Raw genomic sequence first — 57,671 nt, forward strand, 5'->3', positions numbered from 1 at the left:
TATGTATAACGGGGATTAAATCATTGTATACTACCAATAAAGTTTTAGAAAAACTAAGTTTAGTTCATTTCTGCACCATTATGAACAATCTTTCATTTTGTTTATCAGATATCAAAATAAAACGATTATCTTTGTTTTCTAATCATTTAAATCTCACGCTTATGCCAGTAAATGAATGGAAGGAACTGTATATTGACCCGAGAACCGATTTCGGATTCAAATATCTTTTCGGAACGCCAATGAACAAAGAACTGCTAATTGGCTTTCTGAATGCGATTTTTCATGGAACACATACCGTCACCGACCTTACTTACCTCAACGGTGAGAAACTGGGCATTCGTAAAGAAGAACGTCGTGCCATCTTTGATGTGTATTGCGAAACGGAAAGCGGCGAAAAATTCATTGTCGAGATGCAGAATGTATTCCAGCAATTCTTCAAAGACCGCAGTGTATATTACTCCACCTTCCCCATCCGCGAACAGGCTAAACGGGGAGATTGGGATTACCGGCTCGAATCGGTCTATACAGTAGGAATACTCAATTTTGTATTCGACGAAGACAAGAACTCAAAAGACTATTTCCACCACGAAGTAAAGTTGATGGACGTAAATACCAAAAAAGTATTCTACGACAAACTTACATTCATTTATCTGGAACTCCCCAAGTTCACCAAGACCGAACATGAACTGGAAACATTATTCGAAAAGTGGGTTTTCGTCCTGAAGAATCTATCACGCCTCCTGGAACGTCCGGCTGCATTGCAGGAACGCGTATTCAACCGTTTGTTTGAAGCTGCTTCAATAGCCCGTTTCACCCCAAAACAGTTGAGAGAATATGAAGATAGTGTAAAAGCGTATCGGGATATAGTGAATGCTGTGAATACGGCACGAAAGGAAGGACATGAAGAAGGATTGGAAAAAGGACATGAAGAAGAGAAAATAGAAATAGCCAGAAAAATGAAATCGGACGGATTGCCTGATGATACCATTTCCAAATACACCGGACTTCCAATTGAGGAAATAGAAAGAATATAAAAGAGAAAATGAATATAAACCAAACCCGTTCAATCTGATTGTAGGTAAGTTATGTGCTACCTACCCTTACGGGTATAACGACTATTCTTTTCCGCACAGATTTTGTTCATTTCTGCACCGTCATAAACCAACTCATACTAAATCTTTTGAAATACGAATTTAACACAGTTGCATTTTCTTCTCCTTTTACTTGAAAATCAACAAATTATTTTTATCTTTGTGAGAAGTGCAAGCCTTTCGTTTCTAATAACTTAAAAAAACGACGAGTATGAAACAGCAGTATCTGTTCGACCGCTTCTCGCAGCAAGCGTTGCAAACCCTGCATCGCTACCGTGCTGTTATGTTCAGCCCCACCTTCCATGATATGTAAATTGCAGTTTGAGATTTTTTTCTTCATTTTCCACAATCTACATAGAACAAATTCTTATGGACAAACAATTTCAACCGACCCTTTCTGAAGTACGGGATTGGGTACTCAAGCTATATCAGACTTGTGAAGATACCATTACCAAAGCCGAACGCCGGGAACAGCATAAATACGCCGTTATGGTACAACGCCCGCAGGACAAGAAGTTCCTGGTCAAGATGCTTGATGAATCATCGCAAATCCGCGACCGGAGAATACTTGCCAAACGTATCAAGACTCTTCTCGACCAATACGGCGTACCCGAATTTCTGAATAAACGGGATGCTTTCTTATTCAAGATGTATCAGGCATTCGGCTATCATTTCGATTTTATCGCTATCCCGATTATCAAAAAGCGCCTGCGTATGGATACCTCGCAAGTCATCATCAACGAGGAACGTCCGCAACTCACAAAGCATCTCGCTACCCGCGCCAAAGAGAGAATCGGACAGAACGTAAATCTGCTGGGTGAAGTAGTGCTTGGTAATGGGGAAGCCGACCATCGTTACCACCATTATTTAGAAGCATTGGAATCACCCGATATCAATTATATCTCTGTGAAAATATCGGGAATATACGCTCAGACGCATGCCCTGAATTATGAGGAAAGTTTTCCCGAACTCGTCTCGCGAATGTCCGCGCTCTATCAGAAGGCTATTGATTTCCCGTATATAGACGAAACCGGTGCAAAACAATCCAAGTTCATCAATCTGGACATGGAAGAATACAAAGACGCGCACTTCACATTGCGTCTTTTCAAGACTGTGCTCAGTCTGCCGCAGTTTAAGAATTACTCTGCGGGAATCGTTGTTCAGGCTTATCTGCCGGATGCGCATGATTTCCAGACGGAATTGTTGGAATTTGCCAAAGCCCGCATAGCGGAAGGCGGTGCTCCTATCAAGATGCGTCTCGTGAAAGGTTGTAACCTGGAGATGGAGACGGTTATTTCTTCCTTGAGAGGTTGGCCGAATCCGATTCTTCCTTCCAAGACGGAAGTGGACGCCAACTATCTGCACCTGTTGGAACGGGCATTGATGCCCGAAAATGCCAGGGCATTGCATCTTGGTGTAGCTTCTCATAATCTATTCTCTATCGCTTACGCTTATTTGCTAGCTCAGAAGTACGGCACAGCCGAATTTATGACCTTCGAAATGCTGGAAGGAATGGCTAATCATCTATGGCGTGCCCAGTCCATGCTCGGCAATCGGGTGATTCTCTATACTCCGGTAGTCAAGAACGAGCATTTCCTGAATGCAGTTTCTTATCTTGTCCGCCGGATGGATGAAAACACGGCACCTGACAACTTCCTGACTCACTCTTTCAATCTAAAACCGGATACGGAAGAATGGGACTTCCTTGCGAAACAGTTTGAAGATGCGTATGCGATGAAAGATAACATTACCCATGTATCGCCGCGTATTCAGAATCGTAATCTTCCCTATACTCCCGTTGCGCCGTCGGATACGATGAAGAATGAGCCGGATACGGATTTCGACTTGCCACAGAATCAGGAATGGGTACGTCGTATCTTCGCCAAATGGAAGAAAAACGGAACGGAAGAGCCGGAAATCATCCCGTTACAGATAGGTGCGGAAACGGTAGTATGCGAAAGCCGTTATAAATACCTCGACCGTTGTCAGAATGATGAAGTCTGTATCTGTGAGATGTCACAAGCGGACAGCGGGCAAGTGGAAAAGATTATCGGGATTGCCGAAGCAGACCCTGCCGGATGGAGAAAGACTACACTGGAAGAACGGCATCGGATTATGTACGAAGCATCCAACCGGTTGGCCGACATGAGGGGCGACCTGATAGGTTGCATGTGTGCCGTGACGGGTAAAACGGTGATTGAGGGTGATGTGGAAGTTTCGGAAGCGGTAGATTATGCCCGTTTCTATACGACGGCGATGAAGAAGTTTGCCGTATTGGATGACATAGAGATGAAGCCGAAGGGAACGATATTGGTTATTTCTCCCTGGAATTTCCCTTGCGCTATCCCTGTAGGTGGTATAGTGGCGGGATTGGCAGGCGGAAACACGGTTATCCTGAAACCTGCTACTGTGGCAGCTCCGGTTGCCTGGATGTTTGCCAAGGCATTTTGGGACGCAGGTGTACCCAAAGAAGCATTACAGGTCATCATTACCAACCGGGAAGCACTGAAAGTACTGACTACCGCTCCCGCCATCAAGCATATTATCCTGACAGGCGGCACGGATACCGCCCAAAATATCGCAAAGACTGCTCCGGCAACTCCACTATCCGCAGAAACCGGTGGCAAAAACGCCATTATCCTCACAGCATCGGGCGACCGCGACCATGCTATCATGAATATCGTCGCTTCCGCCTTCGGCAATGCCGGACAGAAATGTTCCGCCTGCTCACTGTTGTTGGTAGAACGCTCGGTCTACGAGGATGAGAACTTCCAAAGCAAACTGAAAGATGCGGCAACAAGTCTGAAAACAGGCAGTGTCTGGAATGCCGGAAATGTGGTAGGCCCGATGATTACCAACAAGAATGACAAGCTACTGAAAGCCTTCAATCTCAGACCGGGAGAGTCGTGGCTGGTTCCACCGCGCTTTATAGACGAGAAAGAATATATATTGGCCCCCACCGTAAAATGGGGAGTAGAATCGGGGAGCTTCTCTTTCTGCACTGAGTTATTCGGCCCGCTACTAAGTGTCGGCTGCATTGATAGTCTCGAAGAAGGTATTGACTTGGTCAATGACCTGTACTACGGATTAACTTCAGGATTACAGAGCCTCGACGAAGCTGAACAGAAACTGTGGAAGGACACCCTATCGGCAGGAAACCTGTATATCAACCGGGGAATTACGGGAGCAATCGTCAACCGTCAGCCATTCGGCGGAATGAATATGTCCGCTTTTGGTGGCGGCCTCAAAGCGGGCGGCCCCAATTATTGCACTTGCTTTGTAGAAATCACAGACAAGCCGGACAGCAAGACTGATTATAAACAAAGCTATGAGAAAGCCTGGCAGGAAGAATTCTCAAAAGCCAAAGACATCAACAAGCTATACGGGGAACAGAATCTTTTCCGTTATCTGCCTCTGTATGAAATGATTCTGCGTCTATTCCCGGAGGATACGGACGAAGAAGCATTGATGATTGCCTATGCGGCAAAGATCTGCGGAACACCGCTCGCCATCAGCTTCGACCCGACTGACAACCGTAGTGCCGCACTTGCCGGAGCCGGTTGCGAACTAAGGGAAGAGTCAATGGAGAAATTTCTGGAAGTAATGATAGATTATGCAAGAATACGGACTTGTTCGCCCAATATTCCCCAAAAAATGTATGAAGTAGCTGCGGAATATGATATGTACATTGCGACAGCACCGCCCGTCAAGCAAGGACGCATCGAGTTGCTGCACTATATCAAGGAGCAAAGCATCTCTTTCGAGTATCACCGATACGGTAGTATTTCCGAAGTGCCACCTTGCGAGTAATAATGAAATGAATACTTTCTCCCCTTATTCTTCCGGCTTAACTTTCCAATTGGAAGTAGCCGGGAATAAGGGGAGAAGACAGAAAGTGCACCAAGTTTCCTTTATTAGTTCAAAAATGATTATCTTTGCAAACTAAAACGAGCAACTTGGTAACAAAAGTAATAATAGATTAATATGGCATTGCAATGTGGTATCGTAGGACTACCGAACGTGGGTAAGTCAACACTTTTCAACTGTTTGTCGAACGCAAAGGCACAAGCGGCAAACTTCCCTTTCTGTACAATTGAACCGAATGTAGGTGTAATCACCGTTCCCGATGAACGTCTGAATGCACTGGCAGAATTGGTACATCCCCAAAGAATCGTCCCTACAACAGTAGAAATCGTAGATATAGCCGGACTGGTGAAAGGCGCAAGCAAAGGTGAAGGACTGGGAAACAAGTTCCTTGCCAATATCCGTGAGACGGATGCAATTATTCACGTACTCCGTTGCTTCGACGATGAGAACGTGACGCATGTAGACGGAAGTGTAAATCCTGTCCGCGACAAAGAAATCATCGACTACGAACTTCAGTTGAAGGATTTGGAAACTATCGAAAGCCGTATCCAGAAAGTGCAGAAACAGGCGCAGACAGGTGGTGACAAAGCTGCAAAACAGGCTTACGATGTGCTGGTTCAATACAAAGAAGCTTTGGAACAAGGCAAATCGGCACGTACCGTTACTTTTGAAACCAAAGACGAACAAAAGATTGCCCGTGAACTGTTCCTACTGACCAGCAAACCGGTAATGTACGTCTGCAACGTAGACGAAGCAAGCGCGGTAAACGGAAACAAATACGTAGATATGGTACGTGAAGCCGTGAAAGAGGAGAATGCAGAAATCCTCGTTGTCGCAGCCAAGACAGAAGCGGACATCGCCGAACTGGAAACGTACGAAGACCGTCAGATGTTCCTTGCCGAGGTAGGTCTGGAAGAATCGGGCGTGGCGCGTCTTATCAAATCAGCTTATAAATTATTGAATCTTGAAACTTACTTCACAGCCGGCGTACAGGAAGTACGTGCCTGGACGTACGAAAAAGGATGGAAAGCTCCGCAATGCGCAGGTGTTATCCATACCGATTTTGAGAAAGGCTTTATCCGTGCAGAAGTTATCAAATACGAAGATTATATCCAATATGGCTCGGAAGCAGCCGTGAAGGAAGCCGGTAAACTGGGTGTGGAAGGAAAAGAATATGTCGTACAGGATGGCGACATCATGCATTTCCGTTTCAACGTGTGATTATCGACAATCACCGACGACTTATTAATTACTAATTCGCTAACAACATGAAATATCTCATTGCAGGAACGGGAGGTGTAGGCGGCAGTATCGCAGGATTCTTGTCGTTGGCAGGCAAAGATGTAACTTGTATTGCCCGTGGAGCTCATTTACAGTCAATTCAGACAAACGGCCTGAAACTGAAGTCGGATTTAAAGGGCGGACATACGCTCCGAATCCCGGCAACTACGGCTGAAGAATTTAACGGGAAAGCAGATGTGATATTTGTATGCGTGAAAGGTTATTCGGTCGATTCCATCGTAGAACTGATAAAAAGGGCAGCACACAAAGATACGGTTGTCATCCCTATTCTGAATGTATATGGAACAGGGCCGCGCATACAGAAACTTGTTCCGGGAGTCACTGTCCTGGATGGTTGTATCTATATCGTAGGCTTCGTTTCCGGCACTGGAGAAATTACCCAAATGGGCAAGATATTTCGCCTGGTATATGGCGCCCATCACGGCACGGTCGTAAAACCCGGATTACTGGAAGCTATCCGGCAAGACTTGCAGGAAGCAGGCATAAAGGTAGACCTGTCACCGGACATCAACCGGGATACGTTCATCAAATGGTCGTTCATCTCCGCAATGGCGGTAACGGGTGCTTACTACGATGTTCCGATGGGAGAAGTGCAGAAACCGGGAAAGGTACGGGATACATTTATCGGACTTTCTACGGAAAGCGCCGCTCTCGGAAAGAAACTGGGCGTTGAATTCCCGGAAGACCCCGTCAGCTATAATCTGAAAGTGATTGATAAACTCGACCCCGAAAGCACCGCTTCCATGCAGAAAGACCTGGCACGCGGACATGACTCGGAAATCCAGGGTCTGCTCTTCGATATGATTGCGGCAGCCGAAGAACAGGGAATAGATATACCGACCTACCGGATGGTTGCGGAGAAATTCAAAGAATCTAATCATTAACATTAATCCAATATAGAATGAATGCCATGCTATTATCCATCAACTGGAACCCGAACCCCGAACTATTCAACCTGTTCGGCATTTCTATCCGTTACTACGGATTACTGTGGGCAGTAGGAATATTCTTTGCTTATGTTGTTGTTCACTACCAGTACCGGGATAAAAAGATAGAGGAGAAGAAGTTTGACCCGCTTTTCTTTTACTGTTTCTTTGGTATTCTGATTGGTGCCCGCCTGGGACATTGTCTGTTCTATGATCCGGGATATTACCTGTCTCATTTTTGGGAGATGATTCTTCCCATCAAATTCATGCCGGACGGAAACTGGAAATTCACCGGATATGAAGGATTGGCCAGCCACGGCGGTACACTAGGATTGATAGTTGCCCTTTGGCTGTATTGTCGTAAGACGAAACTTCATTATATGGATGTGCTGGATATGATTGCCGTAGCTACGCCAATCACGGCCTGCTTCATTCGTCTTGCCAATCTGATGAACTCCGAGATTATCGGTAAACCGTCTGATGTGCCCTGGGCATTCGTTTTCGAGCGCGTAGATATGTTACCCCGCCATCCGGGACAGCTTTACGAAGCTATCGCCTATCTTATCCTGTTCTTCATCATGATTTACCTGTATAAGAATTACAGTAAGAAACTGCATCGCGGCTTCTTCTTCGGCCTCTGTCTGACATATATCTTCACCTTCCGCTTCTTTATCGAGTTCCTGAAAGAGAATCAAGAAGATTTCGAGAACAGCATGATGTTCAATATGGGACAATGGTTAAGCGTTCCATTCATCATAATAGGTGTCTACTTTATGTTCTTCTATGACAAAAAGAAGAAAGTAGCCTGAAACGGAAAAAGGGATTAGCGATGTTTAAATCACTAATCCCTTTTTTTATCATTTACTCTTTCTTGTTAGGGCAGATACCATTTTCTTATTTCCCCCTGACTATCTTCTTAATATCATTCAGCTTATTCAGCGCTTCAATCGGAGTGAGATTATTCACATCCAAGTTCAATATCTCATCACGAATCTGACAAAGAATCGGGTCATCCAACTGAAAGAAGCTCAACTGCATACCACCACGGTTCTCGCTCACTTCCGCCAATGGCTTGCCTGCTATTCCTTGTTGACGATTATCAGATTCAAGCTGTTTCAATATCTCGTTGGCGCGTTTCACGATGCTTTTCGGCATACCCGCCATCTTTGCCACATGGATACCGAAAGAGTGCTCACTACCGCCACGCTCCAGTTTACGAAGGAAGATTACCTTGTTATCCACTTCTTTCACCGATACATTATAATTCTTGATACGCTTGAAGGATTTCTCCATCTCATTCAATTCATGGTAGTGCGTAGCAAATAAAGTACGTGCTTTTGCCTTCGGATGCTCATGGATATATTCTACAATTGCCCAGGCAATGGAAATACCATCATACGTAGACGTACCACGACCCAGTTCGTCAAATAGTACCAGGCTTCGGGAAGAAACGTTGTTCAGGATATCCGCCGCTTCGTTCATTTCCACCATGAATGTAGATTCACCGACTGATATATTATCACTCGCTCCCACACGGGTGAATATCTTATCCACCAGTCCGATATGTGCACTCTCGGCAGGAACAAACGAGCCGATTTGAGCCAATAGCGTAATCAACGCCGTCTGACGCAAGAGTGCCGACTTACCCGCCATATTGGGGCCGGTTATAATGATAATCTGCTGCGTATTACTATCCAGCATCACATCGTTGGCAATATACTTCTCACCGATAGGAAGCTGCTTCTCAATCACCGGGTGACGCCCCTGACGAATATCCAGTACGTCATTATCCTCAATGACCGGACGGATATAACGATTCTCACGAGCCACATTGGCAAATGACAACAGACAATCCAGCCGGGCAATCTGATTCGCGTTAATCTGTATCTGCGGAATAAACTCCATCAATGCCTGTACCAAATCCGTATATAGTTGCGTTTCCAGCACCAGAATCTTATCTTCCGCCCCTAAAATCTTCTCTTCATACTCTTTCAATTCCTGCGTGATATAACGCTCTGCGTTGACCAACGTCTGTTTGCGAATCCATTCGGGTGGAACCTTATCCTTATGTACATTACGGACTTCAATATAATAACCGAACACATTATTGTAAGCCACTTTCAAGCTCGGAATACCCGTCCGTTCGCTTTCGCGCTGCTGTATCTGAAGCAGATAATCCTTTCCCGAATACGAAATCCGGCGTAGTTCATCCAAATCCGCATTCACCCCGTCTTGAATCACTCCCCCCTTATTAATAGCCAGTGGCGGGTCATTCTTAATCTCTTTGGCAATCCGGTCGCGAATAGTGACACAAAGGCTCAACTGTTCCCCTATCCAGTTCAGACTTGCGTTATCTGCCTGGATACATGCCAACTTTATCGGCTCGATAGCCTGCAAAGCCACCTTCAACTGAACCACTTCACGAGGCGATACGCGCCCTACAGCGACTTTGGAAATGATACGCTCCAAATCACCTATCAGATGCAACTGCTCTTCAATCAATTCCTTAAAGTCCGGTTGGCGGAAAAAATACTCCACGACATTCAACCGTTCGTCAATCGGCTTCTTATCCTTCAAAGGAAAGACCATCCAGCGTTTCAGCAAACGTGCTCCCATCGGGCTGATTGTCCGGTCGATGACATTCAGCAAACTGCTTCCGCCATCATTCATATTGCCAATCAACTCAAGGCTACGCACCGTAAACTTATCCAGACGAACATATTTATCTTCCTCAATACGAGCCAAAGAAGTGATATGTCCAATCTGTGTATGCTGCGTCATCGTAAGGTATTGCAGGATAGCGCCGGAAGCTATGATACCATTCTTCAAGTGTTCCACGCCAAAACCTTTCAGGTTCTTCGTCTCAAAATGCTTCAGCAACTTCTCACGGGCGGTGGTTTCCGTAAATACCCAGTCGTCAAGCTCGAAGGTAAAGAACTTGCTGCCGAAATTCCCCTCAAACATCAGGCGTTTGCCACGCTCGAAAAGAATCTCTTTCGGAGCGAAGTTGTTCAGCAGTTTGTCCACATAGTCAAAAGGGCCTTCCGCAGTAAGGAATTCGCCGGTAGATATATCGAGAAAGGCAACTCCACAGGAAGCCTTTCCGAAATGGACGGCAGCCAGGAAGTTGTTCTCCTTATAGTTCAATACATTATCATTGATGGAAACACCCGGAGTCACCAGTTCGGTAATCCCCCGTTTCACTAACTTCTTGGTCATTTTGGGATCTTCCAACTGGTCGCAGATAGCGACACGCTTTCCGGCACGAACCAGTTTCGGCAGATATGTATCGAGAGCATGGTGGGGGAATCCTGCCATCTCAACAGTTTTTCCTTTTCCGTTAGCGCGTTTTGTCAGTGTGATTCCTAATATCTCGGACGCAACGATAGCATCCGTAGAATATGTTTCATAAAAGTCGCCGCAACGAAACAGCATCACTGCATCAGGATGTTGTGCTTTCAAATCCAGAAACTGTTTCATCATCGGGGTGAGGACGATTTCTTCTTCGTTCACGGTTCTCTCCCTTTCTTTTTTATTTAGAGTAAACAATTACAATATCTTTGCAAAGATAACGGTTTTTCGGCAGAGAATCAACGGTATCCCCTGTTTCAATTTTCAAAATAAGTGTTGCATAGATTTAAAAAGGAACGGCGTTTTTCTTAACAAATAGGGAGATAATATTAAAACGTGTTATAAAACATACTATTTTACTTGGATAATTTGCTAATTTCCCAAGAGTCCGTATCTTTGCAATGTGTTTTTCATAGTATTAGATTTAAGGTTAACAAAGGTTGGAGCAAGGCGTTGCTCCTTTTTTTATGTCCGTACGTCAATTTACTCCTAAATAATCCTGTATTTTCTTTGCAATATAACGCCCCATTAATTGTTGTCCTTCTACATCCGGATGCAACCCGTCTTTCAAATAACGCCCACGTTCTCCCCAAACTTCGTCTTCCGCTTTAATACCACATTCAGAATAACAATCAATCACCGGAACAGAAAAAGCATTGCATATTTCCCGCAAGACTGCTATTTTTTTCAAGTTCAGGTCATTATGAGACGCACTTCCCGACTGAATTGGCGTACAGAGAAATACCCGACACTCCGGGAAACGCTCGATAATTGTCTGAATAGACCAGCGAGCTCCCCCCGCCATAGTGGTAAGATCCACTTTATCCAATATTTTCTCTTTTAAGGCATCAGACGCGCTTCCTATTTTAGTATCATTTGTACCCATAGAAAAAACAAATATATCCGGTACCGGAAAACTACCGTTTTCTACTTCTGATATAAACTTCTGAATATGTACTTTTGCCACATTATTGTGTCTTTTCTGTATTTCCACTTTATCATCTGTAGATTTCCACCCACTGGAAATACCGGCAAAGTCCTTACTGCCATATTCTTGCGTATCAATATAACATGCCCATTTTGCCGATCCTACCGCAACATTATGATGAGTGGTAAAACCAAGTATATCAACAACCGTTTTTGACCACTGATTACCCGCAGTAATGCTATTCCCGTCACAACCGAAATGCATCTTATTGAAATCCACCTTCTCCTGTGTCTGCACTACCGCTTCCTGTGCCTGATGGTCTGCCGAACATCCGGTAAAAAGCAAAACGATTAAAATCCATTTCTTCATCTTAATACTCCTTTCTTTATTATTCACCTAAAACCGCTCCATTATCTCCATACACATTCTCCCATTATGGTAAGGACATTTCCAAAAACCCGCCTTATCTTCTGCACGGCTCACTGTTCCGTCTGCACGTATTCCCCAAAACCATTCTCCATTGTCGTTATCAACCAGATGTCTTTTCACAAATTCCCAACATCGTACTGCCCTCAACAGTGACAAACGGTCATCAAAATGCTGGTAAAGGTTTACATATCCAACAATCGCTTCCGCTTGTACCCACCAATGCCGTTCGGCATCTATAGAACCACAACTCCTATTCATTTCATAAATCATACCCGCACCTGGAAGAAGCCCCTCGGAAGCCGCTTCTGCTATCTCTATCACAAGCGGTTCTATCCGGGTTATCAATCGTTTATCACCGATAAGCAAGGCAGCCTCATGCAGCAGCCATGACGCTTCTACATCATGCCCATACGAAACCATGTCATGTCTACTATTCCAGTCATCATCAAAAAACAACCGTAAATGCCCGGTTTCAATATCCAGTATCCGCTCGGTAAAGAGCTCTATAAGATTACGCAACTGACATTCCAGATACTCATTATTCCAAACACGAAAAAGATTTGTATAAGGCTCCAGGATATGCAAATGCGTATTCATCGTTTTCCGCTCATTTTCATCCTTCTCACTCAAACGCATATCCTCTATTTCATTCCATTCACGGGTCAACGCCTCACAATAACCGTTCTTAATCCGATCAAAGCTATGTTCTTCAATGTCATAAAACAGACGTATAGCATATTCAAGCGCTTCTGCGTCTCCCGTAGCCCGGTGATATTCACTCAATCCATAGATAGCGAAACCCAATGCATAAATTTGTTTTTTAGTATCCAAAGGAGAACCGTCTTCACAAACTGACCAAAATACCCCTCCATATTCGTGATCATAGAAATGAGTTATCAATTCCTGTTTGGCACGGGTTGCCATTTTCAGATATTCATCCTTATGCAACAAACGGTAAGCCGATGAGAAAGTCCACAAAATTCTTGCATTCAGAACAACGCCCTTAGAAGCTCCGGGAACACGTTCTCCTGTGCCGGAAATTCGTCCATAAAAACCGCCATACTCCGAATCTATCATATGATCCATCCAAAACGGAAGAATATTGCCCGTTAGCATACACTGCATTTCTTCCTTTAATTTTCTAACTGTCGTTTCCATATCATCTGCCAATTTATAAACCTAGTTGACGACAAAGCCATTTATTCCACTCATCGGATTGCTCCTGATATAGATAATGTCCCGTCTCTAAATAAGGATGCAACTCCTTTTTAGCTGTAATAATATTATAAGCTGCATACATAGAGGTAGGCGGACATACTTCGTCATTATATCCCCAACTGAACCAACCCGGTGCAGTAATAAGCCGTGCAAAATTTGCCACATCATAATACGCTGCTGTGGTAATCCGCTCTTTTGACGGTTGAGGAAAATAATAAAAGTAATGAGGCCATCCTCCGGCAATCTTCTTTAAATGTGCCTGATGGTCACACATCGCAGGATGGATAGCCGCATAAAAGGTAATCCGTTTGTCCAATGCCGCCGTTACAACAGAAAGTGCTCCTCCCTGACTGGAACCTGTCACTCCCATATTTTTTCCGTCATATTCCGGTAAAGAAGCTATAAAATCGACCGCCCGAAGAGCACCTGCGAAAACACGCTTATAATAACTCTTATTCCGACTATTATCATTTTGATAAGGATACCCGTTAAGCGCTCCTTTCGACAATACGTCATATATCATCTGCGACATCGTCACAGGAATCCCGTGAATGCCTATTTCCAACGTAATCACTCCCTTGGAAGCCATATGGACATCTCCCGAATAAGGACGCACTCCGGCACCGGGCACGCGAAGTAACGCCGGATACTTACCCGGCTTTTTGGGTATACAAAGAATACCGAACGTTCTCGAACCGTTACAAATATTCTGGAAACTGACATGAAAGACATTTACCTTATCCGTACAACGTTCAGGAATAAGTTCCATAGTAGGAAGCAAAGGAATCTGTCGGGCTTCCTTCAAAACAGTATCCCAAAATTGACGGAAATCTGCAGGCAGTGATGTATGTGGCCTCAACTCTTCAGGTGCGTAAGCCACGGTAGCCAATCCTTCATATACATGCCCGTCAACAGATGCACGCACTTTACAGCGCAAAAAACCGGGAACATCCATACACCCCGTTACACTTGTCTTTCCGTCTTTCAATAAAACCCCTTTCTTCTTTTCCACCGGATACCATTCCGGCCCCAACTCATAGTCTATTACCACTCCGGGCAAAAGGTTTTGTGCCTTATATACCTGAATTGTAAACGAACATTCTTCCTTCAACTGATATTTCCAGTCTGTATGGTCGGGAGATACGACTACAGTAATTTCCGTTCCACGGATTTGTGCGGAAAGAAAAGTTACACAACAACAGAATACCAGGCTAATAATCCATCTATGTATTTTCATAATCTTATTATTTTCTTTTATCATTCAATTGGTTAGTGATTTTTCTCATTTCTTTTTCGGAAAGCGGATAAAGGCTGATAAAGATGACACTCAGCACCGTACCCATAGCCGGTAGCCAGCTTAGGAACATCCTTATTCCATGAATAGCTTCCTCGCCCTGCACCGCGTTGGCCTCAAAACCGTAAAAAGCCAGCAACCAGCCCGTAACGGCGCTTCCGATAGCCCAGCCAAATTTCTGACTCATGGAAGAAGAAGAGAAGATAAGTCCCGTAGCACGGTTACCCGTTTTAAGTTCCGAATAGTCAGCACAATCTGCATACATTGACCATAGAAGCGGGAAGATACTACCCGCACAAATACTTATCAACACCTGAAAAATAAACATCAGCATCAGCTGCTCTTTATCAAACCAGTAGAAAATTATTGAAAGTACCGTCGCTATCGACATCGCCCACATATATGTCTTTTTTTTGCCGATACGATTGCTCAATGGAGCTGCCAACACCACTCCGACAATATTGGCGGCTTGCCCGACAGCCAAATAAAGCCCGCTCAATACAAAGGAAATTCCAAATAAAGAAATGGAAGCATATTCTTCTTCTACAACATAATACTTAAAATAATAAACCGTTGCCCCGTCACGAATAGAATTAAAGACCAATGCAGCTACACCGGCTCCCAACAGAATCCACCAGGGACGGTTATGAAGCAAATCCTGCAAGTCACTTTTTAAGGAATTCTGCTGCTTTTTAATAGGTTTTACCCGTTCAGTAGTCCATGCAAAGCAACCATAAAACAGCAACGCACACAACACCGCAATTACAATGACGCTCATCATCCAACCATGCTGCTCGTCGTGTCCCATACTGAACCGATTCACCATCGGCATGAACAAAAGTAATGCTATAAAACTTCCGATGTAAGCGAAAGTCATACGATACGTAGAAAGCATGTTCCGGTCTTTCGGTTCCGGACTCATCACTCCCAACAACGAAGCGTAAGGTACATTGATAGCTGAATACACCATCATCATTAACGAATATGTAAAATACGCATATATTACTTTCCCGCCATCACCGAAATCAGGAGTTGTAAAAGTCAGCACACCGATCACAGCGAACGGAATAGCCAGATACAACAGATAAGGACGAAACTTTCCCCACCGCGATTGCGTCCGGTCGGCAATAATCCCGATTATAGGGTCGAACGCCGAGTCCCAAACACGAGTGATGAGAAACATCGTGCCCACCACTGCTGCAGGCATGCCAAACACATCCGTATAAAATATCATCAAATAGGAGCCAAACAATTTCCAGAACATGGACGAAGCCATATCACCGAAACCATAGCCTATCTTTTCCCTAATCCCTATCATAAAGTATGCATCAGTTTCAGATTCTTATCAATCTGTTTCTTCAGCGTCTCCACTGAGGCAGAAGTAAAAAAACCGTCCGCAGGCGTATTCATACAATAATCGACCAACCGGTCTATTGTAGAAGTCGCCACATGCATACGAGTGTCAGAAGAAGCATAGTAAATAAAAACCGTACCGTCTTCATCAGCTATCCAGCCATTGGTAAACAATACATTAGAGACATCTCCGATACGCTCTTCTCCTTCCGGCGCCATAAAGAAGCCTGCAGGAGAAGCAATCACTTTCGCCGGATCTTCCAAGGAAGTCATATACATATATAACACATAACGTAAACCGGATGCACACCCACGCACACCATGCGCCAAGTGCAACCATCCCTTCGATGTCTTAATAGGATGAGGGCCTTCACCATTTTTCACCTCTTTGATTGTATGGTAATAACGCCGGTCGATTATAGTCTCTTCCTTTACTTCCGCACAAGTTATATCATCTACCAAGGCCCAACCGATACCACCGCCACTTCCGGCATCTATAAAACCGTCCTGCGGACGGGTATACAACGCATACTTTCCATCCACAAATTCAGGATGAAGAACCACATTTCGTTGCTGGCTTCTTGTTTTCAAATCCGACAAACGCTCCCAAGTTTTCAAATCCTTGGTGCGGGCAATAGCTGCCGTAGCGGTAGCCGAGGAAAGATCTCCCGCAGGTGCCGTATCATCATGACGTTCAGCACAGAAAATACCATAAATCCATCCGTCTTCATGAGCCGTCAAGCGCATATCATAAATATTTGTCGCAGGAATAATGTCCTCAGGCATAGTCACGGGATAATCCCAAAAACGGAAATTATCTATGCCGTCAGGACTTTCAGCCACTGCGAAGAAAGATTTACGATCCGCTCCTTCAACACGCACCACCAGCAAATATTTACCATTCCATTTAATAGCTCCCGAATTTAACGTAGCATTCATGCCGATACGTTCCATCAAGAAAGGATTTGTCTTTTCGTCCAAGTCATAGCGCCAAAACACAGGGGTATGGGCAGCAGTCAAAATAGGATATTGATAACGTGTGAAAATTCCATTTCCACCTTCAACAGGCATATTCTTACGAGTTACCAGTTTCTCGTAATCATCAAATAAGTCGCGAATTTTTTCTTTAAATGTTTTCATCTATTTAGTATTTTAATTTCATTTCAAATCAGACACAAAAATGGTTTTAGGATGCTTATAAAACTCCACAAAATCAAGTGCAGATATTTGTCCCGGATACGGGGCATAATAATGCGCTTCCTTTTCGCGGGCATTTCGCCAGACCAATACATAGCTGACAGGATATTTGTCCACTATAGGAAACAAGGTTTCTGTCCACCAGGTAGAATCCGGGATAGCTTCATATCCAGTCTCCGTCACTGCAACCGGTTTATTATGCAACCTTCCGACCTCTGTAAGAACCGTCAATGACTTCTCCATAGTATCCACATATTTTTCACGCTCAAACTGATAAGTGTCAAACCCGAACAAGTCTACCATGCCATCACCCGGATAGCGTTCCAGATATTCATTCACATTATCGGGCTCACTACCCGGAGAATAAGCATATAGCAAATGATTCACTCCCTTTTCCTGTAGATAATCATAAGTCATTTTCCACAACGACTTATATTCTTCGGCAGAACAAAGATTTTGTCCCCACCAAAACCAGCTCCCCGTATGTTCATGCCAGGGACGGAAAATCACCGGTATTTTAACTCCTTCCTTCGTGACAAGCGAATTCATAAAATCTGCTACCCTATCCAGCCATCCAAGAAACTTCCCATGATTCTCTCCTCCGGGAAGGACGGAAGCAACTGCCGTTGAATCACTCACATCCCAAGACGCTTCTCCCGTCACAGGGTTATCCACATGCCAGCTAAGAGAGCAAACACCACCCCTGTTATAGTGTGCTATAATCTCTGCTCGTATCCGTTCGAAAAGAACATCATCCAAGTTCTTCTCTCCTCCCCTTTCAATACGCCCCAGGTCAAAAGCCATCACTGCCGGATAATCGCCACACACACTTTTGACATCACTACGGTTCTCGTCTCCATCCCACCGGATACCATATACCGGATCATCCTGATGACCAAACATGAATCCTTTCTCCGGCAAACGGATTAGTTTGTCCAACAATGCCTCCGTCTCCACAGTCTTCGAAGCAGATTGTTGCTCTCTTGTCACACATCCGCCCATTCCTAAAGCAAGCAGGAAAATGCCTGCCATAACTAGTTTATTTTTCATCTTCAAGCTATTAAGTATTATTTAAAAGAGGGTAATTGATCGCGGGTGATTACATAATCCTGTGACATTGCATCCACCCACCAATCCTTATCTGCATACCTGTGGGATGTCGCAGTAAAAGCTTCCGAATCCAATTCTTTCGTACGGCTGTAATCATACCACGGCATAAAGTATGTCCATTTTGCCCCTGCCTCCCACTGGGCGGATATCCGGGCAAGATGATACACTTTCCCGCTTTGTTCGCCATTTCCACATTCGCTCAATGCCACCAGCTTACCCGGACAAGAAGCAGTTATCGTACCGTACTGCCTGAAACAGTATTCCCCAGTAGTGTACTCATCCTTTGCAGGATACATATCACGCCCCACCATATCGACGTATTCATCCCCCGGATAAAACTCGCTATCCTTAGTTTGTGTAGTCCATACCCAAATCAGATTGTTGATTCCTTCTTTCTTAAAATAATTGAAAATATAAATCCATAGTTTCTTGTACGCTTCCGCCCCGTCATTTCCCCACCAAAACCAGGCTTTTCCATTCTTATAATTATAGATATTACCGGCAGCCTCATGCAAAGGACGCCATATTACAGGAATTCTCTTATCGCGAAGCAACTTCAAATAGCCCGCCAGCTTCTTCAAATCGGCCTTGACGACTTCGTTTTCCCAAGTGCCCTCCTTTGTAGCGTTAGCAGCACTGAAAACAGTCGTCGTCCTTTTTCCCGTACCCGGATCTACAGAACCGTCCCCCGGAGTATAGTGCCGTTCGGCACTTCCTTGGACACATGGCACTCTCCAATGCCAGCCCGCACCCACAAGCCCGTTCTTGTTCCACCAGTCTTCCACTATTTTCGTTTTCGAATAATCAATCCACGAACAAGGGGAATACTCCAAAGAGAGATAGTCAAAAAAAGCAATAGCCGGATACTTGCCTGTATGCTGATATACCCATTCCGCCTCATTGACATTCCAACTCGGGCATGCCATTGTTCCGGACAGTGTTTTCTTATTCCTGTTCTCCCTTAAGAAATCATATACTTTCACCGCTTGCTCCGAAGCACCGGAAGTACAAAGGACAGGTGCAATAACAGGTTCCTCTCCTTTGCCCGAATGCCCGGTAAATTCTTCTCCCGATGAACATGCCATAAGTACGAATGCTACCCCTGTCAGGAGCACCCGGGATTTCGCTATACCAATGGTCGGTCTACTTTTTTTCATTGTAATATTTTTAAGTTTAATGTAGGTAATAAAGAATTATCTTTCCGAAAGCAAAAGTAGAGATGTGCACATGAAATATGGCTCCCAAATGGTTTTCACACTATCCTATTTGTCACATGATACATTTGGAACAGTATTCGGATACATTCGGGGAAAAAAGAATCCCTGACAAAATAAACATTGCCAGGGATTTCGTTAAGCAGTTCCGTTCTAACTAACGGATGCCGTCTTATTTTGAGTTATTTTTCAGGCTCTCCTAATATCCTCTTTACATGCTGCTTCAAGATATAGAATGCCGGATCGCCCATGGGGCCATGACCATGACCACCGATTTCATAAAGATATGTTTCTTTGTGCCCGACCAATTTCATCATCCGCCACATATACGCATTCTCTTCATAACGTCCGAAAAGTTCCAATTCCCGGTCGCCTGTAATGAGCACCAAAGGCGGAGCATCCTTGCGAACATGAAACAAAGGAGCAAATTCATCAACAGTAGGCTGAAGATTATCTATACCATTCATCTTCCGATAAGAAAAATGACTAATCACCTGCCCGCTGAAAGGTATCAATCCGGCAATAGAATCAGCATCTATATCATATTTCTTCAACCATCTTTTATCCAGACCGACCATAGCCGTCAGATAGCCGCCTGCAGAATGGCCGGATATAAATATCTTATTCTTATCACCCCCATATTTTTCCACTTCCCGGAAAACCCACGCAACAGAAGCAGCGGCATCATCCAGACATTCGGAAATAGCCACCTTCGGAAGTAGGCGATAATTTACGGCAATAACCACCATTCCATTTTTCTTCAGCCTGCCCGGTATTGATTTATTGCCTTGGGTAAGCCCCCCACCATGAAACCAAACTACCACAGGACATCCGGTCTTATTTTCCGGATAATAAACATCCAGCTTGCAACGCTCCGTTGCATAAGGGTCTTTTGAAGAACTATATGACAAATCCTTTACAGTACGATACGTAATATCCTGGGCATAAAGGACGCCACACATCAAAAGACTCAATAAAAAACAAATTCTTTTTATCATTCTACTTCTATTTATCAGTTAAGTGCAAACTCACTATCGAATTACTGTCCTATCTTCTTTTCAATACGGATATTGGCAAAACTATGGTCTACATTCCATTCTACATTAGGTTGCATTGCCAAAGTTAAAGCTATTTTTCCGGAAACCAATCCGGCAGTAGCTACATTTTCAAGTTCCAGAGTTACAGTATACCATTCTCCAAATGTATTCATATTCTCATCTAATGAATATTTCCACTGGTAATTACCGCCATTCAGCTTAATCAGATAACCGCCTGTATTCGACGTAATGTCATAGAACGGATAATCCGAAGCCGAATTAACTTCAAATTTGAACAGGTAGTCAGAAGGATTAGCGGCAACTTCCTCATCTAATATAATACTGCCGGAAGGCAATCCTGTATAACTCCAAGCCTTATAAGTGCCTTTTACCCGGAAAAAAGAACCGCCCAAAGCTACAGGATCTCCTGTATTGGAACCATCGGTTATAAAATCCTTACCACCCCAAATACCATAATCCGAAGGATTAGCCAAATCCCAAACAAGATTGTCCGTTTGCCGATAAGGTAATTGATAAGAGCAATGTCCTTCTGTACCATTCCATTCCAGTACAATCATCGAGTTATCCGGAATATCCCCCGGAAGTTTGGCAGTAATCACCTGGTCCGTCACACTCTCTATCTCCAATTCCGTATCGCTAAACTTAACGACAGATGACGAGTTCTTGCCAAATCCATATAATTCAAAATATTTACCTTTTATCCGCAGGAATGTGCCTGGCAACGCAAACTCATTATATAAGCCGTTTACCTCCATTGCAGGGACATCCAGTTTTAATTCACAAGTCGTATTCCCCCGCTCTGTTTCATAATATAATTTGTTCGTGATTTCTTCAGGCATATCCCCCGGTAAAGGGAAACACGCCTTTTTTGATGTCGCATACACTTCCGACAAATCCACTTCCATATTATTGAAAGTAATTTTCGTCACATTGCTGAGGTTCTCCCCGACCAACACAATCATTTCACCAAATCCTCCTTTGGTCAGCGGAACCTGTAAATCCGTATCATCCGGAGAATAGATGCCCTGCACATCGGGTGCTCCAAATGAGTTCATGCCATCATCATAACCATCATTATAAGTTACAACATCCTGACAAGAGAACAGAGTTGCCAACAACACTGTCCCTATCAATATTCTATTCAAAGTCTTCATATTATTCATAAATTATTGGGTTGAACATACGGCTTAGTTCCAGCCCGGATTATTTTTATCAATAGCCATATTGGTAGAAACTTCCAACGATGGCAACGGATACAGCAGGTGACGGAATTCACGACGTTTGTTTATACTTCCCTCGTCATAAGGAGTACGCGTACCATCTTCATTGATTCCACCCAAAGAATTCATTACGTCCAAATATATTCCCCAACGGAGCAAATCCCAACGACGGTCACCTTCATAAGCCAATTCCTTCGCACGTTCTTCAAAAATGACCGAACGTAACTCCACTTTCGTTTCAATAGCACCGTCTCCGGTTACAGAAGCCTCTTTGGCATTCGAACGGATACGAATATCATTCAAAGCATCAATCGCATCCTGTGAAATCCCGTCATTCAATTCGCATTGTGCCTCTGCGTAAATCAATACAATATCAGCATAACGCAAGAATGGCCAATAAGCATCCGTACGGCCAATCGTGGCGTCTGTCACATCGGCATATTTAGTTGTAAAGGCGAGGCAATTAGATGATATGCTGTTCGTATAGGTGAGTCCGTCATTGAATGGCGCTACAGGTTCCTGCACTTTCACGTCGTCCATATTCTTACCGGTAGCCATCAACTTATATTCCGGGGTTCCCGGATAATAATATCCCCTGCCATTCTTCACCTGACTGTCATACTGGAAGCGATGCTTGACTCCTCTCGTTATACGGTAATCTTCGTTATCAAACAAGCAATACCAATGAAAACGATTGCCTACCCAAGGGCCTTTCTGCAATACCCCTCCGGCATCCTGCATGCCGCAGTACCATTGATGTACTCCGTTACCATACTCTTCGTCAGCACTCCTTGTCCGTACGGAAAACATATGTTCACTTTCATCAAAACCGCTTTTCTTCCACAATTCATCAAAAGACAACAGTCTGTAAGTCCCATAACTCACATCAGGATTCCTCCCCATTATAATACCTGCATAATACGCCGCTTTCTCATAACAGTCTTTCCAGTCAAGCGATTCATAACCTGCCACCTGTGTCTTCTCGAATGTATTCGAAACCGGATTAGTCAATATTTTCGTTCCTGCATTATAACTATAGGAAGGACCGGACTTCACAATCATCTTTTCTCCTGCCGGAAGCGCACCCGCCCCCATAGTGGCATACACTTTTGCCAGCAGGCCAATCGCAGTGCCCGCAGCGACATGTCCCTTTTGATATTCGGCATCCGTATTTTTATACATCATACCGGCTGCCTGCTCCAACAAACGTATAATCTCCGCATACACATCAGGAATAGGACGACGAGGCTGGTTATAGCTGGCTCCTTCACTGATAGCAACATCAAACAACGGAATTTCACCATATGCACGGGTCAGCAAGAAATAAGAGAATGCTTTCTGAAAATAAAGTTCTCCCAACGCATTCCGTTTTACTTTCTCATCCGCACCGGTTATTTCATTTACATAATGTATGGCTACGTTTGCCCGATGAATCAAATTATAACAACCCGTCCAAATAGAAGTCGCATACTCGTCCGCCTGAAAGTTTCCCGCTCCCAAATTACTGAAAGCCCAGTCCGGCCCGGTTATATAATCGGAATCAAGTTCCAGGCAACGTGGAAAACTACTATAACGAAACATATTGTTTCCCCATTTACTATATACTCCGGTCAGCCATAAATCTACAGCCGCATTATCATTGCCCAACTGGTCGGGACCGACAAAAGCATAAGGTTCCTCCTTCAAAAAGTCACTGCAAGAAGCCAGTCCCAGACTGCCCGTTGCCCAAAGACTTAAAACAACATACAATTTATATAATTTCATAATTCTATATCTTAATGGTCAGTTTAAAAATCTACTTTCAGTCCTAATGAGAATGTACGGCTACTCGGATAAGAATATATATCCACACCACGCCGGGAAGTATCAGAACCAAAGGCGTTTACTTCCGGGTCAAACCAACTATATCCGGTAATGGTAAACAAGTTGGTAGCATTTCCATAAATATTGATAGAACTGATACCCTTAAACTTAGGTCTCCATGTATAACCGATACTAAGATTCTTCAACTTCAAATAAGAGCCGTCTTCCACGTAGCGATTTGAAATTAACATAGTCCGTTCATAACTATTCACCGCTTTAGGCCATTTGGCAGAAGCCCTGTTTGCTTCTGTCCAACGAGTATTATAGGCATCTACAGGAATATTAGCCGTATTTCCCATCTTTACTTCCATCAGGTTACCATTAAAAATATCATTTCCCTGGCTTCCTTGCAGGAAAAAACTCAAAGTGAAATTCTTCCACCGGAAATTATTGGTTATACCATATACATAGTCAGGGTTCGTATCACCAATCACTACCCTGTCTGCATTCGTTATGGCAGGGTCATCGTCAAAATTCCGGTACTTTATTTCTCCAATCATACTCTTCCCCTTCGCACGGACACTTGGATCCGGGGAAGCCATGACTTCAGCCAGATTATTATAGAAACCATCTTCTACGTACCCGAAAATTGTTCCTATAGGATAGCCGTTACGCTGCAAGAATACATCATCCGCTTTATACCATAGTCTTGCGGAAAACTGGTCGGAATCAAGTCCGCCAACTTTATTTTTATTGAAAGATATATTGGCGTCGATGTCCCACTTCAAAGGAGTATTCCGCAATACATAGAATTTTCCGGAAATCTCCAGTCCTTCATTCGTCACATATCCCCTGTTCACCATCATACTTGAGAAACCGGTACTGGAAGGTATTTTCACCTCCTGCAGCAAGTCGCGCGTTTTCTTATAATAATAATCCACAGTCAGGTTGACGCGATTATTAAAGAAGCCTATATCCAATCCGGCATTATACTGGGCAGTTGTCTCCCAATGCAAATCTTCCGCTACGGGACCACGCCATTCCACTTCTGCGAAACCGCTGCTGATAGCACCACCACTAAAAGGATAATTAGCAGGATTCAACATGGGCAAAGTCCGGTAACTTCCAATCCCCTGATTACCCGTCTCACCATAGCTGAGACGCAACTTCAAATTACTGAAAATATTCAGATTCTTAATAAATTTTTCTTCCGACAAACGCCATGCTACAGCTCCCGAAAGGAAGTTTGCCCATTTATTGTTTTCCGTGAATTTGCTGGAACCGTCAACACGATAAGATGCCGTAAAGATGTATTTATCCATCAACGTATAATTGATACGCCCCAAAAATGAAGCCAATGACGAATCCGTACGGTCGCTCTTCAATTTGCCGGGAAGTGTACCCAAGCTCATATCATATTCCTGAGTCAAATCACTGGGGAATCCCGTAGCCGACATCGATTTACTTCCATAATCCCTTTTCTCGACAGTAAAACCGCCTACGGCATTAACGGAGTGGATTTTCTTGAATGTCTTATCGAAAGTAAACAAGGACTCGGCAGTAATTCCCATACTCCAGTTGGTAGACTGTCCTGCCTTACCGTTTATATTATTAGCTTCGGAACCTTCTGATGTCCTGCGGCCATAATACGTGCCGCGTTCCCTATTTGTATAGTTAATACCCAAGTTCTGACGGAATTTCAAAAACGGGAACAGCTTTATTTCCAAATAAGAAGAAGTAAATACATTATTGGACTTCAGGTTATCCTTTGCCGAGTTAATATAAGCATAAGGGTTGGATGCCAGCCAGCTCAATTCGTCCGAATTCAGTGTCTCGTCGTCACTCGGGTCATAAGTAGTCGGAAACACGAGCGCGGAACGGATAACTCCATAATCATTAGAGTTCGTCCGGGAAAAGTCGGTGTCCGTATGAGAAAAGCTGATATTCACTCCCATATCAAGCCAACTCTTAATCTTGCGCCCCATATTGGCACGAATCGAATAACGTGTAAAACCAGATTCCTTGATAATACCCTGTTGTTTCAGATAGTTGCCCGAGAACGAGTGCCAGCTACCGTTTCTGGAGCCACCGGACACACTGATATTATATTCTTGCGAGAAACCGTCCTGATAAATCAAATCCTGCCAATCGGCCACACCGACTTTCGTTGCATTGCCGTACTCATCCGTGTAAATGCCCGGATTCAGAAAATCTTCCGGTGCAGGATTGTACTTACCTTGAGACTTGTCGGAATTGCTATACGACCACTTTCCCGGATAAGGCAAAGAAGTGTATGCTTTTCCATGATACTTATAACTATTCTCTACTTGCTCATTCCTGTATAGCGCATATTGATAAGCATCCAATACATCTACGCGGTTAGCAATCCGGGAAAAAGAGAAATTAGCAGTAAACCTCACCTTATCCGCCCCCGGTTCTCCACGCCTGGTCGTAATCAATACAACACCGTTCGCACCACGTGAACCATAGATAGCCGTAGCCGACGCATCCTTCAAGACTTCAATTGACTGTATATCATGCGGATTGATAAATGCCAGAGGATTGGACTCATTATTTCCGGAATTGGCATCGCTGCTTGGTGTCCCCCCCGCGTCATAAGGTACGCCATCTACAATATACAAAGGCTGTGAATCCGTAGAAAAAGAGTTCGTACCACGAATCTGTATACTGATACCACCACCGGGAGCACCGTCACTTTGATTCACTACCACACCAGCTATTTTTCCCGCAAGTCCCTGGCTCAAATCCGCCGGATTTCCCCTCATCAAGTCATCCCCTTTGATTTGTGACACAGCGCCGGATAAGTCCCTCTTTTTCATCGTACCATAACCCACTACCACGACCTCATCCAATAATTCCGCGTCATCCGACAGCTCCACCTTTATTTGGGACTGCCCACTTTTCAAAGTTATTTCTTTCGATTTATAGCCGACAAAAGTAACGGACAATACAGCCTTTTCCGGCACACCGTTCAACGTAAACCGACCGTCTACATCGGTTATCGTACCTTTGGACGTACCTTTCACCACTACATTGGCGCCAATGACCGCCTCACCATTCTTATCGACAACCGTACCCGTAATTGTCCTACTCTGCTGTACAGCTTCATACTCCTCCGGTGCGATAGCCCGTACGTTCACTATTCCTCCGAATAACAACGCCAGACAAGCCCCTGTTATCAACATATTCTTATGAAAATTCTTTTTCATATATATCAAATTAAATGTTAACCTTTAAAATTTGCCATTTCTTTTCACGCCGCAACTATTTTTTCTCCTTGAGATTCAAGGATTTCAGTTTGACTACTCCCGCTTTTGTTGCACTGATACCCAAACCGTCAACAGAATTCTTATATGCCGGTTCCAGTTCAAGAACAGCTTTCTTTTTTCCTGCAGGAACCTTAACTTTGGATTTAATTTTCTGTTCTTTATCATCTTTAGCGGAATAAGTTGCCATAAACATGACATCCATAGGCAAAGCCTCCTCAAACTCAATCACGACACAATCATATGCCGAGCAATCCAGGCGGGACAGCCACCATCCGCCTCCCTGCCAATTTTTAGTAAAAGTAATGGTTGCTGTTTCCGCATCAAACTGTGCTTCCCCCCAAGATTTAAACTTTTTGGTTTCCACATTGTAATCTTTCGCCCACACTGATGATACAGTTAAAAGCAAAAGTACGGCAATTAATAAATTTTTCTTCATAATACATCGTTTTATTAAGATTAATAAAAAAGTTATCGTTTCATTTCTTCCAAAACCAGAGATTTCACACAAACCGTACCCGGTTTCGAACCACTGATACCCAGACCGTCTATGGATTGCTTATAAGTAATATCCAACATAATCGCCGCCTCTTTTTTTCCAGCAGGAATTGTAACCTTAGATTTGAGTTTCTCATTTCTTTCATCCTTCGCCGAATAGATGACTATGAACACGACATCCATGGGCAAAACCTCCCAAAACTCAATCCGTGCGGATTCATATTCCGAACAATCCTGCGCCAACCACCAGCCACCACCCTGCCACTTCTGTGTCCATGTTATTTTCATGCCTTCCATGTCAAATTGTGTATTTCCCCAGGGCTGAAAGTCTTTTGTCAATACATTAAAGTCCTTTCCGCATACGGAAGATGCTATCATAAAAGAAATTGCAGCTATTAATAGTTTTCGTTTCATATCCTGTTATTTAATTCCGGTTTCCTATTTTGATACCTGTATCTATAGTTTATTTCGATAGCAAATATAGAGAGAGGATAACCCTCCCTCTTTCTCCAAATGAGTTTCAGGCTGTCCTTTTTGTATCTTGATACATTTGCGCTACTATCCTGATACATTTCGGAATATCAGAAGCGACCGGAAAGGGATTTCCGATTCTTAATTTTCATATCTTTGCAAAAAACGAATCAATCCATATGAAAAAACACCTCTTATCTGCATTGTTTTGTCTATTTGTCCTGACGTTGCAAGCCAGCGAAAGACTTAATTTCCGTACCTTTGATGTAAAATCCGGTATAGCTGACAACTATGTGCAATCTATCCTGTGCGACAGATACGGTTTTATGTGGTTCTCCACTCTCAACGGATTAAGCAGATATGACGGCTATCAATTCAAAACATACACCACTACACAATTGGGAGCCTACAACAACGACATTGAATTTACAGCGGAAGATGCTTCGGGCACAATCTGGATAAAAACTCCCAAATCTTATTATTTCTATAATCGCGAAAAGGATGAAATTGATGACCACATAACTCCTATACTGGAACAATCCGGAATATATGGAACTCCGGACAACTTATATATAGATAAAGACCTGAATTTATGGTGTACAGTCAATTCTACCCTCTATTATTATGTATTTAGGCAAAAAGAACTTTATACTTTATCTCTTCCTCAAAATTGCCAGGTGCTGCAAATCGACTGTTACCAGTCAAACGCTTATGTACTATTGTCAGACAGCTATATTTATCACGTCGACTGGAGAGCGCAAAACCTTTGCAAGGAAGTACAGATTGTCCTGCCTCTCGGATGGAAACAACGAATGTACATAGACACCTTTTCCAGGCTTTGGCTTTATGTCCCCCATACCAAAGGAGTATGTTGTTATGACCCTAATGCCAAAGAATGGTTTTCCTTTCCCGGAGAAAAAGAGATAACCAATGAACTTATCACGGCCGTTATAGACGACGGAAAAGGGAATATATGGATTGGTACGGACAACAAGGGCATTTACATAAGTTATCATCAGGACGGAAAAGGATATGAGAGACTTAGCAAGGAAGTGGACAATCCATTTTCATTGCCCAACAATCATATCTGTTGTTTTTATAAAGACCATTCGGACATAATGTGGGTAGGTACAAGCAAATTGGGAGCTACCTTCACAAGTCTGCACAACGTCACATTTGAAACCTGCCGGTTGCCCCAGCAAGAAGATGTAAGTTGCCTTGTGGAAGACAAAGACGGAAATCTATGGCTGGGATTTGACGGGGAAGGACTGGCTTACTATGACAAGAAAAACAACAACTATACTTTCATATCGAAAAAACAGGATGCTATCCCTTCCGATATAATTGTATGTTCATATAAAGATTCAAAAGGACGGCTTTGGTTCGGCAGCTACGGCAACGGAGCGTTCTATGAGCAAAATGGAAAATTCAGCAAAGTGGCAACTACATACGAACAAAAATATTCTATCGATTATGTCCGATGCATCACAGAAGACAAATATGGGAACATTTGGTTGGGAACCATCATGAACGGGATCTACTGTCTGGATAATGCCGGAAATATAACACCTTATACTATGGAAAAAACCGGAATGCTCACCAACAGTATCACCACATTCTCGTGTGCGGACGGAATCAATCTCTATATAGGAACCAGTAGCGGACTGTATTGCATGAACACTGAAACCAAAGAAATATCACTTCTGGAAAACAACAATTCAGCTTCAAATTTATTTGAAGAAGTACACATCAACTGTATTTATCAGGATACAAGGGGGCTTTTATGGATTGGCACCCGGAAAGGTATGGATGTATATAACAAAAATACAAAAGAACGAATTCATTTGTCTACCAAAAACGGATTGTCTCATGATTATATACGGGCAATCACTGAAGATAAAGAAAAAAACATATGGGTGACTACCGACCACGGCGTGACAAACATCATAGCGACCAACTCACCGGAACCTTCGTCCAAATTTCTCTGTTATCCTTATTTTGAGGAAGACGGAATAGGGAATATGGCTTTTAACAATCATTCCATTACCTGTACTCAACAAGGTGAAATCCTGATGGGGGGCTCTGGGGGCTATCTGCGTATCAATCCACGTTTCATAAACTATCGCCATGAAAGCCATCCGGTTATATATACCAGTCTTTACCTTGCCAACCAGCGCATGGAAGTAGGCAGTAAAAACAGTAATGGACGTATATTACTCCACAAAAATATCCAATTGCTGAATGAAATAACCATGGACTATTCCGACAGTAACTTTGCATTAGAGGTTTCTTCCATGGACTACAACTCCTTGCATAAATTACAATATGCTTATCGTTTGAACAAAGACGAAGAGTGGGTTAAACTAGAAGGAAACCGGATTTACTTTAATAAGCTTTCTCCCGGAACCTATCAATTGGAAGTAAAAGTATACGAGAATAATAACAGTTATAAGAACAGTAAAGCCAGTTGCCTTACGATACATGTCTTACCTCCTTTTTGGTTGTCCATTCCAGCATATATAGGCTATACCCTACTTCTAGCAGGTGTTATCATTTTCTTCTTCCTGAAAATGAAACGTAAGCACATCCGCAACCTTAGCCAGCAAAAGCGTGAAATGGAGATAATCCAGCAACATGAGATGGATGAAGCCAAAATGCGCTTTTTCACGAATGTCAGTCATGATTTACGCACTCCTTTATCGTTGATAATCATCCCTCTAGAAAAATTACTATCTTCTAATCTGGAGAAAGGAGTAAAAGAAGAGCTGGAACTGATACACCGAAATTCGGAAACTCTTTTAAATGAAGTAAACCAATTGCTCGATTTCCGGAAATTGGACCAACAGAAAACGCAGTTAATGCTTTCCCACGGTAATCTTTCGGACTTCGTAAAAGAAGTATGCGGTTCCTTTATCCCACAAGCCGTCAAAAAAGGTATAAACATCCGTCTACACATAAACGAAACGAAAATGGATATGGATTTTGACCGTAACAAGATACAACGTATCCTGCTTAACCTTTTATCCAATGCTGTAAAATACAATTACGAGAATGGAGAAGTCACCGTTACGTTGGCCAAGATAACAGCCAACGGAACAGAGAACGCACAAATACAGGTTGCCGATACCGGTATCGGCATTAAAGATGAAAATAAAGATAAAATATTCGACCGTTTCTTTCAAGAACAACATTCTACCACTACCTATATAGGGAACGGTATCGGTCTGCATATTGTGAAAGAGTATGTCACTATGCATCACGGGACAATCACGGTGGAAAACCATATTCCTCAAGGGACGATATTTACCATCACTCTTCCTGTTACCCACAATTATGCAGTCAATGATGAAAAACAAGACGAGGCTGAAATCCGGGAAAAAGTGGTTGATGAGGTGTCCGACACAACAGATACTCATAAAACTTCCCTATTAATAGTTGAAGACAATGACGATTTCCGTAACTTTCTTATCAACTGCCTTAAAGACACTTATCAAGTATTTGACGCACCCAATGGAAAAGAGGCATTGGAAATACTTGTCCATCAATCCATACAGATTGTCATCAGCGATGTTATGATGCCCGAAATGGACGGAATGGAACTATGCCGTAAAATAAAGACAGATATCCGTTATTCTCATATCCCTGTAATTCTACTAACAGCACGCACAGCCGACGAACATGAATTAAGCGGATTAAAAGAAGGAGCAGACGATTACATTACCAAGCCATTCAATCTGGAAATACTTCTTTTACGTATTCAGAAGATATTAAAATGGACGAAGAACAACCACGAGAAGTTCAAAACCATTGACATATCTCCGAGTGAAATAACCGTAAGTTCTCTAGACGAACAACTCATAGAAAAAGCTATCCGTGCAGTTGAAGAAAATATGGATAATTCCGAATTTTCTGTTGAAGAACTAAGTTCTTATGTAGGAATGAGCCGCGGACATCTTTATAAGAAACTAATAATGATTACCGGCAAATCTCCTCTCGAGTTTATACGGGTACTACGTGTTAAACGCGGAAAACAATTACTGGAACAAAGTCAACTGAATATTTCTCAAATAGCTTATCAGATAGGACTTTCTCCAAAACAGTTTGCCAAATATTTCAAGGATGAGTTCGGATATGTGCCTTCTGAATATATGAAGAATAAAGATATGGGACAAACTCTCTAAATGAAGTGTTTTTTGCAAATCATTGATATTAAAAACATGCCGGATTTTTACCATCCGGCATGCTCTTTCTTATTTTCGCGTGCATCCGCATCACGTTTCTTCTCACTTTGATATTCCCATTCGATTTCGTCAACATATTCTTTTCCATTATATGTCACAATGGCTTTGATTTCGTTTTTTCCTTTCTCAAGTGTCACTTGGTCAAAGATATAATGCACATCCGTATACCCCTTACGGATACCTGCCAATTCCCTGCCATTCAGGTAGACTTTGGGAGTTCCGATATTCGAATAGACAGTAACGGAAGTCTGCTGACGTTCACGGTCAGTATTGCGGCGCTGCGTCAGATAAAGTACGGGAGATTTGCTCCAGTTCGCTTTATACCAGTAGTAGGAGTCTTTCTTTATTTTTCGGTCGAATGTCATCAATCCTTTCAGGTTGCGGGCAGGTACGCCGCCACGGCTCCACATGGGTACGGCAAAGTCGAACATATTCCACAAATAAGAAGCAATGATATACGGATGTTCGGCTATTACGCTCCACTGATATTCATGCGTTTTCGTCTGAAAAGTTTCGGGATAGAAAGGTTTGCTCCAGTTTAAGGCATCCCCCAGATATTCGGTCTGATGGTCGAGGTTGGCATCAGCCCCGTATTCGGTCAGCATCAACTTCTGCCAGGGATAGTTTTTTTCAAGTCCTTCCACCCAAGGTTCGATGTCCTGCAACTTCTTTTCGTACCAGCCGAAATAACGGTTCATGCCCTGTATATCCGCATTTTGGTTCACCGGATGATCCGCATGTCCGTAACCGTTCACAGCAGCCGTATAACGGTCAGGGTCTTCTGTCTTTGCCAGGTCGTGAAGAGACTGGGTTAATGATGCCGTGTATTCATGAGGCTGGTAAACTTCGTTATGCAGCCCCCATACATAAATGGAAGGATGATTGAAACTTTGACGAATCAATTCGCGGAGCTGGGTTTGCGCATTCTCCGCTTCATAGCCTGTCACCCGATTGACAAAAGGTATTTCAGCCCAAATAATCAAGCCTAACGTATCGCACCGTGAATACAGGTAGTCCGACTGCTGATAGTGGGCGAAACGTACAGTCGTAGCACCGATATCCATAATCTGAGCCAAATCGAAGTCATGTTCCCGGTTAGTCAGTGCACTGCCCAGACCCCACCAGTCCTGATGGCGGGTGACACCATACATAGGATATTTCTCACCATTCAGATAGAAACCTTTTCCGGTAACAATCTCATAATGACGGATACCCAAAGGTTGCGTGACCTCATCAATCACCTTACCGTCAGCAAGCAAACGGGAGACTACTTTATAAAGATAAGGGTCTTCCCTGCCTTGCCAAAGATGAGGATTAGAGAGCTTGAAGGTCGATGCATAACTTTGCGTCCCTTGCGGAGTCAGTTCGAGCGGCAGACTCCGCGAGCTTACTTTCTTCCCTTCCTGTGTATAAATAGTGTTTTCCAAAACAAGTCGGGCAGGAGTCAGGCTGCCATTGTCCAGTTTCACTTTGACGGTGATGTCCGCCGAGCGTTTCGATACATTCTTTTGAGTGATATATACACCGGGAGAAGCGCAATCAGTCACTGTGATATTATTCTGCTCCGTCGTTATCAGCCATACGGGACGGTAAATACCACCATACACACCAAACAAACTATGATTGACAGGTATCACATCGGGACGGGCTGTATTGTCAGCTTTCACGATAATTTCATTCTCAGCATCCAGTTTCAACGCCGTGCCTATCTCGAAAGCGAAAGCACCGTAGCCACCTTTATGCGTGCCTACCAATTTGCCGTTGACATAGACCTCGGCACAGGCTCCCACACCTTCGAAACGAAGAAAGACACGTTTACCCGCCAATTCGTTACCAAAGAACTGTCTCTTCCGGTAATAGCCGGCACCCTCGTAAAAAGCATCGGCTTTCTGCTGCATATCTTTCGCGTTCCAGGTATGGGGAAGGGTCACCTCTTCCCATTTACTCTCCCATTGTCCGGAAGCGCGCATAGGTTCCACAGAGAAAGGCCCCCGTTTGAATTGCCAGCCGGTATTAAAGGAAACTACGTCACGGGCAAATGTATTGTTCGCAATGACTCCTGCCAATAAAAGCAGGAGCACAAGCATTCTGTTTTTCATCATTTTGTTGATTGTATTTTCCTACTTTGCCATCTTATAAATCTCACATCCACCCATCAGGAAAGCACCCACACCATACACTTCGGTCATATCGCGCGTCACCTTCTTCGGGTCGGCTCCGATAGGCTGCACATAGCCCAACTTCCCGTCTGCATCCACAGCAGAAACTTGCGCATTCCATCCTTTCACCAAACCGGGAAGGAAGGTATCCTTATCCAGCAATCCTTCGTTAATGCCATAAGCCAAGGCATAGACGATAAATGTAGTACAACTTGTCTCAGGTGACGGATAAGAAGCAGGGTCGAGCAGGCTTGCGTGCCAGAATCCATCCTCATTCTGCAAACCGGCCACACGGGAACAGAGTTTCACGAATAGTGTCTCGTAAAACTTGCGGTTCTTATCTTTTGCGGGAAGTTCTTTCAGTATCTCCACCAGTCCGCCGAGCACCCAGCCGTTGCCACGTCCCCAAAACACTTTCTGACCATTCGCTTCGCGCTGGTCGAAGTATCGCCAGTCACGATAGAAAAGGTTCTCTTCCTTGTCGAAAAGGTGGTCGTAGGTAGCTTTAAATTCACGGTTCATGAAGCGGATGTATTTCTTGTCACCGGTCAGGACATATAATTTGGTGTACACCGGTGGAGCCATGAAAAGAGCGTCGCACCAAGTCCAGCGTTCCAGTGTTTCGGGCTTGCGGTAATCCAGTTTGAAATCGTCCGTCGGCGGATTCTTCATCACCCAGTCCGTGCGGGCGATGGTAGGATCGAGCATACGCTTATTTTTATATTTCCGGCAGAGGTCGATAAAGACTTGTGAGACAGCGATATCGTCGGCATGATACATTCTTTTGTCCGGCTGCCATCCGTTCCGGCCTCCTATGCGGGTAAGCCATTTAAAGTACTCCTTGTCACCGTCTTCGTGCTCCGCCAGTTCCGCCCAGTCAAGCATACCGACATAGAGTACGGCATTTGTCCAACTCAGGTCACCGTGTTCGGCTCCCTTGTTGGGGTGGGCGATTTGCCAGTCGGCTACTTTCTTCATTGTTTCTTTTATTTCCGCTTTACGGAAAGGCATATCCTGCGCCTGTATGCTGACAGCAAACAATAAGGCGGCAATCATCCCTGCTTTTCTTTTTAGATTCATTCGTTTATAATATTAGGAAGTTTTGCGGTTGTTTTTATTCCAATATCCGGTCAAATACAAATATACGCTAAATATCGGATATAATAAAGACAATTATCGGACGTATATATACTCAGTGTGGTGAATATATATATATTCAGCATGGTAGGCATGGGGCTGTGTCAAAAGTAACCAAACTCCCCTCCTTCAAGAAAGAGGAAAATTTAGTTACTTTTGACCCCTCATGCCCAATAAACAGAAGATTAACAGGATGTTATATCATTAGTAAACCAGCCTGTCATTCACTGAAATCAATATCCAGCGGTTCGATATTATTTTCCGAACCTGCATATCCCGGTGTCTGGTTGATATGTCCCTGAACATTGGTAGAGATAGCATTCAGCGCTATCGGCCACAATACGTTATGGGGCGCAATGGTATATTCGTTTCCAATCGGAGTTTTCACGCCTTTGTTATAGAAATCCGTCACGTCCATGATGTGGTCGTAGAAGAAATTCTTTTCGGAGAAATTATCCAAACGATAAGTACGGCCTTTGTCATCGGCTTTTCCGGTCTTGGCATAGATAAATGCTATACGGGTAAGTTCCGTCTTGCGCGGTTCTTCATAGTAAAGTTCGCGGGCACGTTCGTCAAGAATAGTGCGGATAGTCATCTGAGCGGCATCCAGTTCATCGGCTTTCGCCCTGCGACGCACTTCATTCACATCAGCAGCAGCTTTCTGGAGACTGGCGGCATCACCTTTCCAAATATAAGCCTCAGCACGCAACAGGTAGGTTTCGGCAATACGGAAAATATACCAGTCGGCCCATCCGCCACGCCACCATTTATCCTTCTGGTCGGCAACATTGGTCTTATAATGCGGCCATCCCACCCAGTCGCGGATTGTATCGTTCACCAAAATATTTCCGTTGTCATCTTTGAAACGAACGGGTTGTCCATACCATTCCGTACCTTTGAGTGCAGGATTGTTGTACACCAAGTCCGTCATTTCTATCCAGTTGCCGGGAGCATGACGAAGATCCGTGTCATCCAGTGTCCAAATCATATGTGTGTGATACCATGTAGAGCGCGCTGTACATACTCCACGACCATATTGTTCCAGATAAGGATTTTTCGTGGCATCGTTATCAGTAAAGCCATTCTTGCCATCGGGAGTCTTGATTTCCCCGTCCTTTGCGAACCAAGGCAATACCTGACGCTTGATTTCCAATCCGGCAGTCGAACGGATATCCTCGCCTGCATCATAACGGTCGAGTACCATATAGAGTACTTCCTTATTCTCAGGCAATGACTTGTTGGCCGATTGGTGCAAATCCCAAATTACATTTTTGGTATTATCAGCCTTGTCGATACCGAAACGCTCCGTCATCAGGTGGTGGACTCCGTCGTTGATAACCTTGTTTGCCGATTCGACAGCATCGTCAAATTCACCCAATGCAAGGTTTATCTTTGTCAGCAGGTGGTAAGCCGCAGCCTGAGTCACCATGCCGATATAGACATTGTTCTTGAGATAGGGAGCCGTACGATCCAAGTCATTCTTCAGATAGCGCAAAATGGCTTCGCGCTTCGTTGAGTAAAAGTCATAACGGGGGCCAGTGATTTCTTCCGTGATGAACGGAATATCACCATACTGATGCACCAACCGATAGTAACGATACGCACGGTGGAAGCAAGCCAGTCCTTCTACTTCCCTGCGCTGGTCTTCATTGTCAAACTGAGCCGTCTCCGAACGGGTCAGCAACGTGTTGGCATCCTTAATACCTTTATACAGATAAGTCCAGTAATTATTAATCTGGCTGCCGTTTCCTGTCAGTGAGGCACTGGGCGTAATCTGCCGCTTCAAGTCCTGCGGAGAATTTGCCGCATCCGTACGACCGTTGACACTGATATCCGAGAAGAAATATTCGGAAAGGATACAAGGGTCGGCAGAGCCTGCTGTGGGATAAAAGTCGAAGTAACGGACATCACGGTTCAACATATCCGTTCCGGTCTTCAGACCGTTGTAGTCGGCAAAAGAAATTTCCGGCGTATAGAATGACAGTGGCTTCGGATCCAGCCAATCCGAACAACTACTTGCTAATACAGCTAATCCAATCATACAGGCAATGCCTGTTCTCTTATTATTTAGTTTCATCAGTCTGTAGATATTATAAAGTCAAGTTAATTCCAAAATAAATTACTCTCGGGGTATTCTTATCGCTGTTTTCCGGGTCGTAACCAGGCCAACCGGAGATGTAACCTGCATTCTTCATCGTCGCGTTGACGTTCAGATTCTGGATTCTCAGCGGTTCTATCAACTTCTTCGGGAAAGTATATCCGATAGAGATATTATCGAAACGCAGGAAAGAAGCGTTCTTATAAATCGAATATGAAACTCCTGCCGGCTTCTTGTTCGCCAGTCGCGGATATTCGTTGTTACGGTTCTCCGGTGTCCAGTAGTCACACTTGATCTGGTTCGTCACATTCAGCAAAGCATTGTCGTTGGTAAAGCGCGCCAAGCTTTGTTTATGCCCGATGTAAGAGTACATATTGAAGGAGATATTGAGATTCTTAAACAACGTGAAATCATTGCGCATACTCCAACGAAGCCGCGGCATCCTGGTTCCCATAAATTCCTTATCTGTATTATCATACTTATAATTCATGTCCTTATCCAACAGATGAACGTCACCCGGCTGTTGTCCGTATTTGGCAGCCTCTTCACGGTCTTCTTCCTGCCAGATTCCCACTACTTTATAGTCCCATATTTCATCAATATCGTGTCCGATGAAACGCTTGTTCTTGATATCGTCCGCTTCACGCTGTCCGATAACATTCCCGTCGGCATCTTTCACATCTTCCATGATACCGTATAGATGGGTAATCTTGTTCTTGTTGTAAGCCAGATTGAGAGAGGTGCGCCAAGTAAATTTATCCGTCCTGATATTCGTTGAATTCAATGAAAGTTCGACACCGGTATTCTGTACTTCACCGATATTGGACATAACAGAGCTATAACCAATCAGACTAGGCAACTCACGGCTTACGAGCAGGTCGGTTGTAATCTTCTTGTACACATCCACGCTGGTACTCAGTCTGCCTTGCAGGAAGGTCAAGTCCATACCGGCATTCCAAGAAGTAGTCGATTCCCATTTCAGGTTGGGGTTAGCCATAGTAGAAGCGTAGAAAGTGTTGGCGGTAATTAACTCACCGGTTGACGGATCCACATAGATGTATTTGCGCGGAGACAATTGCATGAATGCGGCATAAGTACCTACGGCACGGTTACCGTTCTTACCCCACGAGAGACGCAGTTTACCATATTCGAACCAATCCGGACGGTGCAAGAATTTCTCTTCGGAGAATACCCATCCCAACGCAATGGCCGGGAAAGTGGCACGCGGATTGGCAAGTCCGAAAGCCGAATATCCGTCACGGCGCACGGTAGCGGTAATCAGGTAGCGTTGGTCATACACATAATGCAGACGTCCCATAAACGCATCTCCTGTACGGTAAATATCATCACTGGATACATTCGGAGTTGTTCCGAAGCCGATACCACCATATCCCAATTCGTCAGTAGGCAGGAAGTTTTCATTGGTCATCTCGTCTTGCCAACGCTGGAACTTCTCCCAGTTGGCGAGGAAAGTAAAGTCAAAAGCATGCTTGCCGAATGTCTTGTTCCATTTCAACATATTATCCCATTGCCAATAAAAGTCTTTTGTATGCTTGCGTTCCACACGACCGTTCTGTTTTCCGGCATCGGGAGAAGCGGCTGCCTTATGGAAGAGATAGTTTGTCCATTCAAAACGCGGAGAATAAGTTGTCTGGATAGAGAATCCCAACGGAAGGGTTATTTTCAGATAAAGGGCTGCATTCAGGTTCTCAATATCATTGCGTTTGTTTTGGAAAGCCGGAGCAATCAGCGGGTTACTCTGATTATTGTTACCGGTAGGATATTGTCTCAAAGTCACTCCGTCGTCTTCATAAAGGCTTCCGAAGGGAGAAAGAGAGTTGTAATTACCGGACGAGTTACTGATATATCCTTCGTCACGTGAAGTAAACTGTGCGTTCACACCGTAGGTGAGGAAACTTTGTATTTTATTCTCCAAGTTAATACGTGCACGGATAGCACTGTATCCACCACCACGTACGTTGCTCTCGTTTTTCAGATAGTTGATAGATGAATAATAAGACATTTCATCTTTCTTTCCTGCTACGCTGACAGTGTAGTCCTGACGTAACGCCACATCCTGATAAATGACATCGCGCCAATCGACAAGGCGTCCTGCCAGATAGTTGTTCACTTCCGTATTGGTGAATTCAAGGCGTGTCAACCAAATGCTGGTCGGGTCACCCTTGTCATTTCCCATCCAGTTTGCCAAATCCGCATTGGACATATTAGCCGGATTGTTAAAATATCCGGTAGCAGCTTTTGAAGGATTCTTGCTCACTTCCACATCACGGCGGAAGTTGATGAAATCTTCTCCTTCGTAAACTTCAGGCAAGGAATTGACTAATGAAAGCCCCCATGTGCCACTGAAATTGATAACCGGCTTTTTCGTGTTCGAGCCTTTTTTGGTAGTAATCAATACAACACCGTTAGCCGCTTTCGCACCGTAGACGGCTGTAGAACTGGCATCCTTCAATACGTCTATCTGTTCAATGTCGTTAGGGTTGATATCAGTCATTTGTCCCGAATAGATGACTCCGTCCAATACAATCAACGGCTCAAGAGAAGATTTATCATTATCGGTCGCACGCAAGTTGTTCTTACCACGCACCATCATGCTGGAATTACCTTTCGTATCGGTTTCGATACCTACCGAAAGTCCGGCTACACCTGTACGGAGCATATCTTGAACAGTCTTCGGCTGTTCTTTCTCAAGGTCACTGGCTTTCAGGGATGCTACAGCTCCGGTCAGGTCTTTCTTCTTCATCGTACCGTAACCTACCACAACCACTTCTTCCAGTGTCTTGGAATCTTCTTTCATCTTGATAATAGACTTCTGTCCCGCTTTCACCGTTTGGGTAGTATAACCGATATATGACACCTGAAGGGAAGCGCCGAAAGGAGCTTCCAGTTTGTAATTACCATCAATATCGGTAATCACACCTGTCGTCGTACCTGTGACCAAAACGTTAGCCCCGATAATAGGTTCTCCGTTCTCGTCTACTACCTTACCGATGATCGTAGTTGTCTTTCCCGTCTGTGCCGGACTGCTCTTTTTGGGAAACAGGGCAATCTGTGTGCTGGTCACTTCAAAGGACAAATCAATGCCTTTCAGCATCTCTTCCACTGCCTTGGAGACGGGAACCCGTTTCACGTTCAGGCTAACCGCCTGTTTCACATCCACTTGTGTTGCATCATAAAAGAAGGTATAACCGCTCGTTTTCTCAATGCGTGCCATAGCTTCGGACAATGGAATCTTCGAGAAGCTTATCGTTATCATCTTCTCTTTTACTTGTGCAGAAAGTACAACGCTAAAAAATAATAGCGTCAAAAGTGCAAAATGCTTTTTTAAATTCATATTTTTGCGATGTTAAAAGTTAACTGTAAGGAGGGTGTGTTAAAATGGGTCAGATTTTAATGTTCACCCACTTTCCTCGGTTAATAAAAACTTGATTGGCAGGGGGAAAGCCGGAAACGGAACTTCCCCCTTGTTTCATTCTATATTTTGATTATATCATAGGCTTGCCTTTCTCCTTATTCGTTTGCTATAAAATTCATCTTACCGATATTGAATTCGGATATCTGCATCGTGTTTCCGCTATTGCTCCATGCATCCAGTGTTATTTTGAAGTAACGGTAGGTCACTTTCATCGGCAGATCGACTATCACATCAGTAATCGTTTTGGCCACTGGTATATCAGCCCCTTTCAGGAGCTCGGTAAACTCAGTGTTGTCATTGCTACCATAGACAGAAACTTTCTTCACACGAAGATTGTCAGTACTATTGTCTGTACGATGAGTCAATTTAAAGAAGTCAAAGGTCTGCGGTGTTTGCATATCAATAATGAAATAAACAATGTCGCCAACAGGAACCGTTATTTTTGCATTATTAGCATCAGTAAATGTTTTCCCATTTGCTTTCACCAAAAGAATGGAACTTTTCGTATTATCATCAAACATATTTAGAGGGTTACCACCGGCGGTCTTATCAGCCGCCCAAGGATGGGAAGTCTCCACAGTCCAGCTTGTACGTTCCAAGTAATCAGTATATTCTACATTGCGTACATGGAAATCACAAGTGGTTGCAACCTCACTTCCATCGGTAGACTTAATGGTAATAGTAACATCTCCCAACCCCCTTGTATAGACTTCACCGTATTCATTAACTTCGGCCACTTCAGGATCCGATGACAAATAGATGACATCAGGATTGGTGGCATTCTCCGGCAATACAGCTACCGTCTCACCCAGTTTGATTGTACGTTCCATAGCTACATAATAATCTTTGTATGCTTCGGAAACGGTAATGGAAGTGACCGGATAAATACGTTTCTCCACTTTTACCAGACAGGTAGTCCACAAATCCGTATTATTGAGTGACCACACGGTCAATACGCCTTCACCTACTCCGGTAGCCGTAACAACACCGGATTCATCTACGGTAAATACCTTCTCATTGCCGGTCGTATAGCGATATGTGTATTCGCCGGCATCTACCGCATCGGCAGGAAAAGTAGTAACGGCAGTAGCATATGTATCTCCCTCTATCAATGAAATAGTACCCTCTGCCACGTCGGCCACCGCCAGACGGTTGACTTTCAGTGCCGACGTTTCATCGTCATCACAAGCTACAAACAGGACGGCAAACAATGTACACGCCAGCCACAAGAAATAATTAGTGATATATTTGATAGTCTTCATCTTTCGTGTTATTTATAGTCATTTACATTTTCATCCGTTATCAGATATAAGTTTTCCGGAGCTTTCGGATATTCTTTTGCCTCTATTTCTTTTCTCAGTGCCTGAATCTGCGTTTCAGTGACCGTGAAATGTTTGTCTCCGTAATCATTCATCACAATATCTACCGGACGAAGGAATCCCCACTTCTCAAAGAAATCCAACAAGTCCAACTGTGCCAAATTACATACTTGACGCACAAAGTCCAGTTGCAGAATACCTTGTGTATCGACAGTCGTATCCAAATCGGGAGTCACACGATAATATTCATGCAAATCACGATAGAAATCTTCTTTGCCCAATACATCTGTCAGATAGAGTTTCAACTGCCAGAAAGGCACGAGTTTCACATAATATTCATCAGATGCATTCTTCAAGCAGTGTGGTTGTCCGGCCTTCACAATGCGGTTAATGGCTTCTTCGTAGACAGTAATTCCGGTATCCTTATCCATCAGGCGAGAACCCTTTCCGAACGAAGTTCTTACATAGTTGGCAAGAATGTTGTTAGTCACTTCAGTAAGCCCTGCCCATTTCAATCCCGGACGGGTCTGGTTGGCATGACCGATTTCGTGCCCCAGTACCCAGACACGGTTCTTCATTCCTTCTACCGTACAGAATACATCCCGATAGCTCGACAAATAAGCCGTATGATTGGAAGCCGAATAGGGATTTTTGGCATTATGTTCTATATGGAGATACATACGGTTGCCAAATTCCTTATTATATTTGAACAATCCCATCATATCCCATTCCAAACGAACTACCTCGTCCAACAAATTCATGACTTCCATTATAGGAGTATTGGCTTGTTTATAATCGAGCACCGTCCAAGTGACATGTACATATTTGCCCAGCACATCCAAATCCAGCCACTTCGCATTGCGCAGCATTTCCTCAAACTGGGCTTGTGTTCCGGTTTGCGCGTCGAAATATCCGTTCACCTTACCAAACGGGAAATGGACTCTGACAGACTTGGCGGCTGCCGCTTTTTTATCTTCTTCTGTTTTCAGTATTAACGGAATATTCTTGTCATTGGTCAGGTTCTGAACATAAACCAGACCACCGATAGCCATTTTCAGTTTATTTTCACCGGAAAGAAGAGGATAAGACTTACTGCTGTTGTATCCCAGACTCAAATCCTGAACAACCATAGATATGTTTTGTCCGTGAGTATCACCTACCAATACCAGAATTTCTTCTCCCTGTTCCACATAAATACCAGTAGGATTGTCACGCAAGCTATAAGGCCCTGTCTTATTAGTGGTGGCCATAATGCTTGGATTCTGATAAGGACGGTATTCGGCCACTCTGAATTCGGAATTATAAGTTCCTGTCAGCAGGGCGGTGGCAAGTTTCTTATATGTTTCGCCCGGCATTTTCTTTATATCCTTTTCCGTAATGCCCTCACGAAGTTCGGAACAAGAGTTATCCGTAAAAATCTGAAGATAATCATACTTATTATTACTGGTCTGGAAGAACTCCATCTCGGCACAACTGATACGGTTATTGTGGGCTGCATGAATATCGAAACGCACTTTCTTCACGTCTTTTATAGCCTCGTCCAGTTGCAGTATGGAAGCAGCCGTATAATTAGTTTCCAGTTCAAAAGACTTGACTTTGACAAACTCGGGATGAGCTGCTGTTGATACCAATACATCAAACTTGTTAAACGCTCCGTACTTCGTACCGTTGTCCGTACGCGGATGATAAATAATATAATTCAATGACGTACAGTTCTCCAAAGTGTAGGTAATCTGGAAAGGCCAGTCGGTGAACGCTCCAAATTTGGAATTGAAATAAGAAGTGTAGTCACCATCAAAAGAACAGACAATGCCGCGCTGTTCCGATTCCACCTCTTCTGTGGTAGCTGTCGCACCGCTTACTGTTATTTTCACGTCAGCAGAGCCGGAAGAAGCTTCCTGACTGACAGGTATCTCTCTGGTCAGTTCACCATAAGAAAGTGTAACTACCGTTGCACGTGGTTCTTCATAATAAGTAGGATCTACGGTCACTTTCAGCAGGTTGTCCACCAACTCCAACGTACACCAGTCTTGTCCGTTCTGTGCCACAGAGCAATGTAACCCGCTCAATTCAACATCTTTCGTCACTACCAGATAAACTTCCTTTGTTCCACCGGAAGAATTAAAACTCAAATCCAGCGGCAGGACTCTTACCCAGCCACTACGCTCGTCCGCATCGTCATCATCGCTGCAAGACCACAATGAGAGCACTGACAACAACAGTATCATACCCCATGAGATCCGGCGAATCCGGTCTGCGCCCTTAAAAATAATGCTCATAATGATTAAATATTAAAAGTTAACTATTAGACTACGACGCCATTCACCTTAGTGGGGGGTCAGCCCATGAACCGCTACCGCAATCCGGTTTATAAAAAAATGATTTCATTGTTATTATTTCTGCTTCGGCAGAATCGTCAGCATATTCTCATCATTAAATTCATAGCTGATAGGATGAATACGCGACATAATCCTCATGATTTCTTCCAAAGGCTCGTGTCGCAAGGTAAATGTGTATCTATACTGTTCCTGCAATTCGGGAGACAGGTGTATCTTTACGTTATACCATTTGGAAAGAAGAGGACAAATCTCATTCAACGGCCTGTCCTTAAATACGATCTGATTACTTGCCCACGAGACTGCCAGTTCGATATCCCCCTTTTCTATCCGTAGCTGCCCGTTCCGTTTGTTGAACGTCCCCACTTCTCCCGGACGCAGGAAACGGGTTTCCGATTTCGTCTCCAACGAAACAGAACCTTCTTTCAGGCTGACAAACGTATTCTCCGAACCGGGAAAAGATTCTACGTTGAATTTAGTCCCGTGCACGGTAATTTTCATCCCTTCGGTTTCAACGACAAAAGGATGATCCTTATCATGAGCCACGTCAAAGTAAGCTTCTCCGTTCAACCGTACATTTCTGTTTTTTGAATAATAGCTGGTATTGTAAGCCAGTGAAGTAGCCGAATGAATCCATACATTCGAACCATCGGGCAAGGCAACTTCCGATTTTCCTCCCCAGTTGGAATAGGTTTGTTGGGCCATTTCCGGCTGACCGATCTTTATACCTATATATAAAGAAGCGGAAAGAAAAACAGCTACGACTACACAAGCTGCAGCAACATAACGTTGAAAACGGGGGAAATCCCACAAACGCATGGATTGTCCCTTCCCTTTGAAGCTTGTTCCAATTTCGTCTCCGGCGGATATTCCCATATCTTCAGCCTGTCTCTGTTCCGCCTCCTCACATGCCTCCATACGGCACATCATTTCCTTCCAGTAGAAATCTATGTCCGGTGTATAATTGACTACTTTAGCACGTATCTTTTCCCAAACTCCCCGAAGTTCTTCATATACCTCCCGGTTCTCACCGACAGACAGCCACTCTTCCAACCGTTTGCTGTCAGCATCGGATATGTCTTGTTTTAATTCAGAGATAATCAACTCCCAAGGTATTTCTTTTTTCATGCTTCGCTGTCTTTTTAAACTGTTATCGATACTATGACACAAAAAATGAATCATACCCTTATTCAGAAAACACTTTTTTTTAGTTTCTACTAAAAAAATATTCTTTAACTTTGCAATGTTCTACTAACCTAATTACAAACACTATGGACGATATCTTCCTTTTACAATTAATAAAGAATGGCGATAAGCAGGCGTTCAAGTATATCTTTGATACTTATTTCACTGCACTTTGCCGTTTTATGTATCTGTATTTGGGGAATACGCAGGAAGCGGAAGATATAGCAAGCGATATACTTGCGTCCATATGGGAGAACAGGAAAAAACTCGAAATCAGACTCACTTTCAAGGCTTATCTTTTTCAGGCTGCAAAAAACAGATGTCTGAATGCCATACGGGACAGAAAAGCTACCGTATCACTAGATGATATCAACGGACAAGATACTCCGCAAGTAAACGTAACCGACTCATTGGAAACAGAGGAACTGAACCACCTGATTCAAGAGGCTATCCTTTCACTGCCCGACAAATGCCGTGAAGTGTTTCTGAAAAGCCGCACGAATAACCTCACCAATCAGGAGATTGCAGAGTCAATGGATATATCCGTCAAGACAGTAGAGGCACAGATTACGAAAGCACTGAAACAGATTCGGAAGTTTTTGGGAGAGCAGTATTACTATTTGTTCTGAATAGAGAAAAAAGCGGATTATTCTATTTTTTCTCTGCCAGATAAACTCCCAATATAATGCTACCGGCTCCCAATAATGTAATCCATGTTATTTGTTCGTGGAGAATAATTACGGATGCCACCATCGTCACTAGCGGATTAAGATAGATATAATTGGAAGCTCTGACGGTTCCCAACTGTTTCAATACCACATTCCAGAGGACATAGCAGACCAAAGAAGCCAATACAGCCAGAAACAGGAGATTGGATAATACAACCGGTTTTAAAAGTATATCGAAATCCGGTCGCAGTGGATGAAGGAGAAAGGCGGGAAGTATGGTCAATACTCCATAAAAAAATATCTTACGGGTAATAAACAGGGTAGGATAACGCCCCGTCATTTTCTTTATTACCAAACTGTAAAAAGCCCACGATAAAGCAGCAAGCAAAGTAAGCAAATCCCCTATCGGGGATAATTTAAGCACAAAGCTACCATTGAAGACCACCAGTCCCACCCCGATTAAAGCTAATATGGAACCATAAATCAAACCTTTAGTGGCTTTTTCACTCTGATAAAAGAGAAGGGAAAGAATGGTGGTAAGCAAAGGAGCTGTGCAAATGATGAAAGCGACATTGGATGCTTGCGTGATTCCCAAAGCTGTATTCTCTGTAAAGAAATAGAGTGAACCACCGAAAAGCCCTCCGGCCATTAGCCAAAGCTCGTCTTTCCAATTATCGCAAAACAGAAGTTTAGGAGAAATAATCCAAATACCCAGATAAGCTATCAGAAAACGATAGAAAAATATTTCTTGAGGGGTCAGTCCGTGATTAATCAGTACTTTAGTTGATATAAAAGTAAGCCCCCAGATAGCAACTACCAGTATCGCAATCAGATGATAATATCCGTGCTTCAATTTCATATTATAACATGCCTTTATAACCTAGCAATCTCGTCAAGACTCAGACCGGTGATGTCAGCAATCATCGTGCTGTCCAATCCTTTGTCCTTCATTTTCCGGGCATTAGAGAGACGCTCTTGTTCAATACCTTCCAATCGTCCTTCTATTTTTCCTTCTAATCTTCCTTCGATTTTTCCTTCCAATCTCCCTTCTAATCTTCCTTCCAACTTTGCTGAATCAATCACATCATTCTGAATCATTACTGCAGTGAGGTGTTCATCGTATGCCATACGTTCTTGTGGAGTCATAGAGTAATATTTCAGTTTCTCTCTTGCCTCTTCCAATCCGGGAGCAGTGGTATCCGGGCGTATCACACCACTCTTCAGATATCGCATCCATTCTTCCATTGGAGTAACAGCCACCTTATCAAACTCATTTACACGGATAAGTACATATTCGGGAAAGATTTCTGCGGGCATGCGGGTAACAATCGCATTCTTTTCCTTGACATTCACTTGCAGCTTATCACCGGTATGCACACCGATAAAATTGTTTTGCCCGTAATACAAATAATCGCTACCTATACCGATATCAAAATAAAGAATACTAATGGAATATATCTTCTTTACATGATAGTAAGTTTCTCCAAGCGAGATATGCTCTGTAATGGCTTTAGCCACCCCATAAAGAATGCGTTCGAGATAGTAAAGCTCACGTGTATTTTGTATTTCAATGATAATGATTTCATCTTTACTGTTGCGAGCTTTGATATCTACACGATTGAATTTATCATCGATACTCTGTTGGTTACTTTCGCTTTCCAGTATTTCCAGAATGGTCACCTTCTCACCGAGAAAGACTGTAAGGAAACCTTCGAGAACTCCAAAATTAGCCTTTTGACGTAACAGCCGTTTAATAGCCCAGTCAAATCGTATATATCTATCTTCCAAATGATTATCCATGATTATTCTCCTTTCAAATTAGAACATAGCAAAGATATTGCTTTTACTTTGAATTACCATAAGAACGAAAGACATTTTCTTAGTAAGTATATGGCTAAGTATATGGAAAACAAAGATGGAGAGAAGTTATGGAACGTTTGTTTGGAGAAATAACAAAAAGCCGTACCTTTGTTTATGTTCAAAGAATAGTAGGCGAACTGCACAACTACCGCAAGGGACTGGACGCGCATTGCCAGACGATGTTCGACTACTTCTGTGATATTTACGCCGACTATCTCCCCAAAGGCATGAAGGAAGAACTCGACAAAAAAGAAGGAGCTGTCGAACAATTTGAATACCTGTTCACAGAATGCAATAAGACCAACCAACGTATTTACCTCTTTATTGACGAATACGACCATTTCACCAATGCCATCCTCTCGGATATAGAAAGCCTGAACCGCTATACGGACGAAACACATGGCGAAGGTTATCTGCGTGCCTTCTTCAATAAAATTAAAGCCGGAACCTATTCCAGCATCGAGCGTTGTTTCATCACAGGCGTAAGTCCCGTGACAATGGACGACCTCACAAGCGGGTTCAACATCGGAACCAACTACTCCCTCACGCCGGAATTTAACGAGATGATAGGGTTCACGGAAGAAGAAGTACGACAAATGCTCACTTACTATTCCACTACCAGTCCCTTCAACCACAGCGTGAACGAACTGATAGAAATAATGAAACCCTGGTATGACAACTACTGCTTTGCAGAAGAATGCTATGGTGAAACTACCATGTACAACTCCAACATGGTGCTCTACTTCGTCAAGAACTACATCCAACGAGGAAAAGCCCCCCGGGATATGGTAGAAGACAATATCCGTATCGACTACGAGAAGTTACGTATGCTCATCCGAAAGGACAAAGAATTTGCCCATGATGCTTCCATCATACAGACATTGGTAAGCGAAGGCTACGTCACCGGAGAACTGAAAAAAGGTTTTCCTGCCATCAATATCACCAACCCAGACAACTTTGTGAGCCTGCTCTACTATTTCGGTATGCTCACCATTAGTGGCACGTACGAAGGAAGAACCAAACTCACCATCCCTAACCAGGTAGTCCGTGAACAAATATACACCTATCTGCTGAGTACCTACAACGAAGCCGAACTCAATTTCAGCAGTTACGAGAAAAACGAACTTGCCAGCGGTCTTGCCTACCGAGGCGACTGGAAAGCCTATTTCGGTTATATTGCCGACTGCCTGAAACGCTACACTTCCCAACGCGACAAACAGAAAGGTGAATTTTTTGTCCACGGCTTTACGCTTGCCATGACGGCGCAAAACCGTTTCTACCGTCCCATTTCCGAACAGGACACACAGGCAGGTTATGTCGATATCTTCCTCTGTCCGCTACTGGATATCTATTCCGACATGAAGCACAGCTATATTGTGGAACTGAAATATGCCAAATATAAAGACCCCGAAAGCCGCGTGGAAGAACTACGTTTGGAAGCTATTGCCCAAGCCAATCGCTATGCTGACACTGATACGGTGAAAAGAGCAGTAGGCACTACACAGCTTCATAAGATTGTGGTGGTATACAAAGGAATGGATATGCCGATATGTGAAGAGATTTAATAAATTGTGCAAGGCATATATTGAAGCGCGATACAACCGGTTGTTCACCGTCAGCAAAGAGCAATACGAGTATATGCTGGCACGAACAGAGGTACTGCGCGAAGTGACTATCCGTGAATGTGCCGCACGCCTGGCATATTACGACAAGATGATAGAAAAAGAAGAGAAAGACAAGATATAAACCGTATATTGTAAAATAATACGCTAACATCTATAGTCCCCCTTTCATGTATAGTTTGTTTATCAAATATCTTCCTTTTTAAATAGTAAGCACTCTCTCTTCTTTACACTTTACGTCCGAAACCGTATAAACTTACTTCGAGTTTATAATAAATAAGTGAATAGTTTATTAGAAACGGTATCCAAGTTTATTATAAACTATTTTTCAGCACTTTCAAAAGCACGGACTGAATTATCACAACAGAAATGGGCAAGAACCTTCACAGTTTCTTGCCCATTCGTTATCCTCGTAGTGTATTACACACCTCTAACCTATTGAACTTATGTAATAATATTTATATGTTCCATCTTTCATTCTCTGTTTTAATTTCTTCAAATATACGAAATAAAAACGAGAAAGTCAATAGGGAAAGCGTGGTTATCTGAAAATAAACACGTAAATTTGTGCCTCAAATCAGAAATAACAGTATAAATCACTATAAATAAAAACTTTATCACTATGGAGTACAATTTCAGAGAAATTGAAAAGAAGTGGCAGAAAAGGTGGGTGGAAGAGAAAACCTACCAGGTTACGGAAGACGATTCGAAGCAAAAATTTTATGTACTAAACATGTTCCCTTATCCATCGGGAGCGGGTCTGCACGTTGGACACCCGCTGGGATACATCGCTTCGGATATTTACGCCCGTTACAAACGACTGCAAGGCTTCAATGTACTCAATCCGATGGGATATGACGCTTACGGCTTGCCCGCTGAGCAATATGCTATCCAAACCGGACAGCATCCTGCAATCACTACCATTAATAATATCGACCGCTACCGCGAGCAATTGGACAAGATAGGTTTCTCTTTCGACTGGAATCGTGAAATCCGTACATGCGACCCGGAATATTATCATTGGACACAATGGGCTTTCCTGAAGATGTTCAACAGCTATTATTGCAACGACGAACAACAGGCACGTCCTATCGAAGAACTGGAAAAGGCTTTTGCCATCTACGGAAACAAAGGTCTGAACGCCGCTTGCAGCGAAGAAATCAGCTTTACCGCCGACGAATGGAACGCAAAGAGCGAAAAGGAAAAACAGGAAATCCTGATGAACTACCGTATCGCCTATTTGGGAGAGACGATGGTAAACTGGTGCGCTGAACTGGGAACGGTATTGGCAAACGACGAAGTAGTGGACGGCGTCAGCGAACGCGGCGGTTTCCCCGTTGTTCAGAAGAAGATGCGCCAATGGTGTCTGCGTGTATCAGCATACGCACAACGTCTGCTCGACGGACTGGATACCATCGACTGGACAGATTCTCTGAAAGAAACCCAAAGAAACTGGATAGGACGTTCGGAAGGTGCCGAGGTTCAATTCAAGGTGAAAGACAGTGATATCGAATTTACTATCTTTACCACCCGTGCAGACACGATGTTCGGCGTTACCTTTATGGTATTGGCGCCTGAAAGTGAACTGGTGGCACAATTAACCACTCCTGAACAGAAAGCGGAAGTAGACGCCTACCTCGACCGTACTAAGAAACGCACGGAGCGCGAACGTATCGCAGACCGCAGCGTTACAGGTGTATTCAGCGGCTCATATGCTATCAACCCATTCACAGGCGAAGCAGTTCCCATCTGGATCAGTGATTATGTATTGGCGGGATACGGAACAGGAGCCATCATGGCTGTACCTGCTCATGACAGCCGTGACTATGCTTTTGCCAAGCATTTCGGATTGGAAATCCGCCCGTTGGTAGAAGGTTGTGATGTCAGCGAAGAAAGTTTCGATGCCAAAGAAGGTATCGTCTGCAACTCTCCGCGTCCGGGCGTCACTCCTTACTGTGACCTTTCCCTGAACGGACTGACTATCAAAGAAGCGATTGAAACGACTAAGAAATATGTAAAAGACCATAATCTGGGACGTGTAAAAGTGAATTATCGCTTGCGCGACGCCATCTTCTCACGTCAGCGCTACTGGGGCGAACCGTTCCCTGTTTATTACAAGGACGGAATGCCTTACGTGATTGACGAAAGCTGTCTGCCGCTGGAACTTCCCGAAGTTGCCAAATTCCTGCCTACCGAAACGGGTGAACCGCCATTGGGACACGCTACCAAATGGGCTTGGGATACAGTAAACAAATGTATCGCAGACAATGAAAAAATAGACAACGTAACTATTTTCCCGTTGGAACTGAATACGATGCCGGGATTCGCAGGTTCTTCCGCTTACTATCTGCGTTATATGGATCCTCGTAATCACAAGGCATTGGTTGATCCGAAAATTGACCGGTACTGGAAGAATGTAGACCTCTATGTAGGCGGTACGGAACATGCTACCGGACACTTGATTTACTCTCGTTTCTGGAATAAGTTCCTGCACGATGTAGGTGTGTCAGTTATGGAAGAACCGTTCCAAAAGCTAGTGAACCAAGGTATGATCCAAGGTCGCAGTAACTTTGTATATCGTATCAAAGATACCAATACATTCGTTTCACTGAATCTAAAAGATCAATATGAGGTTACTCCTATCCACGTAGACGTAAACATCGTATCCAACGACATACTGGATTTGGAAGCATTCAAGGCATGGCGTCCCGAATACAAGACAGCAGAGTTCATTCTCGAAGACGGAAAATACATCTGCGGATGGGCGGTTGAAAAGATGAGCAAGTCCATGTTCAACGTTGTCAACCCGGATATGATTGTCGAGAAATACGGTGCGGACACACTTCGTATGTACGAAATGTTCCTCGGCCCGGTAGAACAGTCCAAACCTTGGGATACGAATGGTATCGACGGTGTACACCGCTTTATCCGTAAATTCTGGTCGCTGTTCTACAGCCGCACGGACGAGTATCTGGTAAAGGACGAACCGGCAACGAAGGAAGAATTGAAGGCTCTCCACAAACTGATTAAGAAAGTGACGGGAGACATCGAACAATTCTCTTACAACACTTCTGTCAGCGCATTCATGATTTGTGTGAACGAACTTTTCAACCTGAAATGCAACAAGAAAGAAGTACTCGAACAACTTGTTATCGTGCTCGCTCCTTTCGCTCCACACGTTTGTGAAGAGTTGTGGGACGTACTCGGACACGAGACTTCCGTATGCGATGCCGGGTGGCCTGCATACAACGAAGAATATCTGAAAGAAGATACCATCAACTACACCATCTCTTTCAACGGAAAGGCACGCTTCAATATGGAGTTTGCGGCAGACGAAGCCTCGGAAGCTATCCAGGCAGCAGTACTGGCGGACGAACGTTCACAGAAATGGATTGAAGGCAAGACTCCGAAGAAGATTATCGTCGTTCCGAAGAAGATTGTAAACGTTGTAGTATAAAACAAATGAGGCACGGATTACGCGGATAACACGGTTTGGAATTAATCAGAACCGCGAAATCCGTGTAATCCGTGCCTTAACAAATTATAGACCCTATGCATAAACTGGCAAAAGCGGAAATAATGAGAGAAGTGAAAGACTATGTCTACATTACTCTCGGATTGATTAGTTATTCTTTGGGATGGGCGGCATTCCTGTTACCCTACCAGATAACAACAGGAGGCACCACCGGTATCGGAGCTATCATTTACTACGCGACAGGATTTCCAATCCAATGGTCATATTTTATTATCAATGCTGTCCTGATGACGTTTGCCATCAAGATATTAGGCCCACGATTCAGTATAAAGACCACCTATGCCATCTTTGTGCTGACCTTTCTGCTTTGGTTTTTCCAGTTAATAGTAAACAATTATGTGGTAGCACCGGACATGACACCGGACGGAAAACCGCTACTGCTCGGTGCAGGACAGGACTTTATGGCTTGTATCATCGGCGCCGCCATGTGCGGTGTAGGACTGGGCATTACTTTCAATTACAACGGAAGTACCGGTGGAACGGATATTATCGCCGCTATCGTCAACAAGTATAAAGACGTGTCACTCGGCAGGATGATTATGATTTGTGATGTATTCATCATCAGTTCCTGCTACTTTATATTCCACGACTGGCGCCGTGTCATCTTCGGTTTTGTCACGCTGTTTATCATTGGCGTCGTGCTCGACTGGATTATCAACAGTGCCCGCCAATCGGTGCAGTTCTTCATCTTCTCAAAGAAGTATGACGAAATAGCCGACCGCATCATCAAAGATGCCGACCGTGGGGTAACGGTGCTCGACGGCACCGGATGGTACAGCAAGAACAACGTAAAAGTACTTGTCGTATTGGCGAAGAAACGCCAGTCGCTCGACATCTTCCGCCTGGTGAAACGAATTGACCCGAATGCCTTTATCTCACAAAGTTCCGTCATCGGAGTATATGGGGAAGGCTTCGACAAACTGAAAGTGAAATAACTGATTGGAATAACTATCGGATAACTTTGCTAAAACAAGAAATAAAATGATGAAACGCAAACTTGTATTTGCTACCAACAATGCTCATAAACTGGAAGAAGTAGCCGCCATATTGGGTGAAAAGATAGAACTGTTTAGCCTGAATGATATCGGCTGCCATACGGACATTCCCGAAACGGCTGCCACGCTGGAAGGGAACGCCCTGCTGAAATCTTCCTTTATCTTCAAAAACTACGGCTTGGACTGCTTTGCCGACGACACCGGACTGGAAGTAGAGGCACTGGACGGAGCTCCCGGAGTTTATTCCGCACGCTACGCAGGCGGAGAAGGACACGACTCACAAGCCAATATGCTCAAACTACTCCGCGACCTGGAAGGAAAGGAAAACCGCAAAGCGCAATTCCGCACCGCCATTTCATTGATACTCGATGGAAAGGAATATCTCTTCGAAGGAGTGATAAAAGGCGAAATAATCAAGGAAAAACGGGGTGATTCGGGCTTTGGTTACGACCCCATATTCAAACCGGAAGGTTACGACAAGACTTTCGCCGAACTGGGAAATGATATAAAGAATAAAATTAGTCACCGTGCGTTGGCTGTGCAGAAGCTCTGCGAATTCCTGCAACGTTGATTTGATTATCCGTACTCTTTAAAACATAAAACGCAATGAAGAAAATTACTCTATTTACTTTACTTACGCTCCTATTTTGTACTTCGTGTGTAACAAAAAAGAAGTTCATGCTTGCAGAAATGGCGGCTACCGCAAGCAAAGATAGTCTGCAAGGGTTATTGACTGACTGCCGCCATACAAACGCTCAAATGTCGGCACAAATCAAGAATCTTTTGCGTGATACTACAAAGATGGGAAACAGTATCCGCCAGTATCAAAGCATGCTGAACATGAACATGACCGAACAGGAAAAATTGAATACCCTGTTGAACCAGAAGAAGAATGAACTGAACGAAAGAGAACGCACCATCAACGAACTGCAACAGATGATTAATGCACAGAATGAAAAAGTGCAGAATCTGTTGAGCAGCGTAAAGGATGCGCTATTAGGATTCAGCAGTGATGAACTGACCGTTCGCGAGAAAGACGGAAAAGTATATGTGGCAATGTCGGACAAGTTGCTGTTCCAGTCAGGAAGTGCCCGTCTGGACAAACGTGGTGAAGAAGCGCTTGGCAAGTTAGCCGAGGTTTTGAACAAGCAGACGGATATCGACGTATTCATTGAAGGGCATACGGATAACAAGCCTATCAACACGGTACAGTTTAAGGACAATTGGGATTTGAGCGTGATTCGCGCCACCTCTGTTGTCCGTATCCTGATTAAGAACTATGGAGTGAACCCATTGCAGATACAGCCTAGCGGACGTGGTGAATATATGCCTGTCGATGATAACGAAACAGCCGAAGGCAGAAGCAAGAATCGCCGTACGGAGATTATCATGGCTCCGAAACTGGATAAGTTGTTCAAGATGTTGCAGAGTTCGGAAGAACAAAACTAAGAATTTTTATATTGAAAAAAGGAGGATGCAGATTCAAAATGCTGCATCCTCCTTTTTCAATAGTTAATGCTTCAAGTAACTGTATAGAGTCTATACATATAGAAGTAAAAAAGATACTCGATAATTTAATTCAAAAGAGTTTTTAGAAGGATGTGTCATTACCCGTGTCGAACGGATAATGACGGGGTTAACATCACTTCTTTTTTAAACTTCTTATAAAGGTCGATTATACGTTTATTTCTTTAGGGAATGGTGTCCGTCAATTGGAAAAGCTTTCCCCGCCCATGCCTTTTGAGATGTCCATTCTTCAGCCGGATCACTCCAGAAAGGATGATCTGCAGGAAGCCCCAAGGGCAAGAAAACGAGTGAAGTCATATACAGACTACCATTGTTGGTATAATAATTAGCCAAATCCGGCTGATGTCCCGCAAAACCGAGTGCAAGAAATCCCTTATCATCAAAATTTCCAGCTACTGAAAACATATTTCTCATGACTGCACTCAACGCACTACGAACCTGTCCGTTGGTCATCCCTTCAGGAAGACCATATTTCCATGCAGCCAATGCCAATGACTGAAATGCTCCCATACGATAAACTACGGAACGTCCGAAAGCCGGGAACGTCCCTTCCGGAGAAATAAGGCGTTCTATGAAAGTATTGAAGCGCTGCATGCGCTTGATGGCCAGTTTATAACTGATCGGAGTGGGAAAACGGTTCTTATTACACGTTTCCAATATCTCAACATACATGGGATGTATAACGAAAGAATTATAATAATCTAATGAGAATTCCGCCCCGTCCGAGTACCACCCGTCACTAAGATACCACTCGTTTATTTTATTGAGTCCGGTAGTCAGAGCATAACCGTCAGGGCTTTCACCAATAGAAAGCAGGAAGACCTCTACCATATCACGAAACAACAGCCAGTTATTATATGCAGGACGGATAACGCGCACTTTCTTAAAACATTCAACATAACGTCCTTTTGTCGTTGCATCCAATTGCTCCCAAGTCGCCTTAGGAGCACGGATAAAACTTTCCGCAAGATAAGCCGCATCTACCAAAAGCTGCTGGTGCCCTTCCCATAGCAAATAATCCGGACTCTGTGGATCAACGGCATTCTGATAAGCCTTCAAAGCCCACTCACGCAATTGTTTGCGTTGTTTTCCTTCTGCCGTTTCATCATCAGGTAGTTCCAACCAGGGAGAAATACCTGCCATCAGCCGACCGAATGCCTCCATATATGCCACCCGTTTGTCTCTTCCGTCCCATGTAGGACTTAATTCCAGTTGCATATTCTTCTGCAACTCTCCCCTGCTCATATTCTCCAGAATGGGTTGTGCTATTTTATAGCATAATTCAGACCACTGCGCCCTGTCATTTACCGGTTCAATCTTTTTCTTACCGGCAGCATTCACATTCAGCAAACAAAAAGAGACAAGAGCCAATAAAACAATTTTTACTTTTATAATCATCCTCTTCTTAAATGACAGTTTTTTCAATATCAGTTTTACGCTTCAGAGCCTCCAAATAATAATAATCCGCATAATTCAACGGGACATCCACTTCGCTGTTATGGGGAATACTGCCTACACTATGCATCAGGATAAATCTTCCGTTTTCTCCCGGTTTGGCTGTATAGCTCTCTGATGCAAGCGACTCCATTATTTTGTCGGCATACGTCCGGTAAGAAGCCGCATCCGGCAAGTCATAAGTACTCATTTCATATAAGGCGGATGCTATGACAGAAGCCGAAGAAGCATCTCGTGGGGCAGCAGGGACATCGGGTGCATCCATATCCCAGTATGGAACAAGATCCTCCGGCATATTCTTAAGAGTCTTCATAAATTCGAAAGTCTTGATCGCCTGATCAAGATAAGTACGATTCCTTGTCTCTCTATAACATACGGTATATCCATAGATAGCCCATGCTTGTCCTCTAGACCAGACAGACTCATCGGCATAACCTTGTGCAGTCTGCCGGTGACGTACGGTTCCATCCTCAATGCTGTA

36 protein-coding genes and 2 pseudogenes (1 of these 38 running past the window's edge) are annotated in these 57,671 nt (G+C 43.7%); 13 read left to right on the plus strand and 25 right to left on the minus strand.

The window, feature by feature from the left end:
• Positions 1-161 precede the first annotated feature (161 nt).
• The 5 genes from AB5443_RS21425 (at position 162) to lgt (ending at position 7,995) form a co-directional block, all read left to right on the plus strand.
• Complete coding sequence (locus AB5443_RS21425; RefSeq protein ID WP_368114583.1) at positions 162-1,034, plus strand: Rpn family recombination-promoting nuclease/putative transposase; 873 nt, start codon at positions 162-164, stop codon at positions 1,032-1,034.
• Between the two features lie 426 nt (positions 1,035-1,460).
• A complete protein-coding gene (locus AB5443_RS21430) occupies positions 1,461-4,901 on the plus strand; it encodes a bifunctional proline dehydrogenase/L-glutamate gamma-semialdehyde dehydrogenase (protein WP_368114584.1) in 3,441 nt (1,146 codons plus the stop codon).
• 174 nt (positions 4,902-5,075) lie between these two features.
• Positions 5,076-6,179: a redox-regulated ATPase YchF gene (ychF, locus tag AB5443_RS21435; protein ID WP_368114585.1), complete on the plus strand. Its 1,104-nt coding sequence runs from the start codon at positions 5,076-5,078 to the stop codon at positions 6,177-6,179.
• A gap of 47 nt (positions 6,180-6,226) precedes the next feature.
• Positions 6,227-7,144: a ketopantoate reductase family protein gene (locus AB5443_RS21440; protein ID WP_195406329.1), complete on the plus strand. Its 918-nt coding sequence runs from the start codon at positions 6,227-6,229 to the stop codon at positions 7,142-7,144.
• A 17-nt stretch (positions 7,145-7,161) separates the two neighbouring features.
• Entirely contained in the window at positions 7,162-7,995 is an 834-nt protein-coding gene (lgt, locus tag AB5443_RS21445) for a prolipoprotein diacylglyceryl transferase (protein WP_277130142.1), read from the plus strand.
• Positions 7,996-8,080: 85 nt separating this feature from the next.
• Here lgt and mutS read toward each other — a convergent pair whose 3' ends face one another.
• The 14 genes from mutS to AB5443_RS21515 all read right to left on the minus strand — a co-directional run bounded on the left by mutS (position 8,081) and on the right by AB5443_RS21515 (position 27,560).
• Positions 8,081-10,669 carry a DNA mismatch repair protein MutS gene (gene mutS / locus AB5443_RS21450; protein WP_277130534.1) on the minus strand — a complete coding sequence of 863 codons (2,589 nt, stop codon included), beginning with the start codon at positions 10,667-10,669 and terminating at the stop codon, positions 8,081-8,083.
• A gap of 346 nt (positions 10,670-11,015) precedes the next feature.
• Positions 11,016-11,834, minus strand: coding sequence for an SGNH/GDSL hydrolase family protein (locus AB5443_RS21455; RefSeq protein ID WP_277130139.1), 819 nt, complete (start codon positions 11,832-11,834; stop codon positions 11,016-11,018).
• Positions 11,835-11,861: 27 nt separating this feature from the next.
• On the minus strand, positions 11,862-13,052 hold the full coding sequence (locus AB5443_RS21460; RefSeq protein ID WP_277130137.1) for an AGE family epimerase/isomerase: 1,191 nt from the start codon (positions 13,050-13,052) through the stop codon (positions 11,862-11,864).
• Positions 13,053-13,065: 13 nt separating this feature from the next.
• On the minus strand, positions 13,066-14,349 hold the full coding sequence (locus tag AB5443_RS21465) for an acetylxylan esterase (RefSeq protein WP_277130134.1): 1,284 nt from the start codon (positions 14,347-14,349) through the stop codon (positions 13,066-13,068).
• Between the two features lie 7 nt (positions 14,350-14,356).
• Positions 14,357-15,724, minus strand: coding sequence for an MFS transporter (locus tag AB5443_RS21470; RefSeq protein WP_277130131.1), 1,368 nt, complete (start codon positions 15,722-15,724; stop codon positions 14,357-14,359).
• Positions 15,721-16,899, minus strand: coding sequence for a glycosidase (locus tag AB5443_RS21475; protein WP_044653859.1), 1,179 nt, complete (start codon positions 16,897-16,899; stop codon positions 15,721-15,723). The genes AB5443_RS21470 and AB5443_RS21475 overlap by 4 nt, the downstream gene beginning before the upstream one ends.
• An 18-nt stretch (positions 16,900-16,917) precedes the next feature.
• The gene (locus AB5443_RS21480) at positions 16,918-18,012 is read right to left on the minus strand and encodes a glycoside hydrolase family 26 protein (protein WP_277130128.1); all 1,095 of its coding nucleotides are present in this window, start codon (positions 18,010-18,012) and stop codon (positions 16,918-16,920) included.
• Between the two features lie 11 nt (positions 18,013-18,023).
• Complete coding sequence (locus AB5443_RS21485; RefSeq protein WP_277130126.1) at positions 18,024-19,223, minus strand: glycosyl hydrolase; 1,200 nt, start codon at positions 19,221-19,223, stop codon at positions 18,024-18,026.
• Positions 19,224-19,462: 239 nt separating this feature from the next.
• Positions 19,463-20,278 (minus strand): alpha/beta hydrolase, encoded by an 816-nt coding sequence (locus AB5443_RS21490; protein ID WP_277130124.1) that lies wholly within the window; start codon positions 20,276-20,278, stop codon positions 19,463-19,465.
• A gap of 41 nt (positions 20,279-20,319) precedes the next feature.
• Complete coding sequence (locus tag AB5443_RS21495) at positions 20,320-21,492, minus strand: glycan-binding surface protein (protein WP_277130122.1); 1,173 nt, start codon at positions 21,490-21,492, stop codon at positions 20,320-20,322.
• A 33-nt stretch (positions 21,493-21,525) separates the two neighbouring features.
• Complete coding sequence (locus AB5443_RS21500; protein ID WP_368114403.1) at positions 21,526-23,322, minus strand: RagB/SusD family nutrient uptake outer membrane protein; 1,797 nt, start codon at positions 23,320-23,322, stop codon at positions 21,526-21,528.
• 23 nt (positions 23,323-23,345) lie between these two features.
• The gene (locus tag AB5443_RS21505; protein ID WP_195406341.1) at positions 23,346-26,591 is read right to left on the minus strand and encodes a TonB-dependent receptor; all 3,246 of its coding nucleotides are present in this window, start codon (positions 26,589-26,591) and stop codon (positions 23,346-23,348) included.
• A 55-nt stretch (positions 26,592-26,646) separates the two neighbouring features.
• A complete protein-coding gene (locus AB5443_RS21510) occupies positions 26,647-27,087 on the minus strand; it encodes a hypothetical protein (protein ID WP_277130118.1) in 441 nt (146 codons plus the stop codon).
• Between the two features lie 32 nt (positions 27,088-27,119).
• Complete coding sequence (locus tag AB5443_RS21515) at positions 27,120-27,560, minus strand: hypothetical protein (protein ID WP_277130116.1); 441 nt, start codon at positions 27,558-27,560, stop codon at positions 27,120-27,122.
• Between the two features lie 236 nt (positions 27,561-27,796).
• Between AB5443_RS21515 and AB5443_RS21520 the strand changes: the two genes are divergently transcribed.
• Positions 27,797-31,798 (plus strand): hybrid sensor histidine kinase/response regulator transcription factor, encoded by a 4,002-nt coding sequence (locus AB5443_RS21520; protein WP_277130113.1) that lies wholly within the window; start codon positions 27,797-27,799, stop codon positions 31,796-31,798.
• A gap of 47 nt (positions 31,799-31,845) precedes the next feature.
• Here AB5443_RS21520 and AB5443_RS21525 read toward each other — a convergent pair whose 3' ends face one another.
• The 7 genes from AB5443_RS21525 to AB5443_RS21555 form a co-directional block, all read right to left on the minus strand.
• The gene (locus AB5443_RS21525) at positions 31,846-33,957 is read right to left on the minus strand and encodes a glycoside hydrolase family 2 protein (RefSeq protein ID WP_368114417.1); all 2,112 of its coding nucleotides are present in this window, start codon (positions 33,955-33,957) and stop codon (positions 31,846-31,848) included.
• Positions 33,958-33,978: 21 nt separating this feature from the next.
• Positions 33,979-35,097 carry a glycoside hydrolase family 105 protein gene (locus AB5443_RS21530; RefSeq protein WP_368114404.1) on the minus strand — a complete coding sequence of 373 codons (1,119 nt, stop codon included), beginning with the start codon at positions 35,095-35,097 and terminating at the stop codon, positions 33,979-33,981.
• Between the two features lie 277 nt (positions 35,098-35,374).
• Positions 35,375-37,231: a RagB/SusD family nutrient uptake outer membrane protein gene (locus tag AB5443_RS21535; protein ID WP_368114405.1), complete on the minus strand. Its 1,857-nt coding sequence runs from the start codon at positions 37,229-37,231 to the stop codon at positions 35,375-35,377.
• A gap of 13 nt (positions 37,232-37,244) precedes the next feature.
• Positions 37,245-40,529: a SusC/RagA family TonB-linked outer membrane protein gene (locus tag AB5443_RS21540; protein ID WP_368114406.1), complete on the minus strand. Its 3,285-nt coding sequence runs from the start codon at positions 40,527-40,529 to the stop codon at positions 37,245-37,247.
• 254 nt (positions 40,530-40,783) lie between these two features.
• Positions 40,784-41,950: a discoidin domain-containing protein gene (locus tag AB5443_RS21545; protein ID WP_307996543.1), complete on the minus strand. Its 1,167-nt coding sequence runs from the start codon at positions 41,948-41,950 to the stop codon at positions 40,784-40,786.
• Between the two features lie 8 nt (positions 41,951-41,958).
• Positions 41,959-44,286: a M60 family metallopeptidase gene (locus AB5443_RS21550; protein ID WP_368114407.1), complete on the minus strand. Its 2,328-nt coding sequence runs from the start codon at positions 44,284-44,286 to the stop codon at positions 41,959-41,961.
• 114 nt (positions 44,287-44,400) lie between these two features.
• Positions 44,401-45,471, minus strand: a complete 1,071-nt coding sequence (locus AB5443_RS21555; protein WP_022137305.1) for a FecR family protein — start codon at positions 45,469-45,471, stop codon at positions 44,401-44,403.
• A 143-nt stretch (positions 45,472-45,614) separates the two neighbouring features.
• Here AB5443_RS21555 and AB5443_RS21560 point away from each other — a divergent pair, with 143 nt between their 5' ends.
• Complete coding sequence (locus tag AB5443_RS21560; protein ID WP_195662101.1) at positions 45,615-46,157, plus strand: RNA polymerase sigma-70 factor; 543 nt, start codon at positions 45,615-45,617, stop codon at positions 46,155-46,157.
• 22 nt (positions 46,158-46,179) lie between these two features.
• Here AB5443_RS21560 and AB5443_RS21565 read toward each other — a convergent pair whose 3' ends face one another.
• The gene (locus tag AB5443_RS21565) at positions 46,180-47,055 is read right to left on the minus strand and encodes a DMT family transporter (RefSeq protein ID WP_022137303.1); all 876 of its coding nucleotides are present in this window, start codon (positions 47,053-47,055) and stop codon (positions 46,180-46,182) included.
• Positions 47,056-47,069: 14 nt separating this feature from the next.
• Positions 47,070-47,996, minus strand: coding sequence for a PD-(D/E)XK nuclease family transposase (locus AB5443_RS21570; protein WP_022137302.1), 927 nt, complete (start codon positions 47,994-47,996; stop codon positions 47,070-47,072).
• Between the two features lie 185 nt (positions 47,997-48,181).
• On the opposite strand from AB5443_RS21570, the pseudogene AB5443_RS21575 reads away from it, so the two are divergent.
• The 6 genes and pseudogenes from AB5443_RS21575 to AB5443_RS21600 all read left to right on the plus strand — a co-directional run.
• Positions 48,182-49,621, plus strand: a pseudogene (locus AB5443_RS21575) (AAA family ATPase); the annotation flags it as partial.
• A pseudogene (locus tag AB5443_RS21580) lies at positions 49,617-49,802 on the plus strand (toxin); the annotation flags it as partial. The pseudogenes AB5443_RS21575 and AB5443_RS21580, both read left to right, overlap by 5 nt.
• Positions 49,803-50,300: 498 nt before the next feature.
• Positions 50,301-53,135, plus strand: a complete 2,835-nt coding sequence (gene leuS, locus AB5443_RS21585) for a leucine--tRNA ligase (RefSeq protein ID WP_368114408.1) — start codon at positions 50,301-50,303, stop codon at positions 53,133-53,135.
• A gap of 95 nt (positions 53,136-53,230) precedes the next feature.
• Positions 53,231-54,148: a YitT family protein gene (locus AB5443_RS21590; RefSeq protein WP_022138844.1), complete on the plus strand. Its 918-nt coding sequence runs from the start codon at positions 53,231-53,233 to the stop codon at positions 54,146-54,148.
• 49 nt (positions 54,149-54,197) lie between these two features.
• Positions 54,198-54,779 carry a non-canonical purine NTP diphosphatase gene (locus AB5443_RS21595; RefSeq protein WP_044656353.1) on the plus strand — a complete coding sequence of 194 codons (582 nt, stop codon included), beginning with the start codon at positions 54,198-54,200 and terminating at the stop codon, positions 54,777-54,779.
• Between the two features lie 35 nt (positions 54,780-54,814).
• Positions 54,815-55,657, plus strand: a complete 843-nt coding sequence (locus AB5443_RS21600) for a flagellar motor protein MotB (protein ID WP_368114409.1) — start codon at positions 54,815-54,817, stop codon at positions 55,655-55,657.
• 234 nt (positions 55,658-55,891) lie between these two features.
• On the opposite strand, the gene AB5443_RS21605 is transcribed toward AB5443_RS21600, so the two are convergent.
• Together AB5443_RS21605 and AB5443_RS21610 are read right to left on the minus strand one after the other, a co-directional pair.
• Entirely contained in the window at positions 55,892-57,133 is a 1,242-nt protein-coding gene (locus tag AB5443_RS21605; RefSeq protein WP_368114410.1) for a DUF2264 domain-containing protein, read from the minus strand.
• 7 nt (positions 57,134-57,140) lie between these two features.
• On the minus strand, positions 57,141-57,671 hold the end of the coding sequence (locus AB5443_RS21610) for a glycoside hydrolase family 88 protein (RefSeq protein WP_368114411.1). It continues 693 nt past the right edge of the window; 531 of the gene's 1,224 nt are visible here — the last part of the coding sequence; its start codon lies beyond the right edge, outside the window; it ends in the stop codon at positions 57,141-57,143.

It is taken from the genome of Bacteroides sp. RTP21281st1_H5_RTP21281_210402 (genome assembly GCF_040918965.1).
In the GTDB taxonomy this organism is placed as follows: Bacteria; Bacteroidota; Bacteroidia; order Bacteroidales; family Bacteroidaceae; genus Bacteroides; species Bacteroides congonensis.

Coding starts and splice junctions, on each gene's coding strand:
- leuS (WP_368114408.1), top strand. CDS start 50,301: ATGGAGTACAATTTCAGAGAAATTGAAAAGAAGTGGCAGAAAAGGTGG.
- AB5443_RS21600 (WP_368114409.1), top strand. CDS start 54,815: ATGAAGAAAATTACTCTATTTACTTTACTTACGCTCCTATTTTGTACT.
- AB5443_RS21545 (WP_307996543.1), bottom strand. CDS start 41,950: ATGAAGACTATCAAATATATCACTAATTATTTCTTGTGGCTGGCGTGT.
- AB5443_RS21490 (WP_277130124.1), bottom strand. CDS start 20,278: ATGATAAAAAGAATTTGTTTTTTATTGAGTCTTTTGATGTGTGGCGTC.
- AB5443_RS21425 (WP_368114583.1), top strand. CDS start 162: ATGCCAGTAAATGAATGGAAGGAACTGTATATTGACCCGAGAACCGAT.
- AB5443_RS21460 (WP_277130137.1), bottom strand. CDS start 13,052: ATGGAAACGACAGTTAGAAAATTAAAGGAAGAAATGCAGTGTATGCTA.
- AB5443_RS21505 (WP_195406341.1), bottom strand. CDS start 26,591: ATGAAAAAGAATTTTCATAAGAATATGTTGATAACAGGGGCTTGTCTG.
- AB5443_RS21570 (WP_022137302.1), bottom strand. CDS start 47,996: ATGGATAATCATTTGGAAGATAGATATATACGATTTGACTGGGCTATT.
- AB5443_RS21430 (WP_368114584.1), top strand. CDS start 1,461: ATGGACAAACAATTTCAACCGACCCTTTCTGAAGTACGGGATTGGGTA.
- AB5443_RS21495 (WP_277130122.1), bottom strand. CDS start 21,492: ATGAAGACTTTGAATAGAATATTGATAGGGACAGTGTTGTTGGCAACT.
- AB5443_RS21530 (WP_368114404.1), bottom strand. CDS start 35,097: ATGAATCTAAAAAGAAAAGCAGGGATGATTGCCGCCTTATTGTTTGCT.
- AB5443_RS21525 (WP_368114417.1), bottom strand. CDS start 33,957: ATGAAAAACAGAATGCTTGTGCTCCTGCTTTTATTGGCAGGAGTCATT.
- AB5443_RS21500 (WP_368114403.1), bottom strand. CDS start 23,322: ATGAAATTATATAAATTGTATGTTGTTTTAAGTCTTTGGGCAACGGGC.
- AB5443_RS21555 (WP_022137305.1), bottom strand. CDS start 45,471: ATGAAAAAAGAAATACCTTGGGAGTTGATTATCTCTGAATTAAAACAA.
- ychF (WP_368114585.1), top strand. CDS start 5,076: ATGGCATTGCAATGTGGTATCGTAGGACTACCGAACGTGGGTAAGTCA.
- AB5443_RS21590 (WP_022138844.1), top strand. CDS start 53,231: ATGCATAAACTGGCAAAAGCGGAAATAATGAGAGAAGTGAAAGACTAT.
- AB5443_RS21535 (WP_368114405.1), bottom strand. CDS start 37,231: ATGAAACTAAATAATAAGAGAACAGGCATTGCCTGTATGATTGGATTA.
- AB5443_RS21475 (WP_044653859.1), bottom strand. CDS start 16,899: ATGAAAACATTTAAAGAAAAAATTCGCGACTTATTTGATGATTACGAG.
- AB5443_RS21520 (WP_277130113.1), top strand. CDS start 27,797: ATGAAAAAACACCTCTTATCTGCATTGTTTTGTCTATTTGTCCTGACG.
- AB5443_RS21510 (WP_277130118.1), bottom strand. CDS start 27,087: ATGAAGAAAAATTTATTAATTGCCGTACTTTTGCTTTTAACTGTATCA.
- AB5443_RS21605 (WP_368114410.1), bottom strand. CDS start 57,133: ATGATTATAAAAGTAAAAATTGTTTTATTGGCTCTTGTCTCTTTTTGT.
- AB5443_RS21540 (WP_368114406.1), bottom strand. CDS start 40,529: ATGATAACGATAAGCTTCTCGAAGATTCCATTGTCCGAAGCTATGGCA.
- AB5443_RS21470 (WP_277130131.1), bottom strand. CDS start 15,724: ATGATAGGGATTAGGGAAAAGATAGGCTATGGTTTCGGTGATATGGCT.
- AB5443_RS21455 (WP_277130139.1), bottom strand. CDS start 11,834: ATGAAGAAATGGATTTTAATCGTTTTGCTTTTTACCGGATGTTCGGCA.
- AB5443_RS21560 (WP_195662101.1), top strand. CDS start 45,615: ATGGACGATATCTTCCTTTTACAATTAATAAAGAATGGCGATAAGCAG.
- AB5443_RS21595 (WP_044656353.1), top strand. CDS start 54,198: ATGAAACGCAAACTTGTATTTGCTACCAACAATGCTCATAAACTGGAA.
- lgt (WP_277130142.1), top strand. CDS start 7,162: ATGAATGCCATGCTATTATCCATCAACTGGAACCCGAACCCCGAACTA.
- AB5443_RS21550 (WP_368114407.1), bottom strand. CDS start 44,286: ATGAGCATTATTTTTAAGGGCGCAGACCGGATTCGCCGGATCTCATGG.
- AB5443_RS21515 (WP_277130116.1), bottom strand. CDS start 27,560: ATGAAACGAAAACTATTAATAGCTGCAATTTCTTTTATGATAGCATCT.
- AB5443_RS21465 (WP_277130134.1), bottom strand. CDS start 14,349: ATGAAAATACATAGATGGATTATTAGCCTGGTATTCTGTTGTTGTGTA.
- mutS (WP_277130534.1), bottom strand. CDS start 10,669: ATGATGAAACAGTTTCTGGATTTGAAAGCACAACATCCTGATGCAGTG.
- AB5443_RS21485 (WP_277130126.1), bottom strand. CDS start 19,223: ATGAAAAAAAGTAGACCGACCATTGGTATAGCGAAATCCCGGGTGCTC.
- AB5443_RS21440 (WP_195406329.1), top strand. CDS start 6,227: ATGAAATATCTCATTGCAGGAACGGGAGGTGTAGGCGGCAGTATCGCA.
- AB5443_RS21565 (WP_022137303.1), bottom strand. CDS start 47,055: ATGAAATTGAAGCACGGATATTATCATCTGATTGCGATACTGGTAGTT.